The organism is Streptomyces sp. NPDC026417, from assembly GCF_055567695.1.
Genome location: NZ_JBVHPY010000003.1, coordinates 227,945 through 283,891, shown reverse-complemented (window position 1 = coordinate 283,891; position 55,947 = coordinate 227,945). Strand labels below are relative to the sequence as shown.

General features: G+C 71.7%; 53 protein-coding genes and 1 pseudogene. 29 read left to right on the top strand and 25 right to left on the bottom strand.

Translation table 11 applies throughout. The features are described 5' to 3' along the window. Positions 1-132 precede the first annotated feature (132 nt). A complete protein-coding gene (locus ACZ4NT_RS06470; protein WP_467723875.1) occupies positions 133-921 on the bottom strand; it encodes a DUF4097 family beta strand repeat-containing protein in 789 nt (262 codons plus the stop codon). A gap of 388 nt (positions 922-1,309) precedes the next feature. On the opposite strand from ACZ4NT_RS06470, the gene ACZ4NT_RS06465 reads away from it, so the two are divergent. Continuing rightward, positions 1,310-2,353 (top strand): ScbA/BarX family gamma-butyrolactone biosynthesis protein, encoded by a 1,044-nt coding sequence (locus ACZ4NT_RS06465; RefSeq protein ID WP_467723873.1) that lies wholly within the window; start codon positions 1,310-1,312, stop codon positions 2,351-2,353. Positions 2,354-3,112: 759 nt separating this feature from the next. Here ACZ4NT_RS06465 and ACZ4NT_RS06460 read toward each other — a convergent pair. Continuing rightward, the gene (locus ACZ4NT_RS06460; RefSeq protein ID WP_467723871.1) at positions 3,113-3,511 is read right to left on the bottom strand and encodes a dihydrofolate reductase family protein; all 399 of its coding nucleotides are present in this window, start codon (positions 3,509-3,511) and stop codon (positions 3,113-3,115) included. Here ACZ4NT_RS06460 and ACZ4NT_RS06455 point away from each other — a divergent pair. Together ACZ4NT_RS06455 and ACZ4NT_RS06450 are read left to right on the top strand one after the other, a co-directional pair. Then, positions 3,511-4,002 (top strand): TIGR00725 family protein, encoded by a 492-nt coding sequence (locus ACZ4NT_RS06455; protein ID WP_121408030.1) that lies wholly within the window; start codon positions 3,511-3,513, stop codon positions 4,000-4,002. The genes ACZ4NT_RS06460 and ACZ4NT_RS06455 overlap by 1 nt on opposite strands. 436 nt (positions 4,003-4,438) lie before the next feature. Next, positions 4,439-4,708 (top strand): hypothetical protein, encoded by a 270-nt coding sequence (locus tag ACZ4NT_RS06450; RefSeq protein WP_467723868.1) that lies wholly within the window; start codon positions 4,439-4,441, stop codon positions 4,706-4,708. A 112-nt stretch (positions 4,709-4,820) separates the two neighbouring features. Here the strand turns inward: ACZ4NT_RS06450 and ACZ4NT_RS06445 are convergent, their stop codons facing one another. After that, positions 4,821-4,988 carry a hypothetical protein gene (locus tag ACZ4NT_RS06445; RefSeq protein ID WP_183117159.1) on the bottom strand — a complete coding sequence of 56 codons (168 nt, stop codon included), beginning with the start codon at positions 4,986-4,988 and terminating at the stop codon, positions 4,821-4,823. A gap of 701 nt (positions 4,989-5,689) precedes the next feature. Between ACZ4NT_RS06445 and sthA the strand changes: the two genes are divergently transcribed. From sthA to ACZ4NT_RS06425, 4 genes are all read left to right on the top strand, one after another. Next, on the top strand, positions 5,690-7,093 hold the full coding sequence (sthA, locus tag ACZ4NT_RS06440; protein WP_121408032.1) for a Si-specific NAD(P)(+) transhydrogenase: 1,404 nt from the start codon (positions 5,690-5,692) through the stop codon (positions 7,091-7,093). A gap of 116 nt (positions 7,094-7,209) precedes the next feature. Next, positions 7,210-7,830: an L-threonylcarbamoyladenylate synthase gene (locus ACZ4NT_RS06435; RefSeq protein WP_121408033.1), complete on the top strand. Its 621-nt coding sequence runs from the start codon at positions 7,210-7,212 to the stop codon at positions 7,828-7,830. A 150-nt stretch (positions 7,831-7,980) separates the two neighbouring features. Then, entirely contained in the window at positions 7,981-8,355 is a 375-nt protein-coding gene (locus ACZ4NT_RS06430) for a DoxX family protein (protein WP_121408034.1), read from the top strand. A gap of 2 nt (positions 8,356-8,357) precedes the next feature. Continuing rightward, the gene (locus ACZ4NT_RS06425; RefSeq protein ID WP_121408035.1) at positions 8,358-8,825 is read left to right on the top strand and encodes a peroxiredoxin; all 468 of its coding nucleotides are present in this window, start codon (positions 8,358-8,360) and stop codon (positions 8,823-8,825) included. Positions 8,826-8,930: 105 nt separating this feature from the next. Here ACZ4NT_RS06425 and ACZ4NT_RS06420 read toward each other — a convergent pair whose 3' ends face one another. Further along, a complete protein-coding gene (locus ACZ4NT_RS06420) occupies positions 8,931-9,164 on the bottom strand; it encodes a chaplin (RefSeq protein WP_121408036.1) in 234 nt (77 codons plus the stop codon). Between the two features lie 312 nt (positions 9,165-9,476). Here ACZ4NT_RS06420 and ACZ4NT_RS06415 point away from each other — a divergent pair, with 312 nt between their 5' ends. The 3 genes from ACZ4NT_RS06415 (at position 9,477) to ACZ4NT_RS06405 (ending at position 12,419) form a co-directional block, all read left to right on the top strand. Continuing rightward, on the top strand, positions 9,477-9,674 hold the full coding sequence (locus ACZ4NT_RS06415) for a hypothetical protein (RefSeq protein ID WP_121408037.1): 198 nt from the start codon (positions 9,477-9,479) through the stop codon (positions 9,672-9,674). 697 nt (positions 9,675-10,371) lie between these two features. After that, positions 10,372-11,526, top strand: coding sequence for a S1 family peptidase (locus ACZ4NT_RS06410; RefSeq protein ID WP_467723864.1), 1,155 nt, complete (start codon positions 10,372-10,374; stop codon positions 11,524-11,526). A gap of 134 nt (positions 11,527-11,660) precedes the next feature. After that, entirely contained in the window at positions 11,661-12,419 is a 759-nt protein-coding gene (locus ACZ4NT_RS06405; RefSeq protein WP_121408039.1) for a ZIP family zinc transporter, read from the top strand. Positions 12,420-12,460: 41 nt separating this feature from the next. Here ACZ4NT_RS06405 and ACZ4NT_RS06400 read toward each other — a convergent pair whose 3' ends face one another. The 4 genes and pseudogenes from ACZ4NT_RS06400 to ACZ4NT_RS06385 form a co-directional block, all read right to left on the bottom strand. Next, positions 12,461-12,619 (bottom strand): hypothetical protein, encoded by a 159-nt coding sequence (locus ACZ4NT_RS06400; protein WP_467723862.1) that lies wholly within the window; start codon positions 12,617-12,619, stop codon positions 12,461-12,463. Between the two features lie 99 nt (positions 12,620-12,718). Beyond that, complete coding sequence (locus ACZ4NT_RS06395) at positions 12,719-12,943, bottom strand: hypothetical protein (RefSeq protein ID WP_467723860.1); 225 nt, start codon at positions 12,941-12,943, stop codon at positions 12,719-12,721. Next, positions 12,940-15,404, bottom strand: a pseudogene (locus ACZ4NT_RS06390) (molybdopterin oxidoreductase family protein). The gene ACZ4NT_RS06395 and the pseudogene ACZ4NT_RS06390 overlap by 4 nt, the downstream one beginning before the upstream one ends. A gap of 327 nt (positions 15,405-15,731) precedes the next feature. Beyond that, a complete protein-coding gene (locus tag ACZ4NT_RS06385) occupies positions 15,732-16,160 on the bottom strand; it encodes an ATP-binding protein (protein WP_121408041.1) in 429 nt (142 codons plus the stop codon). A gap of 591 nt (positions 16,161-16,751) precedes the next feature. Here ACZ4NT_RS06385 and ACZ4NT_RS06380 point away from each other — a divergent pair. Then, on the top strand, positions 16,752-18,005 hold the full coding sequence (locus tag ACZ4NT_RS06380; protein WP_467724161.1) for a PP2C family protein-serine/threonine phosphatase: 1,254 nt from the start codon (positions 16,752-16,754) through the stop codon (positions 18,003-18,005). Positions 18,006-18,071: 66 nt separating this feature from the next. Here the strand turns inward: ACZ4NT_RS06380 and ACZ4NT_RS06375 are convergent, their stop codons facing one another. Beyond that, positions 18,072-18,752 carry an SDR family oxidoreductase gene (locus tag ACZ4NT_RS06375; RefSeq protein WP_467723859.1) on the bottom strand — a complete coding sequence of 227 codons (681 nt, stop codon included), beginning with the start codon at positions 18,750-18,752 and terminating at the stop codon, positions 18,072-18,074. 134 nt (positions 18,753-18,886) lie between these two features. Between ACZ4NT_RS06375 and ACZ4NT_RS06370 the strand changes: the two genes are divergently transcribed. Together ACZ4NT_RS06370 and ACZ4NT_RS06365 are read left to right on the top strand one after the other, a co-directional pair. Then, positions 18,887-19,444, top strand: coding sequence for a TetR/AcrR family transcriptional regulator (locus ACZ4NT_RS06370; protein ID WP_121408044.1), 558 nt, complete (start codon positions 18,887-18,889; stop codon positions 19,442-19,444). A 76-nt stretch (positions 19,445-19,520) separates the two neighbouring features. Continuing rightward, positions 19,521-20,018, top strand: a complete 498-nt coding sequence (locus tag ACZ4NT_RS06365; RefSeq protein ID WP_467723857.1) for an MSMEG_6728 family protein — start codon at positions 19,521-19,523, stop codon at positions 20,016-20,018. On the opposite strand, the gene ACZ4NT_RS06360 is transcribed toward ACZ4NT_RS06365, so the two are convergent. Both ACZ4NT_RS06360 and ACZ4NT_RS06355 read right to left on the bottom strand, forming a co-directional pair. After that, the gene (locus ACZ4NT_RS06360) at positions 19,987-20,262 is read right to left on the bottom strand and encodes a DUF3140 domain-containing protein (RefSeq protein ID WP_467724160.1); all 276 of its coding nucleotides are present in this window, start codon (positions 20,260-20,262) and stop codon (positions 19,987-19,989) included. The genes ACZ4NT_RS06365 and ACZ4NT_RS06360 overlap by 32 nt on opposite strands. A 59-nt stretch (positions 20,263-20,321) precedes the next feature. Continuing rightward, entirely contained in the window at positions 20,322-20,549 is a 228-nt protein-coding gene (locus tag ACZ4NT_RS06355; RefSeq protein WP_467723855.1) for a hypervirulence associated TUDOR domain-containing protein, read from the bottom strand. A gap of 181 nt (positions 20,550-20,730) precedes the next feature. Here ACZ4NT_RS06355 and ACZ4NT_RS06350 point away from each other — a divergent pair, with 181 nt between their 5' ends. After that, positions 20,731-22,374, top strand: a complete 1,644-nt coding sequence (locus ACZ4NT_RS06350) for a GMC oxidoreductase (protein ID WP_467723853.1) — start codon at positions 20,731-20,733, stop codon at positions 22,372-22,374. Positions 22,375-22,410: 36 nt separating this feature from the next. Here ACZ4NT_RS06350 and ACZ4NT_RS06345 read toward each other — a convergent pair whose 3' ends face one another. The 10 genes from ACZ4NT_RS06345 to ACZ4NT_RS06300 form a co-directional block, all read right to left on the bottom strand. Further along, positions 22,411-22,890: a carboxymuconolactone decarboxylase family protein gene (locus ACZ4NT_RS06345; RefSeq protein ID WP_467723852.1), complete on the bottom strand. Its 480-nt coding sequence runs from the start codon at positions 22,888-22,890 to the stop codon at positions 22,411-22,413. A 2-nt stretch (positions 22,891-22,892) separates the two neighbouring features. Continuing rightward, positions 22,893-23,966 carry an NAD(P)H-dependent amine dehydrogenase family protein gene (locus ACZ4NT_RS06340; protein ID WP_467723850.1) on the bottom strand — a complete coding sequence of 358 codons (1,074 nt, stop codon included), beginning with the start codon at positions 23,964-23,966 and terminating at the stop codon, positions 22,893-22,895. A 123-nt stretch (positions 23,967-24,089) separates the two neighbouring features. Further along, positions 24,090-25,211 carry a sulfite oxidase gene (locus ACZ4NT_RS06335; protein WP_121408051.1) on the bottom strand — a complete coding sequence of 374 codons (1,122 nt, stop codon included), beginning with the start codon at positions 25,209-25,211 and terminating at the stop codon, positions 24,090-24,092. A gap of 113 nt (positions 25,212-25,324) precedes the next feature. Then, positions 25,325-25,783, bottom strand: a complete 459-nt coding sequence (locus ACZ4NT_RS06330; protein ID WP_467723848.1) for a DUF3237 domain-containing protein — start codon at positions 25,781-25,783, stop codon at positions 25,325-25,327. Between the two features lie 14 nt (positions 25,784-25,797). Beyond that, a complete protein-coding gene (locus ACZ4NT_RS06325; RefSeq protein WP_467723846.1) occupies positions 25,798-26,604 on the bottom strand; it encodes an ABC transporter ATP-binding protein in 807 nt (268 codons plus the stop codon). Further along, the gene (locus tag ACZ4NT_RS06320) at positions 26,601-27,608 is read right to left on the bottom strand and encodes an ABC transporter ATP-binding protein (RefSeq protein WP_467723844.1); all 1,008 of its coding nucleotides are present in this window, start codon (positions 27,606-27,608) and stop codon (positions 26,601-26,603) included. Before ACZ4NT_RS06320 ends, ACZ4NT_RS06325 begins: the two co-directional genes overlap by 4 nt. Continuing rightward, on the bottom strand, positions 27,605-28,480 hold the full coding sequence (locus ACZ4NT_RS06315) for an ABC transporter permease (RefSeq protein WP_467723842.1): 876 nt from the start codon (positions 28,478-28,480) through the stop codon (positions 27,605-27,607). The genes ACZ4NT_RS06320 and ACZ4NT_RS06315 overlap by 4 nt, the downstream gene beginning before the upstream one ends. Then, on the bottom strand, positions 28,477-29,427 hold the full coding sequence (locus ACZ4NT_RS06310; RefSeq protein WP_467723840.1) for an ABC transporter permease: 951 nt from the start codon (positions 29,425-29,427) through the stop codon (positions 28,477-28,479). Before ACZ4NT_RS06310 ends, ACZ4NT_RS06315 begins: the two co-directional genes overlap by 4 nt. Continuing rightward, positions 29,424-31,079: an ABC transporter substrate-binding protein gene (locus tag ACZ4NT_RS06305; protein ID WP_121408057.1), complete on the bottom strand. Its 1,656-nt coding sequence runs from the start codon at positions 31,077-31,079 to the stop codon at positions 29,424-29,426. The genes ACZ4NT_RS06310 and ACZ4NT_RS06305 overlap by 4 nt, the downstream gene beginning before the upstream one ends. Positions 31,080-31,287: 208 nt before the next feature. Then, on the bottom strand, positions 31,288-32,976 hold the full coding sequence (locus ACZ4NT_RS06300; RefSeq protein ID WP_121408058.1) for a CocE/NonD family hydrolase: 1,689 nt from the start codon (positions 32,974-32,976) through the stop codon (positions 31,288-31,290). A 107-nt stretch (positions 32,977-33,083) separates the two neighbouring features. Between ACZ4NT_RS06300 and ACZ4NT_RS06295 the strand changes: the two genes are divergently transcribed. Both ACZ4NT_RS06295 and ACZ4NT_RS06290 read left to right on the top strand, forming a co-directional pair. Then, positions 33,084-33,701 (top strand): TetR family transcriptional regulator, encoded by a 618-nt coding sequence (locus ACZ4NT_RS06295; RefSeq protein ID WP_183117160.1) that lies wholly within the window; start codon positions 33,084-33,086, stop codon positions 33,699-33,701. Between the two features lie 148 nt (positions 33,702-33,849). Continuing rightward, on the top strand, positions 33,850-35,319 hold the full coding sequence (locus tag ACZ4NT_RS06290) for an amidase (protein ID WP_467723837.1): 1,470 nt from the start codon (positions 33,850-33,852) through the stop codon (positions 35,317-35,319). 141 nt (positions 35,320-35,460) lie between these two features. Here the strand turns inward: ACZ4NT_RS06290 and ACZ4NT_RS06285 are convergent, their stop codons facing one another. Further along, entirely contained in the window at positions 35,461-36,990 is a 1,530-nt protein-coding gene (locus ACZ4NT_RS06285; protein ID WP_467723835.1) for an alpha/beta hydrolase domain-containing protein, read from the bottom strand. 220 nt (positions 36,991-37,210) lie between these two features. On the opposite strand from ACZ4NT_RS06285, the gene ACZ4NT_RS06280 reads away from it, so the two are divergent. From ACZ4NT_RS06280 to ACZ4NT_RS06270, 3 genes are all read left to right on the top strand, one after another. Next, positions 37,211-37,717: a hypothetical protein gene (locus tag ACZ4NT_RS06280; protein ID WP_121408062.1), complete on the top strand. Its 507-nt coding sequence runs from the start codon at positions 37,211-37,213 to the stop codon at positions 37,715-37,717. Positions 37,718-37,825: 108 nt separating this feature from the next. After that, entirely contained in the window at positions 37,826-37,996 is a 171-nt protein-coding gene (locus tag ACZ4NT_RS06275) for a hydrophobic protein (RefSeq protein ID WP_121408063.1), read from the top strand. 50 nt (positions 37,997-38,046) lie between these two features. Beyond that, positions 38,047-38,616: a Dps family protein gene (locus ACZ4NT_RS06270; protein ID WP_121408064.1), complete on the top strand. Its 570-nt coding sequence runs from the start codon at positions 38,047-38,049 to the stop codon at positions 38,614-38,616. 99 nt (positions 38,617-38,715) lie between these two features. On the opposite strand, the gene ACZ4NT_RS06265 is transcribed toward ACZ4NT_RS06270, so the two are convergent. Together ACZ4NT_RS06265 and ACZ4NT_RS06260 are read right to left on the bottom strand one after the other, a co-directional pair. Beyond that, positions 38,716-39,669, bottom strand: coding sequence for an anti-sigma factor RsbA family regulatory protein (locus tag ACZ4NT_RS06265; RefSeq protein WP_467723832.1), 954 nt, complete (start codon positions 39,667-39,669; stop codon positions 38,716-38,718). Beyond that, positions 39,666-40,028, bottom strand: coding sequence for an STAS domain-containing protein (locus tag ACZ4NT_RS06260; RefSeq protein WP_467724158.1), 363 nt, complete (start codon positions 40,026-40,028; stop codon positions 39,666-39,668). The genes ACZ4NT_RS06265 and ACZ4NT_RS06260 overlap by 4 nt, the downstream gene beginning before the upstream one ends. Before the next feature lie 254 nt (positions 40,029-40,282). On the opposite strand from ACZ4NT_RS06260, the gene ACZ4NT_RS06255 reads away from it, so the two are divergent. The 4 genes from ACZ4NT_RS06255 to ACZ4NT_RS06240 all read left to right on the top strand — a co-directional run bounded on the left by ACZ4NT_RS06255 (position 40,283) and on the right by ACZ4NT_RS06240 (position 49,039). Continuing rightward, positions 40,283-41,164 carry an RNA polymerase sigma factor SigF gene (locus ACZ4NT_RS06255; RefSeq protein WP_121408663.1) on the top strand — a complete coding sequence of 294 codons (882 nt, stop codon included), beginning with the start codon at positions 40,283-40,285 and terminating at the stop codon, positions 41,162-41,164. Between the two features lie 433 nt (positions 41,165-41,597). Next, positions 41,598-45,878 carry a HAMP domain-containing protein gene (locus ACZ4NT_RS06250; RefSeq protein ID WP_121408066.1) on the top strand — a complete coding sequence of 1,427 codons (4,281 nt, stop codon included), beginning with the start codon at positions 41,598-41,600 and terminating at the stop codon, positions 45,876-45,878. Positions 45,879-45,973: 95 nt separating this feature from the next. Next, positions 45,974-48,469, top strand: a complete 2,496-nt coding sequence (locus tag ACZ4NT_RS06245) for a SpoIIE family protein phosphatase (RefSeq protein WP_467723829.1) — start codon at positions 45,974-45,976, stop codon at positions 48,467-48,469. A gap of 231 nt (positions 48,470-48,700) precedes the next feature. Next, entirely contained in the window at positions 48,701-49,039 is a 339-nt protein-coding gene (locus ACZ4NT_RS06240; protein WP_467723828.1) for an STAS domain-containing protein, read from the top strand. 240 nt (positions 49,040-49,279) lie between these two features. Here the strand turns inward: ACZ4NT_RS06240 and ACZ4NT_RS06235 are convergent, their stop codons facing one another. Further along, on the bottom strand, positions 49,280-49,714 hold the full coding sequence (locus ACZ4NT_RS06235) for a MarR family transcriptional regulator (protein ID WP_121408069.1): 435 nt from the start codon (positions 49,712-49,714) through the stop codon (positions 49,280-49,282). 198 nt (positions 49,715-49,912) lie between these two features. Between ACZ4NT_RS06235 and ACZ4NT_RS06230 the strand changes: the two genes are divergently transcribed. From ACZ4NT_RS06230 to ACZ4NT_RS06205, 6 genes are all read left to right on the top strand, one after another. Further along, complete coding sequence (locus ACZ4NT_RS06230; protein WP_467723825.1) at positions 49,913-51,085, top strand: PP2C family protein-serine/threonine phosphatase; 1,173 nt, start codon at positions 49,913-49,915, stop codon at positions 51,083-51,085. 142 nt (positions 51,086-51,227) lie between these two features. Continuing rightward, a complete protein-coding gene (locus tag ACZ4NT_RS06225; RefSeq protein WP_467723823.1) occupies positions 51,228-52,124 on the top strand; it encodes an STAS domain-containing protein in 897 nt (298 codons plus the stop codon). Continuing rightward, on the top strand, positions 52,121-52,546 hold the full coding sequence (locus ACZ4NT_RS06220) for an STAS domain-containing protein (protein WP_121408072.1): 426 nt from the start codon (positions 52,121-52,123) through the stop codon (positions 52,544-52,546). The genes ACZ4NT_RS06225 and ACZ4NT_RS06220 overlap by 4 nt, the downstream gene beginning before the upstream one ends. 47 nt (positions 52,547-52,593) lie before the next feature. Beyond that, positions 52,594-52,989 (top strand): anti-sigma regulatory factor, encoded by a 396-nt coding sequence (locus ACZ4NT_RS06215; protein WP_121408664.1) that lies wholly within the window; start codon positions 52,594-52,596, stop codon positions 52,987-52,989. Continuing rightward, entirely contained in the window at positions 52,986-54,059 is a 1,074-nt protein-coding gene (locus tag ACZ4NT_RS06210) for an ATP-binding SpoIIE family protein phosphatase (RefSeq protein ID WP_121408073.1), read from the top strand. The genes ACZ4NT_RS06215 and ACZ4NT_RS06210 overlap by 4 nt, the downstream gene beginning before the upstream one ends. Further along, positions 54,056-55,780: a PP2C family protein-serine/threonine phosphatase gene (locus ACZ4NT_RS06205; protein ID WP_467723820.1), complete on the top strand. Its 1,725-nt coding sequence runs from the start codon at positions 54,056-54,058 to the stop codon at positions 55,778-55,780. The genes ACZ4NT_RS06210 and ACZ4NT_RS06205 overlap by 4 nt, the downstream gene beginning before the upstream one ends. The last annotated feature ends 167 nt before the right edge of the window (positions 55,781-55,947 follow it).

The following is a 55,947-nucleotide window of genomic DNA, read 5'->3' as shown; positions in this document are numbered from 1 at the left end:
CCGACGCCGTCCACGCTCCATGCCTCCCAGGACACCCCGGATACCGCTCGACGGAGACGCGGTCCGGGGTGCTTGCCGCAGCATATGGATCCGGCAGGTCACGGCGAGCCGCGACGCCGTCCGCGGTCTCGCCTAGTCGCGGGCGGCCGTCACGTCACCGTTGACCGTCGTGAGCGTCATCCGGCGGTCGTCCGCCGCGCCTCCGGTGGGGACCGTGACCGAGGGGCGGCCGTTGTCGGTGGTCGCCGTGACGCGGTAGGCGGGGGCGTCGTGCGGCACCGTGACCCGGACCGAACCGTTCTTGGTGGCGGCCGTGGCACGGGAGGGGGCGGTGCGGCAGCCGAGCACGACGTCGCCGTTCACCGTGTCCGCGTGCAGCCGCCCGGCGCGTACGGCCTGCGCACGTATCGAGCCGTTGCGGGTCGACAGCCGTACCGCCGCACCCGGTTCGCCGGATCGGGTCACGGTCACATCGCCATTGACCGTCGTCAGGTCCAGCCCCCCGGCGATCCCCGCCACGTCGATGCCGGCGTTGCGGGCGGTGACGCTGACCGACGTGTCCTCCGGTACGTCGATCTCCGGCATGCGCGGGCACTCCCGGCGGTCGTGGGCGCCGGTGTCGGCATCGGCATCGGCATCGGCCGAGCACGTCAGGTCCAGCACCCAGGTGTCACCCCGGTGCGACCAGTCGCCGCGGATCCTGCGGTCGACGCCGACGGTGTCGCCGTCGGCGGGGCGCAGGCGCACGCCGTTCTCGGTGGTGATCACCAGGTTCGCCCCACGGGCCATGGCGGTCCGCACCTCACCCGCCGGTGAGGCACCGTTCCGCTCGCTCCCCTGGCCGCACGCGGCGAGGAGAGGCAGGAGCGCGCACAGCGCGGCAACACGCCGTGTGGTGTGCGTCGTTGTCGTTGGGTCCATGCCCGACCGGATTCCCCGCACCGGGCCGCCCATGGCACCGGCGGGCCCGACGAGCGGGCCGCGGACGCTCCCTCGACGGCGGCCGTACGGCAGGAGACACACAGGCGACCGCATCGTGACCGCGAGAACAAAACCGCGCGTCTGGTTTTTACAAGAGAGCAGGCTGGACCATGTCCCGGCCACACCGTCCCTGCTTGCGGGGAGCCCGCCGCGCCCATAGCGGAAGGCAGGACGCCACTTAAACCGGTGGCCGCCCGTCCGATTCTCGCCCCGCCCGATTCCGCGAAATGCCTTGAAAATAAAACCGGTGGGTCCGTATCTTATCGATCCTGCACCTCAGCACCGTCCCCATCCACTCCTGCGTAGACGCGGAAAGAGGCGGCACGAGATGACACTTCTGACCCTTGAAACGGCACACCAGACCACCGCGCCCGGCGGGCCCTCCATACCGGCGCAGGCGACGGGACCCCTGCCGATCATCCCCTCCGGACGGACGGAACCGCTGGGGTCGAGCGGGCTCACCACCACCGTCCCCCGTGAGTACGTCCACCGGGCGAGCCACGCCGAGGTCTTCCTGACCGACTGCCGCAAGCACGACGACACCAACTACACCCTGTCCGGCCAATGGCCCCGGGCCCATACGTTCTTCACCACCGCCGACGGCGCCCACCACGACTCACTCCAAGCCGCAGAAACCATTCGCCAGACCGGTCTCTACCTCGCCCACGCCGAACTCGGCGTCCCCCTCGGGCACCACTTCCTCCTGCACGACCTCACGGTCACCACGCACCCGGAGCAGATGGCCATCGGCTCGCTCCCGACCGACCTCACCCTGCGCGCCAGATGCACCGACGTGGTCCGCAAGGGCAAACGCCTGGCGGAGTTCCGTATGCACATCACCGTCGTGGGCGACGACGACCGTCCCTACGCCGCCGGTGGTGGGCGGTTCACCTGCCTCACCCCCGCCACCTATCACAGACTCCGCGGCAGCGGCAGCGGCGCCCTGGACGTCCCCTCTCTCCCGGCTGACCCCTTCAGCCGCCCCCACGCCGATCCGCTGGCCCTGCCCGCCTCGGTCGGCAAGATCAACCCCTTCGACGTCGTCCTCTCCCCCACCGGGCAGGCGCATCGCTGGCTCCTCAACCCCGACCCCCGTCACCCGATCCTCTTCGACCACGGCGGCGACCACTACCCCGGCATGGTCCTCATCGAGGCCGCACGGCAGGCCGGCCACGCCCACCAGATCCCCGCCAACCCGCGGACGACCACGCTCGTCACCCGGTTCCACCACTACGCCGAACTCCGCGCGCCCCTCATGATCGAGACCGAGCTCCAGACCGGCACCGCGGACGACCCGACCGTGGACGTCACGGGACGGCAGAACGACCGCACCGTCTTCACCACCCGGATCGTCACCCGCACGACGCAGTAACCGGGGCCGCCGCCCCCTCCGTTCGGCGCCTGCCCTCCCGCGGTGCCGGATGAGAAGCGGCCAACTCCCCACGCGAGCGCCCGGCTGGTGCCCGACGGCACCGCTCCGGCCCCCCGCCGCTCGGCTGCGCCACCGCCAGAGTCCTCACCAGGACCACGAGCGGGCCGGCAACCCCCGCCGTCCTCACCGACGGTCTGTGCCCCTGCCGCTCTCGGCGACGCCCACACGCCGCCGATTCGAGAAGCAGACGTGCACGGCCCTCCCCCACACGGACGCGTCGGCCTTCATCTTCACGACCGGACGTCGCAGGATCGCTCACGCACAGCGGCTGACCCGCATGCGAGCCCTGACCCTGAGCCCCCGGCTGCGACTCCGACCGCCACAGCGCCACCGTCCGGCCCGCAGCGGCGCCTTCCCGCCTCGCCCCACCGAGGCCTCGGCGGAATGAGCGGCACCGGTCCGTCGAGTCCCACGGCATCCACGGACATCAGGGCGGCGTGTCCCGACCTCGTGTCGGGGCACGCCGCCCTCGCCTCCCTCCGCGAGGACGACCCCGGCCCGTTGCCCTCGCCGTGCGGAGAGCTCGGCGGGCGCCCGGCGCGGCCGCCTCGTTCTCGCGCTGCCGCTCGGCCGTCATCCGGTCCGCGGCGGCGCGCACCACGAGCGGGAAGGTCCGGTCCTTGCTCACCGCTCTCCGGCACCGCGCGGAGCCTCCCGGTTCAACGGATCCGGTCGAAGACCAGCGCCAAGGTGCCGTGCTCACCCGCCGGCCGGCCTCCACTGCCCTTCGGGCAGCCCGTCGTCGAAGAGGCGCGGACCGTCGCCCGGGAAGACCGGGAAGACCGTGAGGGCGAGCCTGTCGACCTGGTCGGCCGCCGGCAGCGCCTTGATGACGCTCGCACTGAAGAGCACCAGGATGTCGCCACTTCCACTCGCCTTGGGCTCCGCGACCACCTCCACGGCCGGCTTGTCGACGACCGTCGTGCGCCCCCACGGCGCCTCGCCGAGCATGGAGGACAGGACCACCTTCTCCGTGTCGACGAGCCCGTGCTTCGCGCTCCATGCGGCGAGCGGGTAGGCATGAGCCGGGGAAGTGACCCGCCCCGCCGCATGCCCGCCGTCCTGTTCGACCGGATCCGCTCCTGGAGGCCTTGGCAATGGACGCGACCGACCGAAAACCCCCCTACATCGCCGTGGCCGGGCCCGGCGAGTCAGGCCCCCAGGAGACGGCACTTGCCCGGGAAGTCGGCACCGTGCTGGGACGGCGGGGCGCGGTCGTACTCTGCGGCGGCCTGGGCGGAGTCATGGAAGCCTGCGCCGAGGGTGCCGCGGCAGTGGGCGGAACCGTCGTGGGGTTGCTGCCCGGCCTCGATCGCGCCGTCGGCAACAGGCACCTGACCGTCGCCGTGGCCACCGGGCTCGGCGAGCTGCGCAACGGCGTCCTGGTCAACGCCTGCGACGGCCTCATCGCCGTCGGAGGCGGCTGGGGCACCCTCAGCGAGGTCGCCCTCGCGCTCCGGGCGGGCAAACGCGTCGCCGTTCTCGCGGGCCGGCACCTCTCGGGGCAAACGTCAGCCCCTTCGCCATCACCCTTGCCGACCGAGGCCTCCACGCCGGCCGAAGCGGTCCGGATCGCCCTGGGTCGGTGATCCCGGCACCGAGTGAGGCCGGACCGTACGCCCGACTCCCGTTCGGACCGGCCGACCATCACACTCAGGCGTCGTCGGCACCCCTGTCGAGCGGGCGCGATCGATTCCGGGGACGACGAGCCCGATCAGACGCCGCCATCAACGGGCTGCCGCTGATCCCAACTGGACAGAGGCGCCACTTTCGCGTCAGGTGCAGACCCGCAATTCAGTCCCCTTTGAGATGAAGTGCCCGATGTGCTGACCGATTTGATCCCTGAAGTCCGTGTCTGCGTGGTGACCGTGCCGCATAGGCGCACTTGCACTCGTCCTGCGCCCCCGTATCGCTCCCTGCACACTTACGTCGATCGGCGGGCGCAGTCCGAGGCCACGGACGGGCCACGGCTTGAGGAGGATGCACGTGAGGAGCCTCACCGGTGGACGGCGCGAGCGTGCACCCTTGGCCGGAGCGGCACCCGCTGTGCTCTCCGCAGCCGTGCGGTGGGCGGGCAGGCTCCTGTGCTGGACGCTGGCCCTGGCGATGGCCGCCGCGGCAATCGAAGCGCTTGTGCGACCGACGGCCGGTTGGTGGGGGTTCGCCTGGCGGGCGCCGTGGTGTCTCACGCCGGCCTGGGCCCTCGCCTGGGCGGTCCTGCGCATGGTGGAGAAGTCGGCGGCCGGACGGGGAGCCGGGGAGGAAGGGCCGAAGGAGTTCGGCGAGGCCGCCTGACGCCGCTCGATCGGCGGTGGCGCAGGCGGACCAAGGGCCCGGTGAGGTCGTCGACCGGCCCTGCGGACGGCTCGGGCGTGCGGATCGCGCACTGCCTGCCGCCGACGCGGACTCAGGCGCCGGGCAGCTGCCCGCCCGGCTCGAGAACGCCGAAGTCCAGCACGTTCTCAGCGGTTCGCTCGGTTTCGTGCGCGGCCTGCCGAACGCTCGCGAGGACGTCGCCCTGCTCGTCGACGAGGCGGTCGTAGATCGGCGCCGGTGCGGTGGGAAGAGCGGGCACGGGACTGCACTCCTGAGGGTCGGCTGCATGACAGGGCCGACCGCCGAGCTGGGGCCGACCAATCGAGGACCCTACGCCAACATGATCGATCATGGGCACCCGGGGAGCGCCCCACCACGGGAGATGTGTGACACACGGGCGCCGGCCGCATCCGCCATGGTCCACCCGGTCCGCATCGTGCTCGGTCACACGGGTCGGGCCCGGGGCCGCCACCGCGCGCGGGCTCGCGGCCGGACGCCGTCGCCCTGCACCATGGTCCGCCCGCTCCGGACACCGCGCCGCCGCACCCGCGGGCACTGCCCGGGCCGTACCGGACGCACCCCGCGCTGCCGCACACGCACGTCACACGCAGGGGCCCACCAGCCCACTCGCATCGCCCACCAGCTCCACGCGCGTACGCCTTCACGCTGCCGTACGCGTGTGGCCCACCCCGTCCGCGTCGGCACGCGCCCAATCCAGCGGCCGCACGTTGTACGCGCCCGCGTGACCCACAAGCCGCACGACGTACGCGCTCGCGCGGGCCCACCCGTTCCACACCGTACGCGCTCGCGCCGCCCGGCGACGGAGAGCGCTCCGCGTCGCCCGCCGGTCCCCGCGGCGACCCCGAACCGGCAGCAGGGCGGCCCCGGTTCGGCACCTTCCGGTGATGGTCGGTCGTCCGCTCTTCCGGGACGGGTCGTCCGCCTGTCAGACTCCGGAGGGTGCCCGACTTCGACATGCTTGTCATCGGATCCGGCCCCGGCGGCCAGAAGGCTGCCATCGCCGCAGCCAAACTCGGCCGCCGAGTCGCCGTCATCGACCGCCCCGACATGGTCGGCGGGGTCTCCATACACACCGGGACGATCCCCTCCAAAACACTGCGTGAAGCGGTGCTCTACCTCACCGGCCTCACCCAGCGCGATCTGTACGGCCAGAGCTACCGCCTCAAGGAGGACATCACCGTCTCCGACCTGACCGCGCGCACCCAGCACGTGGTCGGCCGCGAGGTCGACGTCATCCGGAGCCAGCTGTCCCGCAACCACGTCTCCCTGTTCGGCGGCACCGGGCGCTTCGTCGACGACCACACCATCGCCCTGCGCGAAGTGAACGGTCACGAGCGGCTGTTGAGCGCCGAGCACATCATCATCGCGACCGGTACGCGACCCGCCCGGCCCGCCAGCGTGGAGTTCGACGAGCGGACCATCATGGATTCCGACAACGTCCTCCACCTGGAGCGGGTGCCGCGCTCCATGGTCATCGTGGGCGCCGGGGTGATCGGCATGGAGTACGCCTCCATGTTCGCCGCCCTCGGCAGCAAGGTCACCGTGGTCGAGAAGCGGCCCGGGATGCTCGACTTCTGCGACGTGGAGGTCATCGAGTCACTGAAGTACCACCTGCGCGACCTGGCCGTCACCTTCCGCTTCGGCGAGACCGTCGCCGCGGTGGAACGGCATCCCCGCGGCACCCTCACCGTCCTGGAGAGCGGTAAGAAGATCCCTGCGGACGCCGTCATGTACTCGGCGGGACGGCAAGGGCTCACCGACGAACTCGACCTGGACAAAGCGGGGCTGTCGGCCGACCGGCGCGGCCGGATCACCGTCGACGAGCACTACCGCACCGAGGTGCCGCACATCTACGCCGTCGGTGACGTCATCGGCTTTCCCGCGCTGGCCGCGACCTCGATGGAGCAGGGCAGGACAGCCGCGTACCACGCCTGCGGCGAGCCGGTGAACCGGATGCACGACCTCCAGCCGATCGGGATCTACACGATCCCCGAGATCAGTTTCATCGGCCGCACCGAGGACCAACTCACCGAGGAATGCGTGCCGTTCGAGGTCGGTATCTCCCGCTACCGCGAACTCGCCCGCGGCCAGATCATCGGCGACTCGCACGGCATGCTCAAGCTGCTGGTCTCCCCCGACGACCGCAGGCTCCTCGGCGTGCACTGCTTCGGGACCGGGGCCACCGAGCTGATCCACATCGGCCAGTCCGTGATGGGGTGCGGCGGCACGGTCGACTACCTGGTCGACGCGGTCTTCAACTACCCGACCCTCGCCGAGTCCTACAAGGTGGCCGCTCTGGACGCGACCAACAAGATCAGGCAGATCGACCGGCTGAGGGACTGACGCCCCGAGGACGGGCCGGCCCCGGCGGACGTGCCATGGCTCCGGGGGACCGGCCGGAGCCAGGACTCGGCCCGGGGCTGCGCCGGCCGGGGCCGCCGAGAGCATAAGCTCGGCGGATGGCGAAGTACTTCGATGTGCACCCCGAGAACCCTCAACAGCGCACCATCAGCCAGGTGGCGGACAGCATCCGCTCGGGTGCGCTCGTCGTCTATCCGACCGACTCCTGCTTCGCGCTGGGATGCCAGCTGGGCAGTCGGGACGGCATCGACCGGATCCGCACGATCCGCCACCTCGACGACCGCCACCACTTCACCCTGGTCTGCCAGAACTTCGCTCAGCTCGGGCAGTTCGTCCGCGTCGACAAGGACGTCTTCCGCGCCATCAAGGCGTCCACCCCCGGCCGCTACACCTTCATCCTCCCCGCGACGAAGGAAGTGCCGCGGAAGTTGCTCCATCCGAAGAAGCACACCGTGGGCGTCCGCATCCCCGACCACGTCGTGGCGCAGGCGCTGCTCGCCGAACTCGGCGAACCGCTCCTCTCCAGCACGCTGCTGCTGCCCGACGAGGAGGAACCGCTCACCCAGGGCTGGGAGATCAAGGAGCGTCTCGATCACGTCGTGGACGCCGTGATCGACTCCGGGGACTGCGGGACCGAGCCGACGACCGTCATCGACTTCTCCGGCGGCGAGGCCGAGATCGTACGGCGGGGAGCGGGCGATCCCACACGGTTCGAGTGAGCGCCGGCCGGCCCGGGCCGGGGTGATCGTCCGCCTTCGGCGAGATCGCCCCGGTTGCACGGCAGGCCCCGGTACCGGACTGCCACCGGCCCGCCCACTCCTCCTTACTGTCCAGTAATATCGCGCGGGCAGGCCCCCCGAGGAGGAACCGTGCCGCAGTCGGAACGCTCACCCCTGTTGCTCGCCGGCCTTCTGGCCTCGGCCGGCGTCGTCCACTTCGTCGCGCCGCGGCCCTTCGACGCGACCATCCCCGGAGCGCTGCCGGGCGCGCCCCGCACATGGACGTACGCGAGCGGCGTCGTGGAACTGGCGCTGGCGGCCGGTGTGGCACTTCCCCGCACCCGGCGTGCCGCCGCGCTGGCCACCGCCGCGTTCTTCGTCGGTGTGTTCCCCGCCAACATCCAGATGGCCGTGGACTGGCGCCACCGGCCCGCCCCCCTCAAGGCCGCGGCCCTCGCCCGCCTCCCCCTCCAGGTGCCGCTCGTGCTGTGGGCGCGCGGCGTCGCCAAGAACCGGAAAGGCTAGTCATGACTGCTCGTGTGGACGTGGGCGACAAGGTCGAGGACTTCGCGCTGCCCGACGAGACGGGTACCCCCCGGCACCTGTCCGAGCTGCTCGAGGACGGCCCGGTCGTGCTCTTCTTCTACCCCGCCGCCCTCACCCCCGGCTGCACCGCCGAGGCATGCCATTTCCGGGATTTGTCCGCCGAGTTCGCCGCGGCCGGAGCACGACCGGTGGGCATAAGCGGCGACCCCGTCGACCGCCAGCAGGAATTCGCGGGCCGGCACACGCTCGGATTCCCGCTGCTCTCCGATGCCGACGGAACCGTTCGTGAGCGGTTCGGCGTCAAGCGCGGCTTCTCCATCGCCCCCACGAAACGGATCACCTACGTGATCGCGCAGGACCGCACGGTCCTGGAGGTGGTCCGCAGCGAACTGCGCATGAGCGTCCACGCGGACCGGGCCCTCGCGGCCCTGAACGCGCACCGCGGCTGACGCGCGGACCGCAGGAGAAAGGCCCGGGGCGACGCCCCGGGCCTTTCTGAACCGATGGATCGACGGGCTACGCGATCGTCACCGCGGAGCCCGGGTCACCGTCGGTCAGTCGTTCACGCACTTGTTGCCGAACGCGGGGTTCAGCAGGCCCACCACGTTGACGGAGTTGCCGCACAGGTTGACCGGGATGTGGACCGGGACCTGGATGACATTCCCCGACAGCACACCCGGGCTGCCGACCGCTGCACCGGTGGCGTCGGAGTCCGCGGCGGCGGCCCCGGCGGTGGCCAGGACGGACACGGTGGCGAGGGCTGCCGCAGTCATCAGGCGGATACGCATTACAAGCTCCCATCAGTCGCACGGTTGCGGTCTCTTCACCATCACCTCGGAAGCGGACAACCGACATTGCTGTACGGCCGAACGGGGTCCCGCCACAGCCGGGGCCCGCCCGGGACGGCAGCCGCGGAAGGCCCGCACCCCCGTAATCCGGAATGCAGCAATTGCCCGTGACGGGAACAATACGAGGTACGTCCATCGATTCACGTCGCCAGCAGGCACAGGCGCCCCCGGAGCACAGGAGCGCACCGGGAGTGCACTCACGCGGGCCAGGGGTACCCGTGAGACAGATCAGGTCGACCAGGGAGAAACACCATGTCAAAGACTCAGCCGGGTCCGTCCGACGACACGACGACCCCGGACGCCCTCCTGCACACAGGCGCCGGCGGTGAGGTGTCCGCCGAGGACCTGGTGCTCGCCGCCGGGCGGGACGTCAACCCGAAGAACCTGGCCTGGGCAGAGCGCAGGCTGGCCGAGGACGGGCCGGCGGCCATGGACAAGCTGCTGCCGTAAGGGACCCGAGGACCGAACGGCCGAGCGGCGGGCGCCGCTCGGCCGATGTGCCTGCCCTGGACCCGGGCGTCGACGCGGCCTGCCCTCCACCGCAACCCGTGTTCCGACCCCTGACCTCGCACCCCTGGCCTCGCATCTTTCTCCTCTGGCCCTCGGCTCCCACCGCCTTGGCGGCTCGCGATGCGCTTCTTCCGGCCGGCCGAAGCGGCCACGCCACGCCCGTCCGCCTGCCGTCGGACGCCTCCCGCCCACTCCTTGCGTGAGACCCAGCAAACGGCGCCCGACCGCCCCCGCTCTTTCCGCGCGCCGCCCTCCCCGTGATGACAGGCCTCCGCGCGGCACCGGCCCCGACTCGCCGCAGGTACCGCGGCACGGCCAGACGACCTCTGCGCATGACATCTCCGCCGCGCCGCTGCCCACGGAGCCCCCGCCCGCCGGCCGTCGAGGACCTCTCCTCCAGCCCGCCGCGGCCACCGCAGCCGGCCCCGCCGCTCCCCTCCCGGCCTCTGCCGGGCCGATGACTCACCCGACCCGCACCCCCGCGATCGCTCGGGGCGCATGGTGAAACGAAGTCCTGCATTGGCATGGACCTGCCCATGATCGACGGCTAATCTCGTTGACGCACGTCTCTGAGAGCGCTCTCACCCTGCCCTTCCGCTCCACTCCCCCACGTCCGGAACGACGAAAGGCAACTCCCTTGAGACGCACCACAGTTCTGCGCGCCTGCCTGTCCGCGGCCCTGCTCCTGAGCACTGTCGCGGCGGGCCTTTCCACCCAGGCCTCGGCGGCCGACACGGCTGCCACCTCCGGCAGCGAGGCTCCGGCCTCGGCCGCCCTGATCACCGCCATGCAACGGGACCTGGGCCTGTCGAAGACCGAGGCCACCGCCCGGCTCCGGGCCGAGACGGCGGCGCGAGGAGTCGACCGAGCCGCCCGGCGCGCCGCGGGTGCCTCGTACGGAGGCTCCTGGTTCGAGGCGAAGAGCGGGAAACTCACCGTGGCCGTCACCGACGAGAGCCGCGAGGACGCGGTGCGGGCCACGGGCGCCCGGGTGACCCGCGTCGAGCACAGTCAGCGACAGCTGAACAGGACCCTGGCCCGGCTCGACGCGCTCGACGCGCCGGCCGGGGTCGGCAGCTGGCACGTCGACCCCAAGAGCAACTCGGTCGTCGTCGGCGTGGTCGGCTCCGAAAAGAATGACAACGATGTCCGGACATTCTTGGACCGGGCCCGCGAGGCTGGTCCGGTGACCGTCCGCGAGACGCGGCAGTCGCCGCGGACCTTCGCCGCGGGGACGGTGGGCGGCGACCCGTACTACACGGGCAACGTCCGCTGCTCGATCGGCTTCTCCGTGTACGGAGGCTTCGTCACCGCCGGACACTGCGGGCAGGCAGGCGCCGGCGTGAGCGGCTGGGACCGCAGCTACATCGGCAACTTCCAGGGCTCCTCCTTCCCCGACAACGACTACGCCTGGGTCAACGTCGGCAGCGGCTGGTGGACCGTGCCCGTGGTCCTCGGCTGGGGAACCGTCTCCGACCAGCTCGTCCGCGGCTCGGGCGAGGCTCCCGTCGGCGCCTCCATCTGCCGGTCGGGATCGACGTCGCACTGGCACTGCGGCACCGTCCTCGCCAAGAACGAAACGGTCAACTACAGCCAGGGCGCCGTGCACCAGATGACCAAGACCAGCGTCTGCGCCGAACCCGGGGACTCCGGCGGATCCTTCATCAGCGGGGACCAGGCCCAGGGCGTCACCTCGGGCGGCTGGGGCAACTGCAGCAGCGGGGGCGAGACCTGGTACCAGCCGATCAACGAGATCCTGAACCGCTACGGGCTCACGCTCCACACCGCCTGACGGTCCCGCGCAGCCGGCCCGCGCGCATCGGCGAGCCGGGCCGGCTGCCGGGCCACATGTCCGCTCGCGGCCATCCGGACGTCCGTGAAGGCTCCACGCCATGAACCGCACCCCGCCGGGGTAGTCGCTCCCGCGTGACACAAGTGATGCAGGCGGGTCTGTGGGGTCTGGTGGCCGGGTCGGCGCTCCTGTTGGGAGCCGCGTTGGGCTACGGACTGCGGGTGCCGCCCAAGGTGATCGCCTCCGTGATGGCGTTCGGCTCCGGCGTCCTGCTCTCGGCGGTGGCGTACGAACTGATGGGCGAGGCGTACGAGCAGGCCGGTCTGGCGCCCGCCGCGATCGGGGCACTCGGCGGGGCGCTCGCCTACACGGGCGGGAACATGTGGCTCGCGCGTCGCGGCGCCCGGCACCGCAAGCGTTCGGGCAACGCCGGGCGGAAGGCGCAGCCCACCGAGGCCGAACAGGCCGGGTCGGGAACGGCCCTGGCGTTGGGTGCGCTGCTGGACGGTGTGCCGGAGTCGGCCGTCATCGGCGTCAGCCTGCTGGACGGCGGCACCGTCAGCATGGTCACGGTCGCGGCCGTGTTCATCAGCAACGTCCCCGAAGGGCTCTCCAGCTCGGCCGGCATGAAGAAGGCGGGACGCTCGAAGGGCTACGTCTTCGGGGTGTGGTCGGCGATCGCCGCCGCGAGCACGGTGGCGGCGGTGCTCGGCTACACCGTCGTGGGCGGGATGTCCTCGTCGGTCGTGGCCGGCGTGACGGCCGTGGCCGCCGGGGCCATCCTGGCCATGATCGCCGACACGATGATCCCCGAGGCCTTCGAGGAGGCGCACCTGGCCATCGGCCTCATCACCGTCGCAGGGTTCCTGGTCTCCTTCGCCCTGTCGCACTGAACCGGCCGCGGTTCCACTCCGCTCAGTCCGTTCCGGTTCGTTCAGCTCAGCAGGATCTGCGGAGAGGACTCCTTCAGCCTGCCGTTGGCCCAGCGGATCTGGCGCAGGCAGTCGGGGTGGCAGCGCTGGACGGTCTTGAGCAGCGCGCTGTCCTTGAGCGCCTGGGCGGCCTGCCCCAGCATCTCCCAGTCCACGCTCACCCCGGACGCCTTGAGGTACACCTCGCGCAGGTCCCGCAGCAGCGTCAGACCGGTCTCGGGGCGGCGGCCGAGGAGTTCGCCGGCCTTCTCCCGAAGGCGCTAGGCGCTCGTCAGCTCGTCCACCGGATCGGGGTCGAGCGTGACGTCGTAGCGCTCGCCGAGAGCGGCGAGGATGCGTACGTGCTCCTGCGACCAGCGGGCGAGGTCGCGGCCGACGTGGTACACCTCGTGGTCGGCCCGGTGCCGTTCGGACACGCGGAGCAGTTCGTGGGCCAAGTCGTTCTCGTCGCGGTGCAGTTCGTGCAGAAGCAGACCCACCTTCATCGGGCATCAGCCTCCAGCGGCCGGGCCACGTCCCCCTCGGCCTGCGCGTCCGGTCCGCCGCTCGTCGGTGCCACGCCCGGGGTGACGGGGGCGGACGCCGTGTTCGTCGGCGCGGGCGAGGGCCGGGTCCCCGCCTCGACCCGGCGCAGGGCCGCGGCGGCGGTCTTGAAGAGAGGTTGCTTGGACACCGGGTCCCAGTCGGTGAGGGTGAGTTCGTTGGCCGCGCGCCCGTGGTCCCCCGGTCCGTAGCCGGTGCCGGTGTCCCAGTACCCGTAGTGGAAGGGGAGGAAGAGGACTCCGTCGCGGATGCCGGCGACACGGAGTCTGGCCCGCACGCTGCCCCGCGGCGTGGTCACCTCCACGAGATCCCCCTCGGCCAGTTCGTGCACGGCCGCGTCGTGCGCGGAGCACTCCACCCAGACCTCCGGTGCGGCCGCCTGCAGTTGGGGAACGCGCGCGGTCTTGGTGCGGGTGTGGAAGTGGAACAGGGTCCGGCCGGTGGTCAGGGCGAAGGGGTAGTCGCGGCTCGGCTTCTCGTACGGAGGCTGGTAGGCGGCGGCCTTGACGACGGCCTTGCCCGCGGGGTTCATCGCCCGGTACTCGGCGGGTTCCAGGGGTGCACCGGTGATCAGGTCGCGGCCGTAGCTCTCGCAGTACGCGGGGTCGCTCATGAACGCGCCGCCTGCGTAGAGGCGTTCGGTTCCCTCGGGTCGGCCGTCGTCGCAGGGCCACTGGATGCCGCCGCGTTCGCGCAGCTTGGCGTAGCTGATTCCGGTGTAGTCGCAGGGCCTTCCGCGGCTGCACTCCTTCCACGCCTCGAACGCGGACTCCGGGTCGGTCCACTTCACCAGGGGCTCGCCGTCCTTGTCGGACAGTTCGAGCCGCCGCGCGTAGTCAAGGAAGATGTCCAGGTCGGGCCGGGCGTCGCCGGGCGGCTCGACGGCCTTCTCCGACAGGTGAACCGTACGGTCCGCGTTCGTGAACGTGCCGGTCTTCTCTCCCCAGGTGGCGGCCGGCAGCACCACGTCGGCCAGGTGGGCGGTCTCCGTGAGGAAGATGTCCTGCACGACCAGGAAGAGGCGCTCCTGGGACAACAGGGAGCGCACGCGCCGCAGTTCCGGCAGGGAGACCGCGGGGTTGGTGCCGCTCACCCACAACATGCGGATCGATCCGTCCTCCACGTACCGCATCATCTGCATGGCGTGCGTGGGGGCCCGTAGTGCGGAATCTGGAGGGTCTCGACGTTCCAGAGCCGGGCGAGTTCCCGGACGTGAGCGTCGTTGGCCCAGTTGCGGAAGCCCGGCAGGTCGCCGTTCGCCCCGCATTCGCGGGTGTTCTGGGCGGTGGGCTGGCCGTTCATCTGCAGGACGCCGCAGCCGGGTTCGCCGAGCATGCCGCGGACCAGGTGCAGATTGTTGACCTGGACGGCGGCGGCGGTGGCCTGGTGCGACTGGTAGAACCCCTGCAGCACGGTGGACAGCAGCCGGCGGGCACCACCGAGGATGCGGGCCGCCTCCCGGATCTGCGCCGCCGGTACGCCGCAGATCTCCGCGGTGCGCTCGGGCGGGTACTCCTTGACGCGCCGGCTGAGTTCCTCGAAGCCGACGACGTGCGCGTCGATGTAGGCGTGATCGATGTGGTTGTTGCCGATGATCTCGTGCAGCAGACCGTTCATCAGGGCCACGTTGGTCCCCGGGAGCGGCGCGAGATGGACGGTGGCGGCCCGGGCGACCGGTGTCGTCCGGGGGTCGACGCAGATCACCGCGGGCGGCCGGGGGCCGGCGAGCCGATCCAGGATGCGCGTCCAGAGGACGCTCTGGGTCTCCGCCATGTTGTGGCCGAACAGGGCGATGACGTCGGCGTGGTCGATGTCGGTGTACGAGCCCGGCTGCCCGTCGCAGGCGAACGACTCCTTCAGCGCCGCCGCGGCCGTCGCCGTGCACAGCCGGGTGTTGCCGTCCAGATGGTTCGTGCCGATGCCCGCCCTGGCGACGACCCCGAGGGTGTAGTACTCCTCGGCGAACAACTGGCCGGTGGTGTAGAAGCCGATGGCGCTCGGCCCCTGTTCGTCCAGCAGCTCCCGGGTGCGATCCACGATCCGGTTCATCGCGGTGTCCCAGTCGCACGGGACGAGACGGCCGTCCTCACGGATCAGCGGACGGGTCAGCCGGTCGGCCGAGGCGTTGGCCTGCCATCCGAACAGGTCCTTGGGGCCCAGCCGGCCGCGGTTGACGCGGTCCTGCGCCCGGCCCCGGACGCCGACCATGCGCCCGTCCTTGACCGCGATGTCCATGGCGTCGCCGTTGGAGTGCAGGAGGGACGCCGAGGGCACCCACCGGTCGACCTGGTCGGCCGTGACGCCGTCGGCCAGGAAGGTGTCCACCCGCACGGGCCACGTCTCGCCGGCCCCATAGGGGGTGCGGGTCCCCCACGGTTCGGCAATCCGGTCCTTGCGCCCCACGAAGACCACCTTCTCCGTTCACTGCGGGAGCCCGTCGAATCCCGGCGGAGGTTGAACCAGTTCCCCGTTGCCGTCACGGTGAACGTCCCCGTGCCGCGGCCGGCCCGGCCCATCATGCACAGCGGCGCACGCGGGCCGCGGTCGAACACGCAGGAGCCCGGCCGCGCTCGCCCGCATCGCCCACGCCGGGCGGCGCCCGTGATCCGTGACGGGCCCGGTTCCCGGACCGCGCGGGTGATGGCCCGCGGACCGAGGCCGCCGGGGTTCCCGGACGCCCGCGTCAGCACGCCGGACGCCCACCCGGCCGGCGCTCCGTCCGGTCCGGCGTCACGTCTTCCCGGCAGGCTCTCCCGCCTCCGGAATGCGGAAACAGGCGGTGACCGTCTTGCCGTTGGGGCAGCGGCGCGCCTGCCACGTGTCCGCGAGGGCGTCGACCAGGAACATGCCCCGCCCGCCCAGGCTCTCCGTGTTCATCGGCCGGGGTTCCGGCAGCGTGGTGGAGGAGTCGTGCACGCTCACGTGCAGGCACTCGGTGTCCCACGTCAGCAACAGCTGTGCGCTGCTGTGCGCGTGCACATGAGCGTTGGTCACCAGCTCCGAGACCGTCAGCAGGACGGCGTCCGTGGTCTCGGGCGCCGTCGTGGTCCACCCGAGAGCGTCCAGGTGCTCGCGGGCCCACTGCCGGGCCTCGTTGACGCCGCGGGAGAGGGGCATGGAACGCGCCCAGCCCACAGCCTTCATCGACGAACCGCTCATGGTCATCCTTTCGCACGTGCCGAGCCCCGTTTCGCAGCGTCTACCCCCATCCGCGGCTTCAGTGCCCGACCGGCGAACACTAGGAACACAACGATCAGGAGCATGGCCGTGCGGTCCCGCCGCTCCCTGGCATCTGCGCGCGGCGCAACGGTGCGCCCACGGGACAAGGAGCCGCGCCTTGCACAGGTCGAGAAGAACGGCACACCCCGCCGCACGGTCCGGGGCCGGCGGACGCCGCGGCGCGCGGGCGGCCGCCCGGCCGGCCGGCCGGCCTGACGGTCGCCGCGACGACCGCCGCTCAGGAGAGGCGCTGGAGCCGGGTCGAGGGTGTCGGGATCGCCCCCTGAGGTGCGCGGGGGGCGGGTGGACCAGCGGGGTGTCTGCGAAGATGTGCCACATGGACGTGTGGAGCGGAAACCGCGTGCGAGGAACCGGCGGACGTCGGGTCACCGCACGGCTCCGGGCCGCCCGGCGGGACGCCGGGCCGGGACTCGACCCGCGCCGGCCGTCCGCCCCGGGCGCGGGGGCCCGCCGTCCACCACCCGGAGCCACCGCCGCCGAGATCCCCGCCGTCTCCGGCGCCCTCCGATGATGTGCGAGGAGGCCGGCCGGGACCCGGACGGGGAAGGCGCACGGGACGAGGACCGGGCTCTGTTCTCCGCGCTCCTCGAGGACAGCGCGGAGGACCTCTACGAGAACGCGCCGTGCGGCTACCTCTCCACCCTTCTGGACGGCCAGATCGCCAAGGTCAACGGCACCCTGCTGAACTGGCTCGGCTACGACCGGCGCGAGCTGGTGGGCCACAAGCGGTTCTCCGACCTGCTCACCGTGGGCGGCCGCCTCTACCACGAGACCCATTTCGCCCCGCTGCTGCGGATGCAGGGAGAGGTCAGCGGCATCGCGCTGGAACTCAAGGCCGCGGACGGCAGCCGGCTGCCGGTGCTGGTGACCTCGACCGTGAAAACGGGCGGCGACGGGCATCCGGTGCTGATCCGCACCACCGTCTTCGACGCCCGTGACCGTCGCGCCTACGAGACGGAGCTGCTGCGTGCCCGTCAGGAGTCCGAGCGGGAGCGGGAGCGGCTCAAGCGCCTGAACGACACCCTGCAGCGGACGCTGCTGCCGCCCACCCTGGCGGACGTGCCCGGCCTGGACGTCGCCGCGTACTACCACATCGCCTCCACGGACGAGGTGGGCGGCGACTTCTACGACCTGTTCCCGCTCGGCTCCGGCACCTGGGGGCTGTTCCTCGGCGACGTGTGCGGGAAGGGCGCCGCCGCCGCGGCCGTGACCTCCCTGGCCCGCTACACCCTGCGTGCCGCGGCGGTCTACGACCCGGACCCGGCCGCGGTGCTCCGCAACCTCAACACCGTCCTCAACCACGAATACCAGGGCCCGGACCCGCGCTTCTGCACGGTCATCCTCGGGCTGCTGACCCCCGACGGGGACCAGGACGGCTTCCGAATCACCCTGGCGAGCGGCGGGCACCCGCCGGCCCTGCTGATGCGTGCCGACGGCAGCACCGACTACCTGCCGACCCCGGGAGGACAGCTGATCGGTGTGCTGCCCGACGCGTACATCAGCACCACGTCGCTGCGTCTGGACCGGGGCGACACGCTGCTCCTGTACACCGACGGTCTCACCGAGGCGCACACCGCCGCGGCGGGCGACCGGTACGGCGACGACGCCCTCCTCGAGTTCGCCGCCGCCCTCGCGCCCACCACGGCGTCGAACGCCGTCGCGGCGATCCGCGAACTGCTCGACACCTTCGGTACGGGTGTGGACGACGACACCGCCGTTCTGGCGATCAACGTGCCCCGGCAGAACGGTGACGGCCGCCCGTGAGGGCGCGGGTCTGCCTCACCAGGTGACGGGCAGGGCCCGTGGACCGCGGATCATGGTGCGGCGCGGTCATCCGGTGAGCACGCCCAGCCCCTGCTTGACCTGGCGCGTCAGGTCGTCGGCGAGGACCTCCGGAACGCCCTTCTCGACGCCGTCCAGTGCCTGGGCGGCGACGGCCGCCGGAGCGGTCTTCTGCGCCGGGTCGACGTGCGCGGCCATGTCGGTGTCCATGTACCCGACGTGGAGTGCGGTGACCTGGATGCCGCGCGGGGCCAGCTCCTCGCGTACCGAGTCGGTGAGGGACCAGGCCGCGGCCTTGCCTGCGCTGTAGGCACCGAGGCCGGCGGGGTGCAGCCACGACAGGACCGAGAGAACGTTGAGGATCGCACCGCCGCCGTTGGCCTCGATGACGGGGGCGAAGGCGCGGGTGGCCCGCAGGGTGCCGAAGTAGTGGGTCTCCATCTCCAGCCGCACCGACTCCCAGTCCCCGGAGACGAGCGGCGTCTGGGTGGAGATGCCGGCGTTGTTCACCAGGAGGGTCGCGTCGGACGCCGCGCGGGCCGCCTCCCGGACGGACGCGGTGTCGGTGATGTCCAGGCGCAGCGGGATCGCGCCGGGCAGGTCGACCGTCTCGGGGCGGCGGGCGGCCGCGTAGACCTTGGCGCCGCGCGCGAGCAGCTGCTCCGCGACATGGCGTCCCAGGCCCCGGTTGGCTCCGGTGACGACGGCGACGGCGTTGTTCAGGTCCATGGTGCTGTCCCTTCGGACGGTACGGGGCGGCCCGGTCGGCCGCTCCCGCCTTTTAGATTACCTTCATAATCTAAAAACGGAAGGGAGAGCCGTAAGATAGATGTCACTCAGCATCCATGCGTGGGAGGTGGCCCATGGGCCGCGTATCGAAGGACCAGGCGCGCGAGAACCGCCGACGGGTCGTCGCCAACGCCTCGCGGCTCTTCCGGGAGCAGGGCACCGACGGCGTGAGCGTCGCCGACCTCATGAAGGCGTCGGGCCTCACCCACGGAGGCTTCTACAAGCAGTTCGCCTCGAAGGAGGCCCTGGTCGACGAGGCCACGGCGCACGCCTTCACGACCCTCGAAGAACGGCTGCACGACGCCGTGCGAGCCCACGAGGGCGATCCGTCGGCCGCCCGCGGCGACCTGATCGACTACTACCTCTCCCCCGGCCACCGGGACGACACGGCCGGCGGCTGCCCGACCGCGGCCCTGGCGGCGGACATGTCCCGCAGCGCACCGGACGGCGCCGCGCACGAGACCTACACCGAGGGGGTGCGCCGGTTCGCCGCATGGCTGTCGACCGCCGACGACGACGGCCTCGCCGACCTCAGCACCCTGGTGGGCGCCCTCGTGCTCGCCCGCGCCGTCAAGGGCGACCCGCTCTCCGACGAGATCCTGGAGGCCGCCCGCGCGCGGCTGACGTCCTGACGGCTCCGCCCGGCGCACGTGCCGCATCCACCCGATCGTCCGAGTGGATGCGACGCGCACACGGTACGGATGAGACGTGCAGACCTTTCTCCCCCACCCTGACTTCACCGCGTCGGCCGCGGTCCTCGACCTGCGCCGGCTGGGCAAGCAGCGCGTCGAGGCGCTCCAGGTACTGCGCGGGCTGACCGTGCCCGGCTACGGGTGGCGCCACCATCCCGCGGTGCGCATGTGGCACGGCTACGAGGAGGCGTTGGTGCGCTACGGCCTTGAGGTCTGCGGGGTGTGGACGGCCCTGGGACGCGGTGACACATGCGCCGCCTCCCTGGTCGGCGAGCTGTCCGGACTCCGTCCGGGCCTCCCCGTGCGCCCACAGGACCGACTCGCCGACGACGGCGAACTGCCGCCCTGGCTGGGCGATCCCGACTTCCACCGGAGCCACAGGTCGGCTCTGGTACGCAAGGATCCGGAGTTTTACACGCCCCGCTTCCCGGGCGTCCCGGACGACCTGCCGTACGTCTGGCCCGTCTCCGACCGGCCGTCCCTCACTTCTCGGGATCGTGGCCCCAGTTCATGAGGGAATAGCGCCACGGCGTGTCCGTGACCTCGCCTCTCGGCCGCTGCTCGCGGTGCCGGTGGACATAGCCGACCACCTTGCGCATGTGCGCGACGTCGTCGTCCGTCAGGTCCGATTTCCTCGCCCGCAGCAGGCCGACGATCCGGCGCCCCGAGGCGTGCCCGACACTCTCGCCGCCGTCCTTCTGCCCGACGCTCCTGGACTCGTCGGTCTCCAGCCACTTCTCCAGCTCGCCCGGAGTCATGTTCACGGCCTCGTCGAACTCCGCGAGCACCTTGTCGCGGTCGCCGTCCTCCGCTCCGCTCACGCACCCTTGCCCTTCTTGTGCAGCGACCCGGGCTTGTGCACGGCCGACCGCCCCGACTTGTCGCTCTCCACCTCGTACTGCGGGTCCTCGGCCGAGGCGTCGACCGTTCGGCCGGCCGCTTCCGTGCGCCGCGTGATCTTCTTCTTCACCTTCCCGGGCACGGTCTGCCCGTGGCTGCGCCAGGTGACCTCGTCGCCCTTGGAAAGCTTCTTGTCCTTCGCCATGGCCGTCCTTCGTCGCTCGGGGACACTGCCTTCCCAGCATCGGAGCCCTGACGGCGGGTCGCATCCCGGCCCATCCCCGGCGACGCCCGGACCGGATGGAAGTTACCTAGAGGTATCTAGTGACTTAACACGCAAGTAACAGTAGAACCTGTTCTCACTCATCGAGAGTGAGGAACCTCACATGAGCCACACTACCGTGCAGGACAACGATCCCAGGGGTGTTTCGCGTCGTAGATTCATCGCTGGAACAGGTTCTATTTTTGGCGTAGTGGCGGTTGCCGGCCACGCCGCGGCAGTAGCGGCGCCGTCGGCTGCCGCGGCCGGTCCCATCGCTCCGGGAGCCCATGTCCCGGCGCTCGTGATCGGCACCGGGTACGGCGGCTCCGTCGCCGCACTCCGGCTCGCCCAGGCAGGCGTCGACGTCCACATGATCGAGATGGGCATGGCCTGGGACACCCCCGGCCCGGACGGCAAGATCTTCGCCAACACCACCAGCCCCGACCAGCGTTCGTACTGGCTCCGCACCAGGACCAAGCAGCCCCTGAGCAACTTCCTGGGCTTCCCGATCGACAAGGACATCCCCCGCTACACCGGCATCCTGGACGCCGAGGAGATGGGCGGGATCATCGTGTACCAGGGCCGCGGGGTCGGCGGCGGCTCACTGGTCAACGGCGGGATGGCGGTGACCCCCAGGCGCGAGAACTTCGGCGCCGTCCTCCCGTCGGTCGACGCCGAGGAGATGTACGCCACCTACTACCCGCGCGCCAATGCGGGCCTCGGGGTCGCCACCGTGAACCCGACATGGTTCGAGACCGCCGAGTGCTACCAGTACGCCCGGGTCGGCCGCAAGCACGCACAGCGCAGCGGCTTCCCGTTCGTGTTCGTGCCGGACGTGTACGACTGGGGCTACATGGAGCAGGAGGCGGCGGGCACCGTGCCCAGGTCGGCACTGGCCGGCGAGATCCTCTACGGCAACAACTGCGGCAAGAAGTCACTCCAGAAGACCTACCTCGCCCGGGCCAGGGCCACCGGAAGGGTCACCATCTCCGCCCTGCACAAGGTCACTTCGGTCTCCCCGGCCACCGGCGGCGGCTACACGGTCGTCATCGACCAGATCGACACCGGCGGCAGCACCACGGCCACCAAGACGGTGACCGCAGACCGGGTGTTCTTCGCCGCCGGCAGCGTCGGGACCAGCAAACTCCTGGTACGGCTGAAGGCCACCGGGGCGCTGCCCGGCCTCAACAGCGAGGTCGGCAAGGGGTGGGGCGACAACGGCAACGTCATGTGCGGGCGCGCCAACCACCTCTGGGACCCGACCGGCAAACTCCAGTCGAGCATCCCCTGCGGCGGCATCGACAACTGGGCGGCCGGCGGCGCGTTCGCGGAGGTCGCCCCCCTGCCCACCGGCATCGAGACGTACGCCTCGTTCTATCTCTCGATCACCAAGAACCCGAACCGCGCCCAGTTCACGTACAACGCGGCTTCGGGCAAGGTCGAGCTGAACTGGCAGACCGCCTGGAAGCAGCCGTCCATCGACATGGCCAAGACGATCTTCGACAAGATCAACGCGAAGGAAGGCACGATCTACCGGACCGACCTCTTCGGCACCTACAAGATCTGGGGCGACCACCTCACGTACCACCCGCTCGGCGGCGCGGTGCTCGGCAAAGCCACCGACAACTACGGGCGCCTGCACGGGTATCCCGGCCTGTACGTCATCGACGGCGCGCTGATCCCCGGCAACACCAGCGTCAATCCGTTCGTCACGATCACCGCTCTGGCCGAACGCAACATAGAGAAGATCGTCGCCACCGACCTGTGACGGCGACCCTGGGCCGGATCCCCGGACCGGTCCGGCTCAGTGGGTGGGCAGGACGCACACGGCGTCGAGGCCCAGCACATGGTTGAGCCGGCCGAACGCCAGCCAGGAGCCGATGCTCATGCTCAACTCCACGATCTCCCGCTGGCTGTACTGCGCGGTCATCCGCGACCAGAACTCGTCGTCGAGACCGTGGTGATCCAGGGCGTACCGCTCGGCGTACTCCGCGGCCAACCGCGTGCGGTCGTCGAACGCGTCGGTGGTACGCCACTGGACCACCGCCTCGGCGAATTCCCCCTCGACCTTCCGGCCCTCCCGCTCGGTGCGCCAGTCGAGGCAGAAGAGGCAGCCGTTGATCTGCGCGATGCGCAGTCGTGCCGCCTCGAACTCCCGTAGCCCCAGTGTCGTGTGCTCGTACACGGAGAGGGAGAAGTTGGCGGCGGCCATACCGATGCCGGGGACCATCTCGCCCCACACGTAGCCGATCGGTTCCTGGCCCTCGGGGATGTCGATCCGCATGGTCATTTCCTTCCGAGTCGGCCGACTGCGGGGCGCAGCGGGACGTCGAGCGCGTCGTAGAGGCCCGGTTCCGCCTCCACGAGCCAGTCGATGGCGCCCACGAGGCGGCCGACCGCGGTGGCGTTGCCGCCCGCGGACCGGTTCTCCCCCTCGTCGGTGGCCTCGACGGTGACCTCGATCCGGGGACGGCCCTCGATGATCACGCGGTGGGCGCCGTCGCCGTCGGGGGGCGTCGGCCAGTCCGGCGCGCACGACGGATGGATGCGGGTGACGTGCTCGATGACGATGCGCGGCTCACCGCCGACGATGCCCTGCACCTCGAAGCGCACCGCCCCCTGGGTGCCGGCCTCGAAGACGCCCATCGTGCGGGTGGCGACCGTGGTGTCGAGGGCGCGGCGGTCCATGGTCTCGCGGATGTCGTCCAGTTCGACGCCCAGCGCCCTGGCCATCAGCCTGATCTGGCCGCCCCACACCATGGTGGGGACCGTGGGCGCCAGCATCAGGGGTTCGTAGTCCATCGGCCGGCCCATGCCGACGAGGTTCCGGACGGACTCCTCCTGCTCGTACGTGGAGTAGTCGAAGATCTCCTGGCAGCGCACGGCGTCGACGACGGTCCCGAGACCGCTGATCAGCAGGGGCAGTACATCGTTGCCCCATCCGGGGTCGACCCCCGAGGCGAACAGCGATCCGCCGCCCTGCGCGACGGCCGCCAGCACCGGGTCACGGAACTCGGGCGGGGCGCTGCGCTGGTCGTAGAGCGGATACAGCGCGGGAGTGACGACCACGGCCCCGGCCCCGATCGCCCTGGTGATGTCGGCGAGGGCGTCGTCCGGCCGGAGGTCGCCGGACGCGGCGTACACCACCGCGCGCGGCGCGGCGGCGAGGACGGCGCCGATGTCGTCGGTCGCCTCGACGCCCAGACGCTGACCGAGGCCGCCCAACTCGCCCGCGTCGCGCCCGACCTTGCCGGGGTCGTGGACGAGCACCGCCGCGAGTGTCAGCGCCGGGTGGGCCTCGACGGCGCGGATGGCCGCGCGGCCGACGTTGCCGGTACCCCATACGACCGTGGGAATCATGCGGCGGAGGGTAGCGAGAGGACCCGAAGGTTCATAGGGCCGTGAACGGACCGATGTCCCCTGGGGTCGACTCGCCGCCTGTCCGCCGCCGTTGAAGCCGCGTCACGGCTCCCGCGGTCGTCCTCAGTCGGTGTCGTCGGCGCAGTGCACGGGGACACGCTGGACCAGATTGTTCGCGAACCCTCCCCGGTTCCAGGGCTGTTGCAGGGGCTGGGTGTGCCCCTCGGCGTCGGTGGCGCGGGCGCTGAGCACATGACGGCCCGGTGCGGCCGTCCAGTCGAAGTGCCAGCCGCGCCAGGCCCAGGGGTGGCCGGAGTCGGGGGCGAGCTCGGCCTCGTACCACGAACGCCCCTCGTCCGGGCTCACCTCCACAGAGGTCACCGGGGCGCGTCCGGACCACGCGCGTCCCGCCAGCCGCACCACGCCGGGCCGGACCACCCGCGACCGTGACATGAAGTCCGGGAAGCCCGGAGGGATCAGCAGGGCCCGGGGAGCGATACGGGTGACCGGCTCGCCCTCGTCCCCCGCCTCCTGCCGCAGCCGGTAGGCCACCGCCTGCTGGAAGCCGGTGAACGGGGTGTCCGTGACGGTGATGTCGCGAAGCCACTTCACATGTGCCATGCCGTACCAGCCCGGCACCACCAGTCGCACCGGGTGGCCGTGCTGGGGCGGCAGCGCCGCGCCGTTCATCTCGTAGGCGACCAGCACCTCCGGATCGCGTCCGGTCGCCACGTCGAGAGGCAGGGCGCGCTGGTAGTCCTGTTCCACCCCGCGCTCGATCCCGTGGTCGGCGCCGGTGAAGACCACGTCCGCGCCGGCCGGGTCCACGCCCGCCTCGGCGAGCAGGAGCCGCAGGGGCACGCCGGTCCAGTCCGCGGTCCCGGCCGCCTCGACCAGCCAGGGCTGGCTCACGGGCCTCGGCGTCAGCAGGGCCCGGCCGTTGCCCGCGCACTCCATGGTCACCCTCTCGGTGACCGCGGGGAACGCCTGCAGGTCCGCCACCGAGAGCCGGAGCGGCCGGCGGACCCGGCCGCCGACGCTGAGCTCCCAGGTGCCGGCCTCGGCGTACGGGATGTCGTAGTGGGTCAGCACGTAGTGCAGCCCCGGCGGGGTGACGTCGTAGCGCAGCGCCTCCAGCGGCAGGCCGTGGTTGCGGGCGGCGAGGGCCAGCTCCTCCTGGCTGATGCCCTCGTCCGGTCCCGCGAGCCGTGCGGGAGCACTGACCTCACCCATGAGTCGATTCATGCGGGCATTGTCCGCCCCACGCCCGGCACGGCACCAGCGGTCCCGGCGATCGGGCCGCCCGCGGCGGCCACCGGCCCGGTCCCCATGGCGTCCGGACCGGTGGCGGCCGGGGGCTACCGGACCGCGTACATGCGGATGACGGCCGTCTCGGGCTCGGACCTGGCGAGTCCCACGAACACGGTCTCCGCGAGCCAGCGGTGGGGCGGTGCGTCGGTGCGGAAGACCGGCGACGTCCGGTAGTAGATCCCGGCGGTGCTGACCCGCAGCCCCTCGTCGTCCTGGTCCGGGCTGTCCGCGTCCTCCCGGTAGTAGCCGCGGTTCACGACGTCGATGACGGCACCGTCGTCGGCCTGGATCAGATAGCGCGCGTCGAGTTCGCAGACCCGGCCGCGCAGGCTGCTCCAGTCGCCGCCGCCGGCCAGCACCTTCCCGCGCAGCAGGGGGCCTTCGACGGTGCCGCCGACGATCGGGGTGAACTCGGTGATCTCTCCGTCGCCGTGGCCGATGTGCAGGGACTCCTCCAGGTGCGCCCGGATCTCGAAGGCGTACGTCAGGGTGGGGGCGAAGGGCATGGCGGAACTCCGTTTCATGGTGTGGCCGGCCGGCGGCGCGGTGTCCAGCCGCGCCGGGGTACGGAATCGACGAGCTGACGGGTGTAGGGATCCCGGGGCTGTTCCAGGACGACGGACGTGGGGCCGCGCTCGACGACCCGTCCCCGGTGCATGACCACGACGTCGTCGCAGACGTGCCGCACGATGCCGAGGTCGTGGGTGATGAACAGGTAGGCCACGGCGGTCCGTTCGCGGATCTCGCCCAGCAGGGTGACGATCTGGGCCTGCACGGAGACGTCGAGCGCGGCCACCGCCTCGTCCAGCACCAGGACGCGGGGCCGGACGGCGAGGGCGCGGGCGATGGCGACCCGCTGGCGCTGTCCCCCGGACAGCGCCCGGGGCAGCGACCGCGCCTGCCGGGTGTCGAGTCCGACCTGGTCGAGCAGCTCCGCCGTCCGGTCGGCGAGCGCCGTTCCGCGCAGGCCGGTGTGGAGGGCGAGGACCTCGCCGATGCAGTCCCCGACCCGCTGATGCCGGTCGAGCGAGGCGTAGGGGTCCTGGAAGACCATCTGCACGTCCCGGGCGAAGCGTCGCCGTTCGTCCGCGCGCGCCCGGCGGCCGGGCGGCTGCCGGCCGCTCCAGCGCAGGGTGCCCGAGGTGGGCTCCTCCAGCCCGGCGACCATGCGGGCGGTGGTGGTCTTGCCCGAGCCGGACTCCCCGACCACGGCCAGGGAGGCGCCCGCTTCGAGCGTGAGTCCGACGCCGTCGACCGCGACGAAGTCACCGAACGTCTTGCGCAGGCCGACCGCTTCGAGCACCGGGGCTGCGGCGGATGCGGTCATCTCGCGCTCCTGTCCGTGCCGTTGGTGACGGCCTGCGGGTGAGGGGGGAAGTGGCAGGCGGCCGAGCCGTCGCCCGCGGGCTCCGGCCCGGGACGCAGCACCTCGCACCTGTCCTGCGCGTAGGAGCAGCGGGGAGCGAAGGCGCAGCCGGGTCCGGCCTCGAAGGCGGAGAGCGGCCGCCCCCTGATCGCCCGCAGCGGTGGGGCGTCGGGCCCGGGGTCGGGGCGGGACGCCAGCAGGGCGCGCGTGTACGGGTGGCGGGCGCCGTCGTGCAGCCGCGCGGCCGGCAACTCCTCGACGACCGAGCCGGCGTACATGACGGCGATGCGGTCGCAGACGGCCGAGGCCAGAGCGAGGTCATGGGTGATGAAGAGCATCGCGAGCCCCCGCTGCGCGCGGGCCTCGTCGATGACGGCCATGACCTCGGCCTGGGTGGTGACGTCCAGGGCGGTGGTGGGTTCGTCCGCGAGCAGCAGCCGGGGCTCCCCGATCAGCGCGGCGGCGATCATCACACGTTGCAGCAGTCCGCCGGAGAGCTCGGCCGGGCGCTGGCGCAGCCGCCGCGGCGCGTCGGCGATGCCCACGTCGCGCAGGAGCGCCGTGGCCCGCCTCTCGGCCGCGGCACGGCGTACTCCGCGGGTGGTGGTCAGGCCTTCGGTGACGAAGTCTCCGATGGTGCGCAGCGGGTTGATGTGGGCCCGGGGGTCCTGGAAGATCATCGCGATCTCCCTGCTGCGCAGCCTGCGCAGCGCGGCCGGGTCCATGGCGGTGACCGGCGCCCCGTCGAACCGGACCTCGCCGCCGACGCAGGCGCCGGGCGGCAGCAGCCTCAGCACCGAGCGGGCGGTGAGCGACTTTCCGGAGCCGGACTCCCCCACCAGGCCCACGGCGCCGCCGGGCGGCACGCTCAGGTCCACGCGGTGGATGACGGTGTGCCGTTCACCTCCGACCGGGAGGGTGATGTGCAGGTGGTCGAAGTGCAGCAGCGGGGTCTCGGGGCTCATCGGTCCTCCCCCAGGAGTCGTCGGGACAGTCCGCCGCCGAGCAGGTTGCAGGCGACGACGAAGACGACGATCGCGAGACCCGCGTACAGCGACTGTTCCGGTCGCCCGGCCATGATTCCGGCGGAGCCGTTCGCGACCATGAGGCCCCACTCGGCGGTGGGCGGCTGGGTGCCGAGGCCGACGAACGAGAACGCGGCGACGTCGAGCATGGTGTAGCCGAAGGAGGTGGTCGCCTGCACCAGCACGAGCGGCAGGAGGTTGGGCAGCAGGTGCCGCAGGCAGATCCTGCGTCCGGACATGCCGAGCATGTCGAGTGCGGAGATGTACGGCAGGGAGCGTTCGCGCACGGCGGCGCTGCGTACGACGCGGGCGATGTAGGGCAGGTAGGCGAGGGAGAGGGTGACCACCGCGATGTCCAGTCCGGCGCCGAAGACGGCCGCTCCGACGACCGCCAGGACGAGTCCGGGGAAGCCGAAGACGACGTCCAGCGCGCCGGAGACGAGCCGGTCGTACCAGCCGCCGAGCCAGGCGGCGGTCACCGCGAGGCCGGTACCGGTGACGCCGGCGATCACGGTGACCAGGGCCGGGGCGAGCAGGCTGGGCCGCGCCCCGAACAGGAGCCGGGACAGGATGTCGCGGCCGGTGTCGTCCGTGCCGAGCCAGTGCGCGGCGGAGCTGCCTCGAGAGACGGCCAGTGGGTCCACGGCGTCGGGGTCGTACGGGGCGAGGAGCGGGGCGAGAACGGCGGCCAGCACCACGCAGGCGACCACGGTCCCGGCGGTGATCACCACGCCGCGGCCCCGGGCGAGCCCGCGGAGGCGGCCGAACGTGGTGCGGCCGCGCGTCAGGGAGGCCGGTTGACAGGTGCTCACAGGCTGCCTCCGACCGGAACGCGGTGGTCCAGGGCGGCGGTGACCAGGTCCACGACGGTGTTGAGGACGACGAAGAGGACCACCGTGATCAAGGCGACGGCCTGCACCACGGCCAGGTCCTGCTTGGCGGCGCTCTGGATCAGCAGGGCGCCGACACCGTTGATGCCGAAGGCCTGTTCCACGATCGAGGAGCCCGCGATCAGCCCCGCGACCGCCACGCCGGAGACGGAGGTGATCGGCCCGGAGGCATTGCGCAGGATGTGCTTGCGGACGATGAAGCGTTCGCCGATGCCCCGGCTCCGGGCGGTCTGCACGTGCTCGGAGGCGAGTTCGGCGCGGACCGCGGAGCGGGTGACCTGGGCGACGTAGGCGAGCCAGGAGGCGGCGAGCGCCACGGCCGGCAGGGTGAGGTGTTCGATGCGGTCCGTGAAGCCGGTGCCGGCCCCGTAGGCCGGGAACCAGGCCAGCCGTACCGCCAGCCACCAGATCAGCAGCACCGACAGGACGAAGGTCGGGATGGCCATGAGGGTGGTGGCGGCCGTCGTCACCACCGTGTCGACCCAGCGCCCGCGCAGGGCGGCCAGGGTGCCGGCCGCGACGCCGAGGGTGACGATGAGTACGGCCGCGTAGGCGATGAGCAGGGCGGTGTTCCCGGCGCGGTCGGCCAGCAGACGGCCGACGGAGTCCTTGTAGCTGAGGGACTGTCCGGCGTCGCCGTGCAGCATGCCGGTCAGCCAGCGCCCGTAGCTCTGCAGGAAGGGGTCGTCGAGGTGGTACTGGCGGTGGATCTCGGCCAGCAGCCGCTCGCTGGGCGGCTTTCCCCCTCCCACCAGCAGGGTGGCGGGGTCGCCCGGGGACAGGAACAGCGCACCGTAGATGCCGATGCTGGCGACGAGCAGGGTCACCGCCAGCGTGGCGGCGCGGCGGGCGATGTAGCGGGCGATCACGAGGTGCCCTTGCCGGTGCCGCCGAGGTGGGCCGCCCACGGCATGCTGATGTACGCGAAGGACGAAGGGGCGCCGCTGAGCCGCTTGTTGAGGAACATGCGCTCGTAGGGGGACGCGATGGGCAGGACGGGAAGGTCCTTGCCGTACAGCGCCTGGGCCCGGGTGAAGAGTTCCGCCGACGCGTCGGGGTCGAGGGTGGCCTGCGCCTGCCCGAGCAGTGAAGTGACCTTCTTGTTGCGGTACTCGGTCCAGTTGAAGAGGGACGTCGGTGACGTCATCAACTGGGCGTAGGAGAGCGGGTCGGGAATCTCGACGTAGCCGAGGACCATGGTCGCGTCCAGGCCCTTGCGCAGGGAGGGGTCGTAGAAGAGTCCCGACATCTGGGTCGGCTGCAGCTGCTTGATGACGAGGTCGAGTCCGATCCGCTTGGCGCCCGCCTGCAGGAACGTGAGGGTCTGCAGGGACTGCTGGTCGCCGGCCGCCGTGGCGACGGCGATGGTGCGCTGCTTCGGGTCGGCCTGCCGGACCAGCTTCCTGGCCCGGCTCACGTCGACGTCGGGGGCAGCGGGCAGGTCGTCGTACGCCTCGGCGTAGACGTCCGCGGCCTCGCTCTTCTTCCACACCAGCGGCGGGATGAAGGTCTTCAGCTTCTGGGCCGCGCCGTTGTAGACGTTCTCGACGAGCGCGTCCCGGTCCATGACCAGGGACAGCGCCTGCACGATCCGGTGGTCGGCGAGCGGTGAGTCGGGGCTGGTGGCGGTGATGTAGTTGCTCTGGGCGGAGGGGCCGTAGTACACGGTGCCCGCGGCGGAGGACCCGAGGGTCTTGGCGGCGGTGGAGCCGATCTCGTAGCTGCCGTCGATCTGTCCGGAGAGCAGGGCGCCGGTCAGGGTGCTGCCGTCGGTGATGAACTTGAAGGCCAGGGTCTTGATCTTCGGCTTCAGGGAGGCGTCCCAGTAGTCCGGGTTGCGCGTGGCGGTGATGGACTCGCCCGGCTTCCAGTCCGTCAGCTCGAAGGGCCCGGTGCACATCAGCCCGCCCCTGGCGGTTCCGTAGGAGCGTCCCGCCTTCTTCATGAACGCGGCTTCGCTCACCGCGCCGAAGCCGTTGACCAGGGATTTCAGGAAGAGTTCGTCGGGTGTGCCGAAGCGGACGGTCACCTGGTGCCGGCCGCTGGCGGTGATGCTCTTCACGTGGGCCAGGAGGGTGGCGTTGACGCTCTGGGTGGCGGGGTCCTTCTGGCGCAGCAGGCTCGCGACCACGTCGTCCGCGGTCATCGGATGGCCGTTCCAGAACGTGGCGTTTCTGCGCAGGTCGAGCACCAGGGTGGTGTCGTCGGGGCGGTGCCAGGAGGCCGCGAGACCGGGGCTGAGGGAGTAGTCGGCGTTCAGCCGGACCAGCGGGTCGCACAGGTTGGACTCGACCGTGCTCGGCGAGTAGTCGCCGACCCGCGCCGGGTCGAGGGTGGTCGGCTCGCCCATGGGCAGGTTCCACGTGACCTTGTCGAGGGTTCCGGTGGCCCGGGGGGTGGTCGTGGTGAGCTTCGGGGCATGCGGCGCGGGCGGGGCGCCGGAGCCCGGGGTACAGGCGGTGGCGGTCATGAGGAGGCAGAGGGCGGCAGCGGTGGTGACGGTGGTTCGGGAAGCCTGCATGGGAAGTCCTCGCGAGGATGTGGGTGCGGCGGAGCAATCCGTGGGCCGGGCCGTGCGGGGTGTGGTCGCGGTGGGTGGCGGACCCGGCCGGACGGCTCGGGGAAGGACCCGGGCCGGGGCCGTCGCGGCCGTGGGCCGGGCGGGTCGGCGGGTGGTCCGGGACGGCGCGACCGGCGCCCGGCGGCGGAGTGCGCTGGTACCGGTGCGCTCAGGAGGCGGACCGGGGGGCGACGGTGACGGTCAGTCGGGAGGAGCCGGTACCGCCGGTGCGCAGCGTCTGGGTGCTGGGCTTCACGGTGACGGCGGTCCAGGGGTTCTCCCCGGTCCCCGGGGCCGGCAGGAACAGGGGGTGGTCGCTGCCGGCCAGCAGCAGGGTGAGCCGGTGTCCGGGACGCAGCCGGTAGCCGGTGTGGCCGAGGTCGAGGTGGATCACCTGGTCCGTGTCGGCCGCCGTGACCGCGACCTGGCCCCGTGAGACGAGCCGGGCGGTGCCGTCCGGGGCGAGGTCGAGCACCTTGGCGAAGACGTCGAACTCGGGCGCGGTACTGGTGACGTCCAGGTCGAGGCCGAGGGGGCCGGCCAGATCGCACGGCTCCGTCTGCACCGCTCCGGAGAACACCAGGACGTCGTCACGGGCCGCCACGGGTGCCAGGTCGGGATGGGTGTGGAGGTAGGCGAACGAGTCCTCGACGAGGGAGGGCACGGGTGCCTCGGGGTCGTGGGTCCAGTGCGCGCGGCCCTCCTCCGCGGCGGGTGCGTCGGCCAAGCGGGCGCCGGGGAGCGGCCCGTCGGCGCGGTCCGGTGCGGTCAGCCAGAGGGTGCGCGGGGTGCTTCCTGGCGGCGGCCAGGACTGCGCGGTGCGCCATTCCGCGTGCCCCAGTTCCCAGGTCACCTTCGACAGGGAGGAGACCGGCCGTACGCCCTTGAGGAAGACGTCGAAGAAGTCGATGGCCGGGCCGGCGTAGGCCGGCAGCATCCGGGCGAGCGCCTCCTCGCCGGCGCAGTGGTCGTCCTCGGGGGCGACCGGAGCGTGCGCGAGGCTGTGGTTCTCGTGGTCGACGGCGCCCGCCCACAGGTACTGCACCGCGTCCCAGCCCGGGCGGGCGGCCAGCTCCGTGTAGTCCCGCATGTGCGCGGCCACGATGTTGTCGAACCATCCGACGCAGTGCAGGACCGGTACGGGCCGTGCGTCGAAGGGGTGCAGTCCGGGCTGGGTGGCGAGGCCCGCATGCCGCGGGGCTACCAGGTCGAACCAGAGGGAGCGGGAACCGATGGCCGCGAAGGCCCGCTCGTACTGGTCGATGACGGGTCGGCGGGAGCGGTCGGGCTCGAACTCGTAGCTGTCGTTGTCCACCCAGTGGTGGGCGAAGTACTCGATGCCCTCGAGCCAGACCGGCGGGCGCAGCCCCGCCGGCCGCCAGATGGCGTCGAAGTCGGCGGCCGTGACCCGCGGGACGATCGCCCGCAGCGCGGGATGCTGGGAGGCGACCGCCGCCCACTGGGTGAAGCCGTAGTAGGAGTCGCCGAACATGCCCACGACGCCGTCGGACCACGGCTGGTGGACGATCCAGTCGATGGTGTCGTGGCCGTCCTGGGGTTCCCGCAGGAAGGGGACGGTCGCTCCGCCGGACCGGAACTTCCCGCGGACGTCCTGCACCACGACGGCGTAACCGCGATCGGTGAACAGGCGGGCGACCCGGTCGAGGTACACGTACCGGCTGTTCTTGTCGTAGGGCAGGCGGACCAGCACCGCGGGGAAGGCGTCGTCACCGCCGGCGTGCTCCGCGGGGAGGTAGACGTCGGTGGCCAGACGCACGCCGTCGCGCATCCGGACCAGGTACTGCCGGGCGTGCTCGGCGACCGGCGCCGCGCTGATCCGCTGAAAGGTGAAAGGCATGGGGCATCTCCAGCCACATGAGATACAACAACGTTGTGCAACGTCGTTGTATGACAACATTGCAGCTGTTCGCCACCCGGTCAACACTTCACTTAAAGGTCGATGACATGCCGATCGAGGTAGACGAGGCACAGCGGCTCGACGAGATCGCCGCCGCCACTCTCCAGGTAGCGCGCGAACGCGGCGTCCGCGCCGTGACCATCCGCGCCGTCGCGGAACAGCTCGGCGGCTCCACGGCGATGATCACCAACTACGTCCCCAGCCGCTCCGCCCTCATGGGCAATGCGCTGCGCCACGCCGAACAGGAGTGGGGCCGCGAGGTGGAGGAACTGCTCGACGGCGTCGAGGGTCCGCAACGGCTGGCGGTGCTCGCGCGATGGATGTGCACCACCAGCGGCGACGACGAGGTGATGCGCCGCCTGCTGATGGAGACGGTCAGCGCCGACCCCGGCGCCGGACAGAAGGCCGACAGCGTCTGGCACGAGACGGCGCGCGCCCACCGCGAAGCCCTGGGGACCGCCGCCGCCGAGGCGGGCACCTCCGATCCCGGCCTGGCCGCGGACGTCCTGCACCTGCTCTTCCGCGGCTACTGGCTGTCCCGGCTGGAGGACCCGGAGGGCTGGCCGGACGAGCGGGGAGCCCGCGCCGCCCTGGCCGTCGTCGACCTGCTGCACGGCGGCACACCGAGGGACCCCGACTCCGCTCGACGTCACGGCCGGCCTTGACAAGGGGCGTCGCGGACATGAGGCTGACCGGCAAATAAAACGACGTTGTATGACGTCGTCGTATTCCGTAGCGGAGCGGTCCTCCGATGCCCCCGCCGCGCGCCCGAGCCCGAACTCGGCCCCGTCGGCGCCCACTCCAGAGGCGATCATGGATACCCAGAACTCCCCGGCTGCCGAGCTGTGGCAGCGCACCGCGACCGACCTGGCCGCCGCCATCCGCACACGCCAGGTCTCCTCCGTCGAGGTCGTGCGGTCCTGCCTGGACCGCATCGAGGAGACCAACCCCCGCCTCGCGGCGCTGGCGGACGTCCGGCCAGAGGAGGCCCTCGCCGAGGCCGCCCGCGCCGACCGGGCCGTCGCCGCGGGTGCCGAGCTGGGCCCCCTGCACGGCGTTCCGGTGTCAACGAAGATCAACACCGACCAGCGGGGCTACGCCACCAGCCACGGGGTGGCCGCCCTCGCCGGAGCTCCCGCGGAGGCCGACGCCGCCTGCGTGACGGCGCTGCGGGAGGCGGGCGCCGTCCTGCTCGGCCGCAGCAACGCGCCCGCCTTCTCCTACCGCTGGTTCTCCACCAACGACCTGCACGGGCGCACCCTGAACCCCTGGGATCCCGCCCGCACGCCCGGCGGCTCCAGCGGCGGTGCCTCCAGCAGCCTCGCGGCGGGAATGACCCCGCTGGCCCAGGGCAACGACATCGGCGGATCGATCCGCTACCCCGCCGCCTGCTGCGGAGTCGTCGGCATCCGCCCCACGGTCGGCCGCGTCTCGGGCTGGACGCCGCCCGCCTACGTCGACACCCCGGCCGGCCGGGTCCCGCTCGACCTTCCGCCCACCGTGCAGGCCTGCGCGGTCGAAGGTCCCCTGGCCCGCACCGTGGCCGACGCCCGGCTCGCCCTGCGGGTGATGACCACGCCGGACCTCAGGGACCCCTACGGCATCCCCACCGCGCCGCCCGCCCTGCCGCCGGGGGTCAGGGCGAAGGTCTCCGTCGTCCGCGGCATCGGCACCGTCAAGAACGATCCGGCCGTCGACCAGGCCGTGGACGCGGCGGCCGCCAAGCTGGCCGAAGCGGGTCACGAGGTCGAGGAGGCGGGGGAATCGTCCCTGCTCGCGGAAGCGGCGCGCATCTGGTCGCTGCTCGTCTACGAGGACTTCCGTCCCACGCTGCCGGTCGTCGAACAGATCGGGGACGAGGCCATCCGCACCTCGCTCACCTACTCGTTCGCCGCCGCCACCGCGCTGTGGGGCGAGCGCCCCTCCCTGGAGACCTACATCCAGGGCTGGGCCCGCCGCGCCTCCCTGATCACCCGGCTGCAACAGCTGCTGGGCACCGACCGGATCCTGCTCACGCCGGTCTCCGCCGAGCTCCCCTTCGAGCAGGACGCCGACATCTCCGGCCCCGAGCGCGCCGCCGAACTGGTCACCGCCATGTGGCCGATGACCGCCGTCCCCGTCCTGGGCTTTCCCGCCGTCACCCTGCCCGCCGCCCTCATGGACGGCCTCCCGGTGGGCGTCCAGCTCATCGGCGGACGCTTCGCGGAGGACCGCATCCTTGACGCGGCGCAGGCCATCGAGGACCGCACGCCCCGCCTCTCGCCCCCGCCGACCGCCGGTTAGGACCAGGGGACCGGACCCGTTCACGGGGACCGCCCCGAGCACGACCGGTCAAGGCCGCACCCGGGGCGGTGGCGGCGCCCCCCGGTCCCGCGCCGCCCCTCACACCGCCTCGCCCCGCCGCACAGCACGGGGCGTACGGAATCAGCCTCCGACAGCCGATTCCTGCGCGGCGGTGACGATCGCGGTCGCGTCCTCCGGCAGGAGGTGCCCGGCGTTCACCGACGCCTGCGCGGCCGACCGCACCTTGGTCACGTACGCCTCGTGGGTCGGGTAGAGCCGGCTGAGCACCGGCTCCGCACGAGGCGGGAAGGACGGGTCGGACGGATCGCCGTCGTCGTGCCGGTCCCACGGGTCGGCGTCGCCGTTCCACGGGTCCCGGGCCCCGTACAGACCGCAGAAGAGTCCGCTGCCACTGGTGTCCCGCGCACCGGTCAGCGTCCGGGTCGGCACCGCGACGTCGGGCAGCCTGATGCCGCCCACCGCGAGACCCGTGGCCGGATCGCGCAGGTCGGCGTTCAACTGTGCGCCACTCGCGGGCCTGGGACCGCCGCGCGCCCAGTCGGCCAGGTGGCGCAGCGCGGCGTTCATCGCGTAGTGGCCGGGGCCGTCGTTGAACGGAGCCGACCCCGCGGCGCAGCCGGGCGAGGGCGCGGCCGAGCCCGCCGACCGGATCACCGTCGGCTGTCCGACGTCGTAGGCCCACTGGTCGCCGTGCGCGGTACCGGCCAGCTCCCAGTGCACGACACGGTTCGTGTCCGGCTGGCGTGCGGCCGACGCCCCCGGCACGTCCGTCTCCGTGAGCACGACGAAGGTCGGCACCGACAGGTCGGTACGGACCCGGGACGGGTACGGCATCAGCAGGATGTCGCCGGCGTCGCCGCTGATCGGGGCTGCGATGGCGCTGTTGCTGTGCACCATGAAGCCGTCGTACACGCCCGCGACCGGCTGGACGGCGTTGGCGTACGTCGTCATGAACCCGGCCGACTGCGACTCCCCGTCCGCCAGCAGTGTCCTGATCTCGAGGCCGCCGAGCGGATCGGGCCCGTCCGGGGTGCGCAGCGCCTGCCCCGCCTGCGAGAAGATGTCGTAGGCGTAGGCGTCGCCGGGGTGGACCAGGCTGCCGTAGCGCTCCGGGTCCCAGCCCTTGAGTCCCCGGATCTCACCGGAACCACCGTTGACGCCCACCGCCTGGGCCGAGACGCCGACCCATGCGTAGCCCCGGCGCAGCAGTTCCTCCCGCGCGAACCAGTAGTCGGGCGAGAGTTCGAGCTGGCCGCTGACGTTCAGCCACTCGACGACCACCGTGCCGTTGAACTTCGCCGCGTCCACGGGCCGGCGCACCAGGAGCCTGCTCCGGTACGCGGCACGGCCCGCTGTGCGCACGGTCCACCGGCCGTCCGAGCCCCAGATCCCGGATTTGGCGTACGACGTGGCGGTGCCGCCGATGAAGTATTCGCTCTCGGTGTACCCGTACGAGCCGAGATCCTCGGCCGCGGCGAGGAACGGGAAGCCGCGACTGCCCGCGGGCGGGACGGTGACGACGGGGTTCGCCGCCTCCGCCCGCGCCGGAGCGGCCTGGGCGGGCGTGGTACCGAGGAGCGTGGCCACGAGGACCGCTCCCAGGGTCGTGGCGGTGGCCCACCGCCGGAGTAACCGGTCGGGAATGCGCATGCGTTGCCTCCAACAGACCGAGTCGGACGAGTCGAGAACGCAGCCTCGCGGTCCCGCGCCGACCGGCCATCGGTGAAACCACCGGCGTCGTCGACGGGTGGCGGCAGCGGTACGGGCAGACCGCGTTCGAGAGCGGGGCCGCCCGTGCCCGCAGTCCTCCCGTGCGGTGCGAGGGGGGCCGTCGGCAGGGCCCTCGACGGTGACTGGCACACTGCTCGCCATGGCATCGGCACCGTTCACGCCCGCTCGCGCGCTCGTCCTCCTCACCGCGGGACTGACCTGCCTCCTCGCGGCGACGGGCGGTCTTCTCGGCGCTCTGCTCGGTGGTCCGGCGGCCGGTCTCCTCGCGGCGTTCTGCTCGGCCGCGGTCGGCGCGGCCGGTTCCCTCCTCGTCAGGCAGCGCGCGATGGCGAGCTTCCGTGCGGCCCAGCGGCACGCCGGGGCCCGCGGGTACGCCGAGGGCCTCGCGCACGGCGTCCTGGTCCAGGTCGCCGCCTACGAAGCGGCCGTCTTCCCGCGCTCCGGCCCGGCGGGCGTCACGCCGCAGGAGCGGGCGGCCCGGCGCATCCTCGCCTACCGGCTGGCCGCGGTCGACGAGGTCCCGGAGACCGTCAGGAAGGCCGCGGCCGACGCACTCGCCGTCCTGGACCGGGCCGACCGGGCCGGCGTCGAGGAAGCGATGACGGAACTGGCCGCGGTGGTCCGCGAGGAGTACGTACGACTCTGAGTTCGGGAACGTGCGGTCAGGGCCTTCGGTCCCTTTCTCGATCACCTTCTCCCGGTATACGTGTACCCCGAAAGAACCGGGGCACGTGAGGGCTGGAGGTTGATAACAATGGTTCCGCTTCTTCTCGTTCTTCTGCTCGCCCTGCTCCTTTTCGGAGCCGGTTTCGCTCTCAAGGCGCTCTGGTGGATCGCCGTCATCGTGCTTGTCGTCTGGCTGCTGGGCTTCGTGATTCGCCCCGGAGCGTCCGGCGGCCGGCGTGGACGCTGGTACCGCTGGTAGAAGACGCGGCGACCCCGACCCCCTTAACCCCCCACGAAGGGAGAGAACTGATGTCGACGCCCTCGACACCGAAGTACACGGTCCCCGGACTCAGCACCCACGACGGCGGACAGGTCATCGAGCTGCTGCGTATGCGTCTGCATGCACTCAACGACCTTTCCCTGACGCTGAAGCACGTGCATTGGAATGTGGTCGGCCCGCATTTCATCGCCGTGCACGAAATGCTGGATCCGCAGGTGGACCGCGTACGTGAAATGGCCGACGACACGGCCGAGCGGATCTCCGCCCTCGGCGGAGTGCCCCACGGGACTCCGGGCGCCCTGGTCGCCGAGCGCACCTGGGACGACTACGACGTCGGTCGCGCCGACGCCATCGCCCACCTCGGCGCCCTCGACCTCGTCTACACCGGCATCATCGAGGACCACCGCTCCGCGATGTCCGAGGTGGGCAAGACGGACCCGGTGACGGAGGACCTCCTCATCGAGCAGTTGCGCTCGCTCGAACAGTTCCAGTGGTTCGTGCGCGCCCACCTCGAGAGCTCCGGCGGGACGCTCGCCACGGCCGAGTCCAAGACGGAACGCCAGGCGGCGCAGGACGCCGAGCAGGGCGGCTCCCGCTAGCCGCCGCGGCTCACGAGAGGCCCGGACCCGCCAGGGGTCCGGGCCTCTCCCCTGTCGTGGCGGGGGCGCGGGTGACTCCGGCGGCGCCGTCGGCCGGCGTCAGGCGCGGGCGAGGTAGCTGCGCACCGTCGTCCCGGCTTCGCCGGTGTGCACGCGGACCAGGTCCGACAGATAGTGGACGAGCAGCAGGCCCCGGCCGCCGAGCTGGTGCGGAGGGGCGGGGCGCCGGCCCGCCAGCAGATCGGTCAGCTGCCCGTCGTCCTGCACCTCGCACACGATCTGCTCGTTCTCGGCCCAGACCCGCACCGTGCCCGCACCACCGCCGTGCACGACGCTGTTGGTCGTCAGTTCGGCGACGACGAGCGCCAGGTCCTGGAGCCGGACGGCACTCATCCCGCGCTCCCGCGCCTCGGCGAGCACGAAGTCGCGGGTGACGGGGAGGGCTTCCGCGTCGAAGCGTGCGGCCGCCGCCCCGGGCGGGTGACGGAGATCCTCGTTGCAGCGGGCGAGCACGCTCTCGACCGCGTAGTCGGTGCTGATCTGCTCCCGGCCGCCGTCGATGACGACAGGGTGCGTGGCCCGCGCGTCGTCGATCACATCGGCGGGGAGGGCGTCGGCGTCGTAGGGACAGAGGATGGTCACGTCCCGGCCGCGGAACGCCATGTTGATCAGCGCTTCGTGCTGCACGCAGGCCGGATACTCCACCGCGGTCCGGCCGGCCCACACGGGCTCGCCGATGATGCGGACGTGGCCGCCGGTCCGGGCGTCGGCGAACGCCCGCAGGACCGAGGGGATGATGCGGCCCGGGTTCCGCCCGGCCTTGGTCATGTCGACGAAGTGCACCCCGGCGGCGCTCGCTCCGAGCGCCGCCCGGATCAGGTCCAGCCGCGGGACGGGAGCCGCCACCGCCACCGGTTCCCCGGCCTCCAGACCCTCCAGGAGGAACGGAACCGTCCCTTCCACATAGGCCTCGTCACCGCGGTAGAAGAGCGCGGGGTGGACGAAGGGGTCGCGGTGGGCGAGGGCGTCGGATCGGGTGGCCGTACTCGTCACGCCGCCACCTCGATCGTCCGAAGGTCTGGCCAGAACATCTGCAACATCCGCTCGAGCTCGGGCGGTGGCTGTTCCAATACCAGACGCCGCTTCCCCTGCAGGCCGTGTGCGGTGCGCGCCAGGTCGGCGGCACCGGCCACGTCGACGAAGGTGATCGCCGACAGCTCCAGGAAGCAGACGTGGTCGGACCGACCCGCCAGCTGCCCCAGAGCCTCTCGCCAGACGGGACGGGTGGGTGGGCTGATCTCGCCGACCATGCGTATGCCCGGACGCTCCGCCAGTGCATGGATACGGAGAACCGCTCCTCCGTGCAACCGCGGGCCGGAGGGCATCCCCGGTCGGTCGACGCCGTACGCCATGTCCACCGCCTCACCTGGAGAACCCAGCGTACTCAACGGCGCCGACAGCCCGCCGCCCCCCTGCCCGCGAGAGACGCCCGGCCGCGCGAGCAGCCGCCCCGGGCCCGAGGACCGTGCGGCGAACCGGAGGGGGGTGCCCGTCACCACCCGTCTCTCTGGTACGAATGTTTTCGTCGGTTCGGGTGGAGTGAATCCTCGGAACCTGGGCATACGCGCTCTGACATCAAGACCTTTCGACGATTGGGGTGGGCGGCATGACAGCCGTGACGGCGGTGCAGGCAAGGAGCACGGCACGTGAGGCGGTCGAGGCGTTCGCGGACGTGGAACTTCCTGTCATCGACGACCCGTCGAAGGTCAAGCCGAAGGACGCCCGGGATCTTTCCCGTCAGTTCTTCGACCGGCTGTCCGTGCTCGAAGAGGGCACCCGCGAATACCAATACGTGCGCAACACGCTGATCGAGATGAACCTCTCCCTGGTGCGCTACGCGGCTTCGCGCTTCCGCAGTCGCGGCGACAACATGGAGGACATCGTCCAGGTCGGCACGATCGGCCTGATCAAGGCGATCGACCGGTTCGAGCTCACGCGCGAAGTCGAGTTCACCTCCTTCGCCGTCCCCTACATCGTCGGGGAGATCAAGCGCTTCTTCCGCGACACCAGCTGGGCGGTCCACGTGCCCCGTCGGCTGCAGGAGGCCCGGGTCGAGCTCGCCAAGGCCACCGAGGAACTGCAGACCCGCCTCGGCCGCACCCCCACCACGCGCGAGCTGTCCGAGCTGATGTCCCTCCCCGAGGAGGACGTCATCGAGGCGCGCAAGGCGGCCAACGCCTACAGCCCCACCTCGCTCGACGCGGCGCTCGTCAGCCACGGCGGGACGGACGGCGAGAGCGTCCTGGCCGATTTCATCGGTGAGGACGACCCCTCCCTCCAGCTGGTCGAGGACTTCCACTCCCTTGCTCCGCTGATCGCCGAACTCGACGACCGCGAGCGGCAGATCGTCCACCTGCGATTCGTCGAGGAGCGCACCCAGGCGCAGATCGGTGAGGAGCTCGGCATCTCCCAGATGCACGTCTCCCGGCTGATCACCCGCATCCTCAAGCGGCTGCGCAAGGGACTGCTGGACCCGGCCGTCGCCTGACATCCGACCCGCGCGCATCCCGATCCCGCCGCCTTCGGCCACCACCGTCCACCCGGTGACCGAAGGCGGCGGGACTTTTTCGTGAGCCGACTCACACGCCGCGCGTGCGCGTCCTCGCCGCGCGGCGGAGTCGCTGCGCGGCGGCGAAACGGCAGTTTTCGCGGCGGCCGTGCCGGGGACAGACCGAGAGGGTTCTGTGTATCCACACTTCGCGAGGTCATGCCTGGCCCCGGCAGATTTCTCGGCCGTACCGGAGGTTACGCTTCACGCTTTGTTCACCACGTGCCTTCTGGGTTAGCCTGCGGCGTATTTTCTCAGCGCAGATCCGTGATCTGCGGGAATACCGCGTACGGCGTGTGAGACCGTCCGCGGGTGTGGCGTGGTTCCGAGTCCTTCTCCCGGGGACTCTTGGGGAGCGGAACGAGGGGTACGCATGACCGTCACAACGACCGAGCCGTCGAGCCGGACGCCGGGCGAGCAGGAGCTGCGGCAACTGCTGGCCGGACTGACCGCCGTACGCGACGGGGACTTCGGCACGCGTCTGCCCGACGAGGCCGGCGGCCTCCTCGGCGACATCGCCACCGTCTTCAACGGCATGGTCGACCAGCTGTCCGTGTTCACCTCCGAGGTGACCCGAGTGGCCCGCGAGGTGGGCACCGAGGGCACCCTCGGCGGGCAGGCCGAGGTCCCCGGTGTCTCCGGCACCTGGGCGGACCTCACCGACTCGGTCAACGCCATGGCCGGGAACCTGACCACACAGGTCCGTGACATCGCCCAGGTCGCCACCGCCGTGGCCAAGGGCGACCTCTCCCAGAAGATCGACGTCCCCGCGCGCGGTGAGATCCTCCAGCTGAAGGAGACCGTCAACACGATGGTCGACCAGCTGTCCGCCTTCGCCGACGAGGTCACCCGCGTCGCCCGCGAGGTCGGCAGCGAGGGGCGCCTCGGCGGCCAGGCACAGGTGCCGGGCGTCGGCGGCGTCTGGCGCGACCTCACCGACTCCGTCAACCTCATGGCGGGCAACCTCACCGCCCAGGTCCGCAACGTGGCGCAAGTGACCACCGCCGTGGCCAAGGGCGACCTCTCCCAGAAGATCACCGTGGACGCCCGCGGCGAGATCCTCGAGTTGAAGTCCACCATCAACACGATGGTCGACCAGCTCTCCGCCTTCGCCGACGAGGTCACCCGCGTCGCCCGCGAGGTCGGCACCGAGGGACGCCTCGGCGGGCAGGCCGACGTCAAGGGCGTCAAGGGCACCTGGCGCGACCTCACCGACTCCGTCAACTTCATGGCGGGCAACCTGACCTCGCAGGTCCGCTCCATCGCCCAGGTGGCCACCGCCGTGGCCAAGGGCGACCTCTCCCAGAAGATCACCGTGGACGCCCGCGGCGAGATCCTGGAACTCAAGGACACCATCAACACGATGGTCGACCAGCTCTCCGCCTTCGCCGACGAGGTCACCCGCGTCGCCCGCGAGGTCGGCACCGCCGGAAACCTGGGCGGCCAGGCCACCGTGCGAGGTGTCTCGGGCACCTGGAAGGACCTCACGGACAACGTCAACGTGATGGCGTCGAACCTGACCGGTCAGGTCCGCTCCATCGCGCAGGTCGCCACCGCCGTGGCCCGCGGCGACCTCTCCCAGAAGATCACCGTCGAGGCCAAGGGCGAGGTCGCGGCGCTCGCGGACGTCATCAACACGATGGTCGACACGCTGTCCGCCTTCGCCGACGAGGTCACCCGCGTCGCCCGCGAGGTCGGCACCGAGGGACGCCTGGGCGGCCAGGCGCACGTGCCGAACGTGGCGGGCACGTGGAAGGACCTCACCGACAACGTCAACTCGATGGCCAACAACCTCACCGGCCAGGTCCGCAACATCGCGCTGGTGACGACCGCCGTGGCCAAGGGCGATTTGTCGAAGAAGATCGACGTCGACGCCCGCGGCGAGATCCTCGAACTCAAGACGACCATCAACACGATGGTCGACCAGCTCTCCGCCTTCGCCGCCGAGGTCACCCGTGTGGCGCGAGAGGTGGGCAGTGAGGGGCGTCTCGGCGGACAGGCCGAGGTCGAGGGTGTCTCCGGTACCTGGAAGCGGCTCACCGAGAACGTCAACGAACTCGCCGGGAACCTCACCCGGCAGGTGCGGGCCATCGCCGAGGTCGCCAGCGCCGTGGCCGAGGGCGACCTGACCCGCTCGATCACCGTCGAGGCGTCGGGCGAGGTCGCCGAGCTCAAGGACAACATCAACTCCATGGTGGAGTCCCTGCGCGAGACCACGCGGGCCAACCAGGAGCAGGACTGGCTGAAGACCAACCTGGCCCGCATCTCCGGTCTGATGCAGGGCTACCGCGACCTGGACGTCGTGGCCGAGCTGATCATGGACGAGCTCACCCCGCTGGTGTCCGCCCAGTACGGCGCGTTCTACCTCGCCGAGGAGACCGTCCGCGGCACCGAGCTCCGGCTCGTCGGTTCGTACGGATACCCGGACGACGCCGAGCGGCCCGCCCGCATCCCGATGGGGCGCTCGCTGGTCGGCCAGGCCGCCCGCAGCCGCCGCGCCATCACGGTGGACCAGCTGCCGCCGGGCTACGTCACCATCTCCTCCGGACTCGGCCAGACCGTGCCGACGGCACTGGTCGTGCTCCCCATCGTGGTCGAGGAGCAGGTCCTCGGCGTCATCGAGCTGGCCTCGGTGGCCCGCTTCACGCCGGTGCACCAGACGTTCCTGGAGCAGCTGATGGAGACCATCGGCGTCAACGTCAGCACCATCGTGGCCAACGCCCGCACCGACGAGCTGCTGGGCGAGTCCCAGCGGCTGACGGCGGAGCTGCAGGCCCGCTCGGAGGAGCTGCAGGTCCAGCAGGACGAACTGCAGCGCTCGAACGCCGAGCTGGAGGACAAGGCCTCGCTGCTGGCCACGCAGAACCGCGACATCGAGGCGAAGAACCTCCAGATCGAGCAGGCCCGGCAGGAACTCGAGGCCCGTGCCCAGCAGCTGTCGCTGGCGTCCAAGTACAAGTCGGAGTTCCTGGCGAACATGAGCCACGAACTGCGGACGCCGCTCAACAGCCTGCTCATCCTGGCCCAGCTGCTGGCGCAGAACCCCTCGCGCAACCTCACGCCGAAGCAGGTCGAGTACGCCGGCATCATCCACTCCGCGGGCTCCGACCTGCTGCAGCTCATCAACGACATCCTGGACCTGTCGAAGGTCGAGGCCGGAAAGATGGACGTCACCCCCGAGCGGGTTCCGCTGCGCCAGCTCCTGGAGTACGTCGAGGCCACCTTCCGGCCCATGACCTCGCAGAAGAGCCTGGACTTCACGATCAGCACGGCGCCCGGCGCGCCCGGCGACCTGCTCACCGACGACTCACGGCTGCGGCAGGTGCTGCGGAACCTGCTGTCGAACGCGGTCAAGTTCACCGAGCAGGGAAGCGTCGAGCTGCGCATCGAGCCGGCGTCCGGTGACGAGGTCCCCAAGGGCGTGCTGCGCGAGGGCACCGTCGTCGCCTTCCGCGTGAAGGACACCGGCATCGGTATCCCGGAGCAGCAGCTGGAGACGATCTTCGGAGCGTTCCAGCAGGCGGACGGCACCACCAGCCGCAAGTACGGCGGCACGGGGCTCGGTCTGTCGATCACCCGGGAGATCGCCCATCTGCTCGGCGGCGCCGTCACCGTGGACAGCACGCCCGGACAGGGCAGCACCTTCACGCTGTTCCTGCCCGTCGCCCGTCCCGACTTCGAGGAACTGCTCAGCGGCAGCCGTGCGCTGGAGCCCGTGCCCGTCGAGCAGAGCGCCGAGGTCGTGTCCGTACGCCACCAGCTGCCGACCGCCCCCGGCCTGCCCCGGCAGAACCGGCGCCGGCTGCTGGTCGTCGAGGAGCGCCCCCGCGGCCTGCTGACGCTCGTCGCCGAGAGCGCGGTGGGAGACGTCACCCGCAGCCGCGAGGAGGTCGAGGGGCGCGAGACGGTCGACGTCATCACCGTCGTCGGCGCTCAGGAGGCGGCGAGTGCGCTGGCCGCGGAGCCGTGCCACTGCGTCGTCCTCGAACTCGGCATGCCCGAGGGGGAGGCGGCCCACTTCCTGCAGGCGGTGGAGGGCGACTCGGCACTGGCGAGCGTCCCGGTGCTGATCCACAACGGCAACCGTCTGGACCTGGCCCAGGAGCGGGCGCTGCGTTCCCTCTGCGGGGACCGGCCCCTCGAGTTCCTCTCCAGCCTGGACGAACTGCGCGAGCGGATCGCCCTGCACCTCTCCGCGGAGGAGCCGGGTGACGTGCTGCCGCTGGTCCGGGGCACCGAGGAGCCGCACCACCAGGACACCCAGCTGATCGGCGAGGCCTTCCACGGGGCCACGGTGCTCGTCGTCGACGACGACGCCCGCAACCTCTTCGCCCTCAGCGGGATCCTGGAACTGCACGGCTTCCAGGTGCTGCACGCGGAGAACGGCAGGAAGGGCATCGAGACCCTGATCAACCATCCCGATGTCGCGCTGATCCTGATGGACGTGATGATGCCGGAGATGGACGGCTACACGGCCACGGCCGAGATCCGCAAGATGCCCCAGTACGCCGACCTGCCGATCATCGCGGTCACGGCCAAGGCGATGCCCGGGGACCGGGAGAAGAGTCTCCTGTCGGGCGCCAGCGACTACGTGACCAAGCCGGTCGACACCAACGACCTCATCGCCTGCGTCCGGCGCTGGCTGAGCGTGTGACACCGGGTGGTGCCCGGCCGGTCCGCCGGCCGGGCACCGTCCCGCACCCCTTCTCCCCCGCGCCTGCCGGCGTCCCACCGAGGAGCAACCGCACAGTGAGCATTCCTGAGGAGCCCGGCGCGTCCGGCCCCGGCGAACAGCCCGACGGATCCACCGCTCCCCCCGCACCCTCCGTCGTCCCGGCCGAGCACGCCGAGGAGACCGGCGCGGGACCGGGACCGGAGGAGGAGGCGGTGCTGCCGGCCGGTGCCGCGTCCACGTCGCCGGTGGGAAGACTGGCGGCCACCGTGGACCGGCTGCGCCGTGAGGTGCAGGCCGCCCAGGCGGAGGCCGACGGGCGCGCCCTGATCGAACTCGCCAAGGGCATCCTGGTCGAGCGCCTGGGCTGCGGCCCCGCGCAGGCCGCCCGGCAACTCGTCGAGCTGACCGAGCAGGCGAAGGTGCCGCTGCTCGAACTGGCCGTCGACGTCATCAACCAGGCGGCACGCGACCGGCTGTCCGAGGTGACCACCACGTTCCTCGCGACCGCGGCGGACCCCGAGGCCCCAAAGGACGCCTCCTCGGCCGTACGGCTCAGGGAGGCGGAGAGCGGTGCGCTCGCCGCCGACGACACGCAGGCGGTCGCCGACTCCCTGCTCCAGCACGCCCTGGCCCCGCTCGGCGCCGCGGCCGTGGCCATCTGGGCGGCCGGCGCCGACGGCTCGCTGACGCTGGCGGGCAGCGCCGGGTTCTCCACGGCGGAGGCCGGTCGCTGGCGCTACGTGCCGCCGGGTGTGGCGACGGTCGCCCGCCGTGCCCTGTCGGACCGTACGACGCACTGGACCGGGTCGCTGGCCGAGGAGGGCCTGCCGACCATCGGCCACGCCCACTTCCCGGGCGGCGGACGGGTCGCTGCGCCCGCCGGGGCCGGGGGCCGCATACACGGCGTCCTGGAGATCGCCTGGCCGTCCCCGCTGGAGCCGCAGTCCCCTCAGGTCGTCCGCCAGGTGGAGGCGCTCGCGGAGCTGTGCGCCCACACGCTGGAGACCCACCCGGTCCTGGCCGACGCGCTCCAGGCGCGGGGCCCGCGTCTCACGGCCGACGTGTCGGAACTGATGGACCTGGTGGACGGGCTGCACGATCCCGCGCTGGTCCTGGTACCCCATCTCGACGACGGGGGACAGCTCTCGGACTTCCGCATCCGCCATGTGAACAGCCGGTTCCTCGATCCGGCCGGCCGGCCGCGCGGCGTCGTCAACGGCGCGCTGCTGCTGGAGGCGTACCCGATGTCCGCCGGGGAGAGCGAGCTCTTCCAGCAGATCGAGCGGGTCTACGCCACCGGCGAGCCGTTCCGCGCCCGCCGGATGGACCTGACGGCCCTGGTCGACCAGGTTCCGCTGGCGGCCGTCGCGGACATCAGCGTGAGCCGGCACGGCGACTGCGTGCTGCTCATCTGGCGCATCGAGGACGAGACCGCGAGGCTGGCCAGTCTGCTCCAGCACGCCCAGCGGCTCGGCCGGATCGGAGGGTTCGAGGAGAACCTCTTGACCGGCGAGATCACCTGGAACGGGACGCTGTTCGACCTGTACGGGCGCCCCATGTCCAGCACCCCGGTGCCGTTGGAGGACCTGTCCGCCCACGCCCATCCCGACGACGCCGTCACCATCGGCCGCTTCCTGCGGACGCTGTTGCACCACCGCAGGCCGGCCACGGCGGCGTTCCGGCTGCAGCGTCCCGGGGGCGTGACCCGGCACATCCGGGTGGTGGCCGAACCGGTGCTCGACGTCGACAACCGCCCCCTCGTCGTCCGCGGCGCCTATCAGGACATCTCGGCCCAGCACTGGACGGAGGTCGCTCTCGCGGCCACCCGCGACCAGCTGGCGCACAGCGAGCAACAGGCCCACGAGCGCGCCCGGCTGACCCTCCAGCTGCAGCACGCGATCATGCCGCCGACCCAGGCACCCCTGAAGGCGCCGGGGATCCAGGCGGCCGTGCGCTACCGTCCGGCGGAGACGGAGCAGCTGGTGGGCGGTGACTGGTACGACGCCGTGGTGCTGCCGTCCCGGCTGGTCCTGCTGTGTGTCGGCGATGTGGCGGGGCACGGCATAGAGGCGGCGACGAGCATGGTGGTCCTGCGCAACGCGCTGCGCGGGCTCGCGGTGACGGGAGCCGGACCGGGCCAGCTGCTGTCGTGGCTGAACATCGTGGCGCACCATCTGACGGGGGCGGTCACGGCGACCGCGGTGTGCGGGCTCTACGACCCGAGCAGCCGCCGGCTGCGGTGGGCCAGGGCCGGTCATCTGCCGCCGGTGCTGATCCGCGGCACGGACGCCAGTCCGCTGCCGCTGCTCAAGGGGATACTGCTCGGCGCCGTGCCGGAGGCCGCCTACGAGGAGTCCGAGGTGCAGCTCGCCGCCGACGACACCCTGCTGATGTACACGGACGGTCTGATCGAGCGGCGCGACCGGTCGGTGGAGGAGTCCCTGACCCAGCTGCTGACCACCGCGCGCACGGCGGCTCCCTCCCTGGACCACCAGCTGGACCGCCTCCTGACGTACAGCAGGTCGGACACCGACGACGACACCTGCATCGTCGGGATCCGGGTGACGTAGGGCCCCTGGGGGCTTGCCCCTCCGGTCTCCGCGGCGGCACGAGCCCCGGCAGGTGTGCAGACCGGTTCCAGGGGTAGACGTGGACGTGCTCCCTGCGTCCGGCACCGGACGGATCGTCGACGGGCTGGTCACCTTGACAGGCCGCCCCAGACGCATCGAGCCCTGTTCCGCAGCGGGGAAGCCCGTCTGCGGTGTTTATGGGAGGTAACTGTGTCGACCGAGCGAGCCCCTGTGTCCGTCGACGTGACACTTCCGCGGGACGGTATCGCCCTGTTCACCGTGGAGGGCTTCCTGGACGTCGACACCGTCCCCGAGCTGCGCCGCCACCTCACCGACCAGGTGAGCCGGGGCCGCCGCCATCTCCTGCTGGACCTGGCCGCGGTCTCCTTCATGGACTCGTCCGGGATAAACGCGATTCTGCAGGCCCGCGAGGAAACCCGCCCCGTCGGCGGAAGCGTGCGTCTGATTTCCCCCACGCCCACCGTGCGGCGCATTCTGGATCTGACCGGAGTCAATATGGCGGTGCCGTCCTCGGAGAGCCTGGACGACGCGCTTGCCCAGGTGAGCTAGGTCACCGGTCGGACCGAAGCCCTTTCGGGGAAGCAGAAAACCGACGTCCGGAGCTGTTCCGCAACGAAGAAATCCGAACAATAGTTGTCATTTGACAACTATGGCGACGACGCAACGAAGTGAGACGCGGCAGGTGCAGGGAAGGGATCGGAAAATGGTGCGCTGGTTGACGCCGGCTGCCGACGCCGGCCGATTCGCAGGCCCGCACCCTGCTACGCGGGTCACCGGGCGGCGTGCCCCTCAGGCCGAGCGGACGTCCAGTCCGGCGTCGACGTCCTGCATCTGCGCCGCCGCGGCGGCGCAGAAGGCCTCCAGCCCCTGCAGGAGCGCCGTGCGCTTGGCGGCGGGCATCTGGGCCAGCACCGATTCGAGCGCGTCCTCACGGCGTGTGCGCAGTTCCTGCAGAAACGTCCGGCCCTGGCGGCTCAGGAAAAGGCGCAGCTCACGACGGCTGGTGGCGCTGGGCGCCCGCTCCACGTACCCGACGGCCTGGAGCCGGTCGCAGAGCCTGCTCGTGGACGGCGGGGTGGAGGCGAGCGCGTCGGCGAGCGTCCGCAGATTGATGCCCTCGTTGTGCTCCAGGATGAACAGCACGCGCAGCTGCGAGGCGGAGACCGGGGCCGTGGAAGCCCGCCCCCAGAGGATTTCCAGCAGCTCAGCCGCCTCTGAGGTCACACGGGCAACCTCGTCGGGCTGCGGACGCGGGCCGGAGGAAGTCACCGTCTCACTCTCCCAGTCTTCTCGGGCACTGTCAGCCTGCCAGGACGTCGTCAGACACAAAACAATAGACACCGGTACCCGCGGACGGACGGGCGACCTCTTCGAAGCGTGGATCCGGAATCGTACTAGTCGAAGAATGGCGTATACGACATCGTGAACAGATTCGTGGCCGCGGAGCGTGCCTTGCGCACCGCGGCTCCCCATCGGTTGCTGGACGCGGTCCGCGACGTCCTGCGCAGCTGCTATGCGGCCGAGTCCGTCGAGCTCTTCATGGCCGACTACGGGCTCACCGTCCTGCAGCCGGTCTCCGAGCTGCCGCACACCCTGGACCCCGTCCCGGTGCACAGCAGCCCCACGGGCCGGGCGTTCGGCTCGCAGGAGCCCTTCGTCGAGGAGTGCTCCGGCGGGTTGTGCCGGACCCACCTCCCGGTGACCGTGCGCGGGGACCGGCTCGGTGTGCTGATCGTCACCCTGCCCGCCGACCACCTCACCGAGGACGCGCTCGGCGAACTCGCGGACATCGCCCAGGTCCTCGGCCACGAGGTCCTGGTGGCCGAACGGGACACCGACCTGTACCTGCAGGCACGCCGCAAGGACCGGCTGACACTGGCCGCGGAGATGCAGTGGCAGCTGCTCCCGGGCCGCTCCTGCTCGCGCCCCGAGTACGAACTCGGCGCCCAGCTGGAGCCCGCCTACGCGATCTTCGGCGACAACTTCGACTGGTCGGCCAGCGCCGACCGTCTGGTGCTCTACATCACCAATGGCATGGGTGAGGGCATCGAGGCCTCGCTGCTGACCCACCTCGGCATCAACGCTCTGCGCAACGCGCGCCGGGCGGGCGTCTCCATCCAGGACCAGGCGGCCCTCGCCGACCAGGCGATCTACGCGCAGTACCGCGGCGCGTCGTACCTCTCCGTGCTCATGGTGGACTTCGACCTGTCCACCGGCCGCATGCAGGTCATCGACGCGGGCTCACCCCAGATGCTGCGGCTGAGGGACAAGCGCGTGGAGTGCGTCGAGTTCGAGGCGCAGCTGCCCCTGGGCATGTTCGAGGAGACCGACTACGTCGTGCAGGAGTTCCAGTGCGAGCCCGGCGACCGGTTGCTGTTCGTCAGCGACGGCGTGCACGCCGTCGCCGCACCGGGCGGTGAGAAGTACGGCGAGAAGGCTCTGGAACGGGCCATCACGTCCACCAGGCTGCTCCCCGCCGCGGAGGTGCCCCGCGCCGTACTGCGGGAGCTGTCCGGTCACCGGGGCGGGCCGAAGCCGCAGGACGACGCCCTCGTGGTGTGTCTGGACTGGCACGGCCGGCAGTCCCCGGAGTAGGCCCCCCGGGAGAGCGATCTTCCACGGGCGCGGTGACGTACGCGTGTGAGCCATGACTACAGTTGTCACACGACAAGAGACCGCGCCCTCTCGCACGCTCCCCCCGAGGCCGGTACATCGTACGTACGAAGGAGTCGAGCACGTGGCGGATCACGAGGCGGCAGCACAGCGGGGTACACCGGCACAGGACGTCGGGGAGTTCCTCCAGCGCCGCCGTGAGCAGATCGCCCAGCGCTGGGCCGACGAGGCCCTTTTCCGCACGGTGTTCACGGTGTCCCGGGACGAGGCCGTGGAGGCGGGCAGAGCCGTCGTGGAGGCTCTGGCCGAGGTGGCCCTGGCCGGTCAGGCAGAGGACCTCGGCGCGGCCGGCTTCGGCGCCGTGCGCGAGCAGCTGAGGCGTATGGCGGCCTCCCGCGCCCGTTCGGGAGCCACCTCCGCCCAGATCGCGCACGAGGTCGCCGCCCTGAGGCCCTCCGCGACCGACCTGCTCAGGGCGGAGATCACCGGACCCGGCGAGCACGCCGCGGCCTGCGCGGTGACGCTCACCGCCCTGCTCGGCACGCTGCGGCTCGTCGTGCTGGAGACGACACTCAGCGCCAGCCAGGAACTCATCGACCGGCAGCGCCTGCAGCTCCTGGAGGTGGCGACCCCGGTCATCAAGCTCTGGAACGGCGTCGTCGCCGTCCCCCTGATCGGCACCCTCGACAGCGCCCGGAGCCAGGTGGTGATGGAGAGCCTCCTGGAGGCCGTGGTCGCCCAGCAGGCGCGCTTCGCGATCCTGGACATCACCGGCGTGCCCACCGTCGACTCGCTGGTGGCCCAGCACCTGATGAAGACGGTGGCGGCGGCGCGCCTGATGGGAGCGGAATGCGTGGTCTCCGGCATCCGGCCCGCCATCGCGCAGACGATCGTCCACCTCGGGATCGACCTCGGCACGGTGGTCACCCGGGCCAGCCTCGCCGACGCCCTCGAGTACGCCCTGCACCAGCAGGGCACGGTGGTCGTCGACCAGGTCCACACCGGTGCGGGCGCCCGATGAGAGGCGGGTTCAACGGCTTCTCGGGTGCCACCGTGCCGGTTCTGAAACTGGGGAACGTCCTGCTGGTGACGCTCCAGGGGGATCTGCACGACTCCGCCGCCGAGCAACTGCAGCAGGACATCGGCCAGGCCATCGTGGACAGCTCCGTCGACGGAGTCGTCATCGACATCTCCGGCGTCGAGATGGTCGACTCCTTCCTGGGCCGCGTGTTCGCGGAGATCGCGTCCACCGCCCGGCTGCTGGCCGCCGAGACGGTGGTGGCGGGGATGCAGCCCGCCGTCGCCATCACGCTGGTCGAACTGGGGCTGACGCTGCCCGGTCTGCGTACCGCGCTCGACACCGAGCAGGCCGTACGGCTGCTGACTCCGGCACCGGACCTTCGACCGCACGGCCCAGCCGCGGCACGCCGGGAGAGCCCGTGACCGAGACTTCCGGCTGCGTCACCGCCCGGCTGCCGATCTGCTCGGACATGGACCTGGCCTGGGTGCGTCAGCACGTGCGCCAGACGGCCGCCGAGCTCGGATTCAGCCTGGTGGAGCAGACGAAGCTGGTCACGGCGGCGAGCGAGCTCGCCCGCAACACGCTGGTGCACGGCGGGGGCGGCGAGGTCGAGTCCGCCACGCTGGAGAACGGCCTCGCACGGGGGCTGCGGCTCGCCTTCACCGACGACGGACCCGGCATCACCGACCTCGACCGGGCGCTCAGCGACGGTTACACCTCGGGCGGCGGGCTGGGGCTGGGCCTCGGCGGCGCCCGGCGGCTCGTGCACGAGTTCTCGATCGACAGCCGCCCCGGGGCGGGGACGACCGTCACCGTCATCTGCTGGGCCGCCAGTCCCCCGCACCAGCGCGAGGAGAGCCCATGAGCCGCGTCTGGGACGTGCCGGTCCACGACTCCACGCGGGTACGCGACGCGCGGGTGGCCGCCGAGTCCGCCGCCGGCCACGCCGGACTCGACAAGGACCGTACGGCGGTGGCCGCGCTCGTCGCGACCGAACTCGCCACCAATCTGCTCAAGCACGCCGAGGGCGGACAGATCCTGATCGAGACCGTGGACGCGGGTCTCGCGCTCCCGGGTGCCCGAGGGGGCCCGGCCGTTCAGATCGTGGCGATCGACCACGGCCCGGGCATCACCGACCTCCCGTCCGCACTGCGGGACGGGTATTCCACGGCGGCCTCGCTCGGAGCGGGGCTCGGCACGTGCCGGCGCGTCGCCGACGACTTCGACCTGCAGAGCACGCCCGGCAAGGGCACCATCGCCCTGGCCCGCGTCCACGCGACCCGCAGGGACCGGAGCCGCACCGGCGGGCAGGGCGCACCGGCGGCGGTGCGAGCGGGAGGCATCAACATCCCGCTCGCCGCCGCCGAACACTCCGGCGACGCCTGGGCGTGCGTGCCGGCGGACGGCCGCGTCACCCTGCTGCTGGCCGACGGCCTCGGGCACGGCGAGGCCGCGGCGAAGGCATCCGGGGCCGCGGTGGAGGAACTGCGGAGCAGGCCGCATCTGCCCCCGGTCGAACTGCTCGGCCGGCTGCACACCGCCCTGCGTCGCACCCGTGGTGCCGCCGTCGCCGTGGCCCAGCTCGATCCGGCGGCCGGCTTCCTCGACTTCGCCGGCATCGGCAACATCGGGGCCCGCCTCCGCTCCGGTGACACCTGGCAGCCTCTGCTGTCCCACCCCGGCATCGTCGGCGCGCACCGCCCGGCCCGGCTGCCCGGGCAGCGGCTGCCGTGGACGTCCGACAGCCTGCTCATCCTGCACAGCGACGGTCTGCCCAGCCGGTGGACTCCCCCGCCCGCCGTCCCCCTCGCCTCCCTCGACCCCGCCGTCACAGCCGCCGTGATCGTGCGCGACTCCAGCAGCGCCGCGAGGCCCGTGCGGGACGACACGACCGTGGCGGTGCTGGCGCCCGCCTCGCCGGACCTCGAACCATGACCCATACCTGGCACATCACCACCGTCGCCGACGCCGCCCGGGCCCGCATCGCCACCGCCCGGCTCGTGGCCGCGCACGGCGTCTCCACCCTCGACCGCACGCGGCTGATCAGCGCGCTCAGTACCCAGCTGCGGCAGTGCCTCACCAAAGGCGGCACCTGGCGGCTGGACGTGCGGATCAACCCGCCCGGAGCCGGTGAGCAGCACGGCAGCATCACAGTGAGCGTCCGCTCCCGCGAGGGCGCGGGCAGGGTCCCGCAGCAGCCGGCCTGGCAGGCGAGCGTCGACCTGCCCGGCGGCGGCAGCGGCACCGCCGCGGACGAGGTGCCGTACGACGAGACGACCTTCGCCGACGCCCTGCTCAGCGCCGACGAGGACGCGTCCCGGGTCCTGGAGAACCTCGCCGAGCAGGAGGAGCTGGTCGCCTTCCACCGGGAGGAACTGCACCAGACGAACCAGGGCGTGCTGGCTCTGCACGCCGAACTCGACGCGGCCGGACGGGCCCAGCGCGAGCTGTTCACCGCAGAGCGCGAGGCCCGCACCGAGGCCGAGGCCGCGCGCCGCAGGCTGACGTTCCTGGCCGACGCCAGTGCCGCCCTGACGGCGTCCCTCAACCACGAGGAGATCCTGCGGCGCCTGCCCCGGCTCCTGGTGCCCGGCTACGCCCGGAGCGTCGACGTCTGGCGCTTCTCCGAGGACGAGGGCACCGACCGGCAGGGTCCCCGTCCCGCCGCCGCCGTCGCGGCGGCCCGCACGGGACGGCCCCAGTACGCCGCCGAGCAGCCGGGCGGCCTGCCCTGCGTGGACGACCACCCCCCGTCCTCCCTGCGCTCCGCGGGGCCCCTGCTGTGCATCCCGCTCCACACCCGCCACACGCCCCTCGGGGTGATGACCCTGACGCCGCCCGCGGCACGCTGGGACGCCGACGACGCGGTCATGCTCGTCGAACTCGCCCGCCGGGCGAGCATCGCCATCGACAACGCCCAGCGCTTCGAACACAGCCGCGACATCGCCGAGACCCTGCAGCGCGCCCTGCTCACCGAGCTGCCGACCACACCGGGCCTCAACCTGGCCGCGCGCTACCTCCCGGCCACGCACGGCCTGAACATCGGCGGCGACTGGTACGACGCCTTCCGGCAGCCCGACGGCAGTCTGGTCGCCGTCATCGGTGACGTCACGGGGCACGGTCTGCACGCCGCCGTCATGATGAGCCAGCTACGCACCGCGCTCAGGGCGTACGCCGTCGACGGCGGCACACCGGGGCAGCTCCTGACGCGCCTGCACACGTTCCTGCACCATCTCCAACCCGACCTGTACGCCACCGCCGTCATCGCCCGGTTCCGCCCCGACGAACCCACCGTCACCTGGGCCGCCGCCGGGCATCCGCCGCCGGTGCTGCGCACCCCCGAGGGAACGGTGCGGATACTGAACGCCAAGCCGGGCGCCATGCTGGGCATCCCCCTCGACCAGGAGATCAGCGACCACACCATGCACCTGCCGCCGGGGTCGACGCTCGCGCTGTACACCGACGGGCTGGTGGAGCGGCGGGCCCAGGGCATCGATCCCGGGATCGAACGTCTCGCCGGGGCTCTCGCCACCCAGCGTGTCCGCGACCTGGACCGGGATCTCGAAGGCACCGCCGACCGGATTCTGGACCCGATGCTCCACGACTCGGAGCGGGACGACGACGTCTGCCTGCTGCTGTGCCACATCAACACCTGAGCACCGGCACGGGCACGGGGGGGGGGGGGGGGGGGGGGGGGGGGGGGGGGGGGGGGGGGGGGGGGGGGGGGGGGGGGGGGGGGGGGGGGGGGGGGGGGGGGAGGGAGGGGAGGGGGGGGGGGGGGGGGTGGCGGGTCCGTGGGCGGTGTACCTCTTCGCGGGTCTGG

Excerpts from the sequence above, each read along its gene's own strand:
- ACZ4NT_RS06425 (WP_121408035.1), top strand. The coding sequence starts at position 8,358 with ATGACTGCTCGTGTGGACGTGGGCGACAAGGTCGAGGACTTCGCGCTG.
- ACZ4NT_RS06385 (WP_121408041.1), bottom strand. The coding sequence starts at position 16,160 with ATGAGCGGTTCGTCGATGAAGGCTGTGGGCTGGGCGCGTTCCATGCCC.
- ACZ4NT_RS06465 (WP_467723873.1), top strand. The coding sequence starts at position 1,310 with ATGACACTTCTGACCCTTGAAACGGCACACCAGACCACCGCGCCCGGC.
- ACZ4NT_RS06300 (WP_121408058.1), bottom strand. The coding sequence starts at position 32,976 with ATGCCTTTCACCTTTCAGCGGATCAGCGCGGCGCCGGTCGCCGAGCAC.
- ACZ4NT_RS06275 (WP_121408063.1), top strand. The coding sequence starts at position 37,826 with ATGGTTCCGCTTCTTCTCGTTCTTCTGCTCGCCCTGCTCCTTTTCGGA.
- ACZ4NT_RS06355 (WP_467723855.1), bottom strand. The coding sequence starts at position 20,549 with ATGGCGAAGGACAAGAAGCTTTCCAAGGGCGACGAGGTCACCTGGCGC.
- ACZ4NT_RS06285 (WP_467723835.1), bottom strand. The coding sequence starts at position 36,990 with ATGCGCATTCCCGACCGGTTACTCCGGCGGTGGGCCACCGCCACGACC.
- ACZ4NT_RS06420 (WP_121408036.1), bottom strand. The coding sequence starts at position 9,164 with ATGCGTATCCGCCTGATGACTGCGGCAGCCCTCGCCACCGTGTCCGTC.
- ACZ4NT_RS06375 (WP_467723859.1), bottom strand. The coding sequence starts at position 18,752 with ATGGACCTGAACAACGCCGTCGCCGTCGTCACCGGAGCCAACCGGGGC.
- ACZ4NT_RS06350 (WP_467723853.1), top strand. The coding sequence starts at position 20,731 with ATGAGCCACACTACCGTGCAGGACAACGATCCCAGGGGTGTTTCGCGT.
- ACZ4NT_RS06250 (WP_121408066.1), top strand. The coding sequence starts at position 41,598 with ATGACCGTCACAACGACCGAGCCGTCGAGCCGGACGCCGGGCGAGCAG.
- ACZ4NT_RS06260 (WP_467724158.1), bottom strand. The coding sequence starts at position 40,028 with ATGGCGTACGGCGTCGACCGACCGGGGATGCCCTCCGGCCCGCGGTTG.
- ACZ4NT_RS06415 (WP_121408037.1), top strand. The coding sequence starts at position 9,477 with ATGTCAAAGACTCAGCCGGGTCCGTCCGACGACACGACGACCCCGGAC.
- ACZ4NT_RS06255 (WP_121408663.1), top strand. The coding sequence starts at position 40,283 with ATGACAGCCGTGACGGCGGTGCAGGCAAGGAGCACGGCACGTGAGGCG.
- ACZ4NT_RS06280 (WP_121408062.1), top strand. The coding sequence starts at position 37,211 with ATGGCATCGGCACCGTTCACGCCCGCTCGCGCGCTCGTCCTCCTCACC.
- ACZ4NT_RS06345 (WP_467723852.1), bottom strand. The coding sequence starts at position 22,890 with ATGCGGATCGACATCCCCGAGGGCCAGGAACCGATCGGCTACGTGTGG.
- ACZ4NT_RS06340 (WP_467723850.1), bottom strand. The coding sequence starts at position 23,966 with ATGATTCCCACGGTCGTATGGGGTACCGGCAACGTCGGCCGCGCGGCC.
- ACZ4NT_RS06320 (WP_467723844.1), bottom strand. The coding sequence starts at position 27,608 with ATGAGCCCCGAGACCCCGCTGCTGCACTTCGACCACCTGCACATCACC.
- ACZ4NT_RS06330 (WP_467723848.1), bottom strand. The coding sequence starts at position 25,783 with ATGCCCTTCGCCCCCACCCTGACGTACGCCTTCGAGATCCGGGCGCAC.
- ACZ4NT_RS06325 (WP_467723846.1), bottom strand. The coding sequence starts at position 26,604 with ATGACCGCATCCGCCGCAGCCCCGGTGCTCGAAGCGGTCGGCCTGCGC.
- ACZ4NT_RS06305 (WP_121408057.1), bottom strand. The coding sequence starts at position 31,079 with ATGCAGGCTTCCCGAACCACCGTCACCACCGCTGCCGCCCTCTGCCTC.
- ACZ4NT_RS06290 (WP_467723837.1), top strand. The coding sequence starts at position 33,850 with ATGGATACCCAGAACTCCCCGGCTGCCGAGCTGTGGCAGCGCACCGCG.
- ACZ4NT_RS06205 (WP_467723820.1), top strand. The coding sequence starts at position 54,056 with ATGACCCATACCTGGCACATCACCACCGTCGCCGACGCCGCCCGGGCC.
- ACZ4NT_RS06470 (WP_467723875.1), bottom strand. The coding sequence starts at position 921 with ATGGACCCAACGACAACGACGCACACCACACGGCGTGTTGCCGCGCTG.
- ACZ4NT_RS06295 (WP_183117160.1), top strand. The coding sequence starts at position 33,084 with ATGCCGATCGAGGTAGACGAGGCACAGCGGCTCGACGAGATCGCCGCC.
- ACZ4NT_RS06270 (WP_121408064.1), top strand. The coding sequence starts at position 38,047 with ATGTCGACGCCCTCGACACCGAAGTACACGGTCCCCGGACTCAGCACC.
- ACZ4NT_RS06370 (WP_121408044.1), top strand. The coding sequence starts at position 18,887 with ATGGGCCGCGTATCGAAGGACCAGGCGCGCGAGAACCGCCGACGGGTC.
- ACZ4NT_RS06220 (WP_121408072.1), top strand. The coding sequence starts at position 52,121 with ATGAGAGGCGGGTTCAACGGCTTCTCGGGTGCCACCGTGCCGGTTCTG.
- ACZ4NT_RS06380 (WP_467724161.1), top strand. The coding sequence starts at position 16,752 with ATGTGCGAGGAGGCCGGCCGGGACCCGGACGGGGAAGGCGCACGGGAC.
- ACZ4NT_RS06435 (WP_121408033.1), top strand. The coding sequence starts at position 7,210 with ATGGCGAAGTACTTCGATGTGCACCCCGAGAACCCTCAACAGCGCACC.
- ACZ4NT_RS06335 (WP_121408051.1), bottom strand. The coding sequence starts at position 25,211 with ATGAATCGACTCATGGGTGAGGTCAGTGCTCCCGCACGGCTCGCGGGA.
- ACZ4NT_RS06455 (WP_121408030.1), top strand. The coding sequence starts at position 3,511 with ATGGACGCGACCGACCGAAAACCCCCCTACATCGCCGTGGCCGGGCCC.
- ACZ4NT_RS06360 (WP_467724160.1), bottom strand. The coding sequence starts at position 20,262 with ATGACTCCGGGCGAGCTGGAGAAGTGGCTGGAGACCGACGAGTCCAGG.
- ACZ4NT_RS06395 (WP_467723860.1), bottom strand. The coding sequence starts at position 12,943 with ATGAAGGTGGGTCTGCTTCTGCACGAACTGCACCGCGACGAGAACGAC.
- ACZ4NT_RS06210 (WP_121408073.1), top strand. The coding sequence starts at position 52,986 with ATGAGCCGCGTCTGGGACGTGCCGGTCCACGACTCCACGCGGGTACGC.
- ACZ4NT_RS06215 (WP_121408664.1), top strand. The coding sequence starts at position 52,594 with ATGGACCTGGCCTGGGTGCGTCAGCACGTGCGCCAGACGGCCGCCGAG.